59 protein-coding genes (1 of these 59 running past the window's edge) are annotated in these 57,671 nt (G+C 31.9%); 19 read left to right on the forward strand and 40 right to left on the reverse strand.

Annotation, left to right across the window (positions count from 1 at the left end):
• Positions 1-125 precede the first annotated feature (125 nt).
• The 5 genes from LQ693_RS07235 to LQ693_RS07255 form a co-directional block, all read right to left on the reverse strand.
• A complete protein-coding gene (locus LQ693_RS07235) occupies positions 126-872 on the reverse strand; it encodes a GNAT family N-acetyltransferase (protein WP_103361116.1) in 747 nt (248 codons plus the stop codon).
• 14 nt (positions 873-886) lie between these two features.
• Positions 887-1,438, reverse strand: coding sequence for a biotin transporter BioY (locus LQ693_RS07240; protein WP_119475076.1), 552 nt, complete (start codon positions 1,436-1,438; stop codon positions 887-889).
• A 76-nt stretch (positions 1,439-1,514) separates the two neighbouring features.
• A complete protein-coding gene (locus LQ693_RS07245; protein ID WP_103361114.1) occupies positions 1,515-2,369 on the reverse strand; it encodes an ROK family protein in 855 nt (284 codons plus the stop codon).
• Positions 2,370-2,378: 9 nt separating this feature from the next.
• Positions 2,379-3,017 (reverse strand): FadR/GntR family transcriptional regulator, encoded by a 639-nt coding sequence (locus tag LQ693_RS07250; RefSeq protein ID WP_025906835.1) that lies wholly within the window; start codon positions 3,015-3,017, stop codon positions 2,379-2,381.
• Entirely contained in the window at positions 3,017-3,700 is a 684-nt protein-coding gene (locus LQ693_RS07255; RefSeq protein ID WP_103361113.1) for a FadR/GntR family transcriptional regulator, read from the reverse strand. The genes LQ693_RS07250 and LQ693_RS07255 overlap by 1 nt, the downstream gene beginning before the upstream one ends.
• Before the next feature lie 149 nt (positions 3,701-3,849).
• Here LQ693_RS07255 and LQ693_RS07260 point away from each other — a divergent pair, with 149 nt between their 5' ends.
• Together LQ693_RS07260 and LQ693_RS07265 are read left to right on the forward strand one after the other, a co-directional pair.
• Positions 3,850-4,719, forward strand: a complete 870-nt coding sequence (locus LQ693_RS07260) for an N-acetylneuraminate lyase (RefSeq protein ID WP_107596420.1) — start codon at positions 3,850-3,852, stop codon at positions 4,717-4,719.
• Positions 4,720-4,749: 30 nt separating this feature from the next.
• Positions 4,750-6,258, forward strand: a complete 1,509-nt coding sequence (locus tag LQ693_RS07265) for a sodium:solute symporter family protein (protein ID WP_049319997.1) — start codon at positions 4,750-4,752, stop codon at positions 6,256-6,258.
• A 70-nt stretch (positions 6,259-6,328) separates the two neighbouring features.
• Here the strand turns inward: LQ693_RS07265 and LQ693_RS07270 are convergent, their stop codons facing one another.
• The 3 genes from LQ693_RS07270 to LQ693_RS07280 all read right to left on the reverse strand — a co-directional run bounded on the left by LQ693_RS07270 (position 6,329) and on the right by LQ693_RS07280 (position 8,421).
• Positions 6,329-6,745 (reverse strand): type II toxin-antitoxin system HicB family antitoxin, encoded by a 417-nt coding sequence (locus LQ693_RS07270; protein ID WP_107565181.1) that lies wholly within the window; start codon positions 6,743-6,745, stop codon positions 6,329-6,331.
• 177 nt (positions 6,746-6,922) lie between these two features.
• Positions 6,923-7,855: an ABC transporter substrate-binding protein gene (locus LQ693_RS07275; RefSeq protein ID WP_103361111.1), complete on the reverse strand. Its 933-nt coding sequence runs from the start codon at positions 7,853-7,855 to the stop codon at positions 6,923-6,925.
• A gap of 191 nt (positions 7,856-8,046) precedes the next feature.
• Positions 8,047-8,421, reverse strand: coding sequence for a YbaN family protein (locus LQ693_RS07280; RefSeq protein WP_107565180.1), 375 nt, complete (start codon positions 8,419-8,421; stop codon positions 8,047-8,049).
• A gap of 150 nt (positions 8,422-8,571) precedes the next feature.
• Here LQ693_RS07280 and LQ693_RS07285 point away from each other — a divergent pair, with 150 nt between their 5' ends.
• Complete coding sequence (locus LQ693_RS07285) at positions 8,572-9,510, forward strand: EamA family transporter (protein ID WP_103362012.1); 939 nt, start codon at positions 8,572-8,574, stop codon at positions 9,508-9,510.
• Between the two features lie 47 nt (positions 9,511-9,557).
• On the opposite strand, the gene LQ693_RS07290 is transcribed toward LQ693_RS07285, so the two are convergent.
• The 17 genes from LQ693_RS07290 to LQ693_RS07370 all read right to left on the reverse strand — a co-directional run bounded on the left by LQ693_RS07290 (position 9,558) and on the right by LQ693_RS07370 (position 23,628).
• Positions 9,558-10,727, reverse strand: coding sequence for an acyl-CoA dehydrogenase family protein (locus tag LQ693_RS07290; protein WP_103362011.1), 1,170 nt, complete (start codon positions 10,725-10,727; stop codon positions 9,558-9,560).
• Between the two features lie 144 nt (positions 10,728-10,871).
• Complete coding sequence (locus LQ693_RS07295) at positions 10,872-12,263, reverse strand: L-cystine transporter (protein WP_107565179.1); 1,392 nt, start codon at positions 12,261-12,263, stop codon at positions 10,872-10,874.
• 192 nt (positions 12,264-12,455) lie between these two features.
• Complete coding sequence (locus tag LQ693_RS07300; protein ID WP_103362009.1) at positions 12,456-13,124, reverse strand: ABC transporter ATP-binding protein; 669 nt, start codon at positions 13,122-13,124, stop codon at positions 12,456-12,458.
• Between the two features lie 11 nt (positions 13,125-13,135).
• Positions 13,136-14,056 carry an ABC transporter permease gene (locus tag LQ693_RS07305; RefSeq protein WP_103362008.1) on the reverse strand — a complete coding sequence of 307 codons (921 nt, stop codon included), beginning with the start codon at positions 14,054-14,056 and terminating at the stop codon, positions 13,136-13,138.
• On the reverse strand, positions 14,053-15,219 hold the full coding sequence (locus LQ693_RS07310) for an ABC transporter permease (protein WP_103362007.1): 1,167 nt from the start codon (positions 15,217-15,219) through the stop codon (positions 14,053-14,055). The genes LQ693_RS07305 and LQ693_RS07310 overlap by 4 nt, the downstream gene beginning before the upstream one ends.
• A gap of 18 nt (positions 15,220-15,237) precedes the next feature.
• Positions 15,238-16,737, reverse strand: coding sequence for a DUF6583 family protein (locus LQ693_RS07315; RefSeq protein ID WP_119475075.1), 1,500 nt, complete (start codon positions 16,735-16,737; stop codon positions 15,238-15,240).
• 77 nt (positions 16,738-16,814) lie between these two features.
• On the reverse strand, positions 16,815-17,423 hold the full coding sequence (locus LQ693_RS07320) for a C39 family peptidase (RefSeq protein WP_103362005.1): 609 nt from the start codon (positions 17,421-17,423) through the stop codon (positions 16,815-16,817).
• A 147-nt stretch (positions 17,424-17,570) separates the two neighbouring features.
• The gene (locus LQ693_RS07325; RefSeq protein ID WP_311405042.1) at positions 17,571-17,795 is read right to left on the reverse strand and encodes a transcriptional regulator, SarA/Rot family; all 225 of its coding nucleotides are present in this window, start codon (positions 17,793-17,795) and stop codon (positions 17,571-17,573) included.
• Positions 17,788-17,925, reverse strand: a complete 138-nt coding sequence (locus tag LQ693_RS07330; protein ID WP_232151781.1) for a hypothetical protein — start codon at positions 17,923-17,925, stop codon at positions 17,788-17,790. The genes LQ693_RS07325 and LQ693_RS07330 overlap by 8 nt, the downstream gene beginning before the upstream one ends.
• A gap of 419 nt (positions 17,926-18,344) precedes the next feature.
• Positions 18,345-18,698: a DoxX family protein gene (locus LQ693_RS07335; protein WP_025906850.1), complete on the reverse strand. Its 354-nt coding sequence runs from the start codon at positions 18,696-18,698 to the stop codon at positions 18,345-18,347.
• Positions 18,698-19,750, reverse strand: a complete 1,053-nt coding sequence (locus tag LQ693_RS07340) for an LLM class flavin-dependent oxidoreductase (RefSeq protein ID WP_107596667.1) — start codon at positions 19,748-19,750, stop codon at positions 18,698-18,700. The genes LQ693_RS07335 and LQ693_RS07340 overlap by 1 nt, the downstream gene beginning before the upstream one ends.
• A 128-nt stretch (positions 19,751-19,878) precedes the next feature.
• Positions 19,879-20,241, reverse strand: coding sequence for a hypothetical protein (locus tag LQ693_RS07345; RefSeq protein WP_239702941.1), 363 nt, complete (start codon positions 20,239-20,241; stop codon positions 19,879-19,881).
• A gap of 26 nt (positions 20,242-20,267) precedes the next feature.
• Complete coding sequence (locus LQ693_RS07350) at positions 20,268-20,816, reverse strand: tubby C-terminal domain-like protein (RefSeq protein WP_239702940.1); 549 nt, start codon at positions 20,814-20,816, stop codon at positions 20,268-20,270.
• Between the two features lie 30 nt (positions 20,817-20,846).
• Positions 20,847-21,593 (reverse strand): transcriptional regulator, SarA/Rot family, encoded by a 747-nt coding sequence (locus LQ693_RS07355; RefSeq protein ID WP_119494608.1) that lies wholly within the window; start codon positions 21,591-21,593, stop codon positions 20,847-20,849.
• 14 nt (positions 21,594-21,607) lie between these two features.
• Positions 21,608-22,009, reverse strand: coding sequence for a hypothetical protein (locus tag LQ693_RS07360; RefSeq protein ID WP_107590389.1), 402 nt, complete (start codon positions 22,007-22,009; stop codon positions 21,608-21,610).
• A 97-nt stretch (positions 22,010-22,106) separates the two neighbouring features.
• Positions 22,107-23,144, reverse strand: coding sequence for a helix-turn-helix domain-containing protein (locus tag LQ693_RS07365; protein ID WP_119651315.1), 1,038 nt, complete (start codon positions 23,142-23,144; stop codon positions 22,107-22,109).
• A gap of 13 nt (positions 23,145-23,157) precedes the next feature.
• Positions 23,158-23,628 carry a hypothetical protein gene (locus LQ693_RS07370; RefSeq protein ID WP_119494958.1) on the reverse strand — a complete coding sequence of 157 codons (471 nt, stop codon included), beginning with the start codon at positions 23,626-23,628 and terminating at the stop codon, positions 23,158-23,160.
• A gap of 489 nt (positions 23,629-24,117) precedes the next feature.
• On the opposite strand from LQ693_RS07370, the gene LQ693_RS07375 reads away from it, so the two are divergent.
• Positions 24,118-24,897 (forward strand): CHAP domain-containing protein, encoded by a 780-nt coding sequence (locus LQ693_RS07375; protein WP_025906857.1) that lies wholly within the window; start codon positions 24,118-24,120, stop codon positions 24,895-24,897.
• A gap of 45 nt (positions 24,898-24,942) precedes the next feature.
• On the opposite strand, the gene nhaC is transcribed toward LQ693_RS07375, so the two are convergent.
• Positions 24,943-26,343, reverse strand: coding sequence for a Na+/H+ antiporter NhaC (gene nhaC / locus LQ693_RS07380; RefSeq protein ID WP_103361999.1), 1,401 nt, complete (start codon positions 26,341-26,343; stop codon positions 24,943-24,945).
• A 379-nt stretch (positions 26,344-26,722) separates the two neighbouring features.
• Between nhaC and LQ693_RS07385 the strand changes: the two genes are divergently transcribed.
• From LQ693_RS07385 to LQ693_RS07395, 3 genes are all read left to right on the forward strand, one after another.
• Positions 26,723-27,283 carry a CHAP domain-containing protein gene (locus LQ693_RS07385; RefSeq protein ID WP_119475367.1) on the forward strand — a complete coding sequence of 187 codons (561 nt, stop codon included), beginning with the start codon at positions 26,723-26,725 and terminating at the stop codon, positions 27,281-27,283.
• A 145-nt stretch (positions 27,284-27,428) separates the two neighbouring features.
• Positions 27,429-27,827 (forward strand): DUF4870 domain-containing protein, encoded by a 399-nt coding sequence (locus LQ693_RS07390; RefSeq protein WP_103361998.1) that lies wholly within the window; start codon positions 27,429-27,431, stop codon positions 27,825-27,827.
• 219 nt (positions 27,828-28,046) lie between these two features.
• Complete coding sequence (locus LQ693_RS07395; protein ID WP_239733109.1) at positions 28,047-29,348, forward strand: cation:dicarboxylate symporter family transporter; 1,302 nt, start codon at positions 28,047-28,049, stop codon at positions 29,346-29,348.
• Positions 29,349-29,388: 40 nt separating this feature from the next.
• Here the strand turns inward: LQ693_RS07395 and gmpC are convergent, their stop codons facing one another.
• From gmpC to LQ693_RS07410, 3 genes are read right to left on the reverse strand one after another with little or no spacing between them, the layout of a single operon-like run.
• Complete coding sequence (gene gmpC / locus LQ693_RS07400; protein ID WP_025906862.1) at positions 29,389-30,231, reverse strand: dipeptide ABC transporter glycylmethionine-binding lipoprotein; 843 nt, start codon at positions 30,229-30,231, stop codon at positions 29,389-29,391.
• A gap of 27 nt (positions 30,232-30,258) precedes the next feature.
• A complete protein-coding gene (locus tag LQ693_RS07405; protein WP_025906863.1) occupies positions 30,259-30,918 on the reverse strand; it encodes a methionine ABC transporter permease in 660 nt (219 codons plus the stop codon).
• Entirely contained in the window at positions 30,918-31,937 is a 1,020-nt protein-coding gene (locus LQ693_RS07410; RefSeq protein ID WP_119494798.1) for a methionine ABC transporter ATP-binding protein, read from the reverse strand. The genes LQ693_RS07405 and LQ693_RS07410 overlap by 1 nt, the downstream gene beginning before the upstream one ends.
• Before the next feature lie 261 nt (positions 31,938-32,198).
• Here LQ693_RS07410 and LQ693_RS07415 point away from each other — a divergent pair, with 261 nt between their 5' ends.
• Together LQ693_RS07415 and LQ693_RS07420 are read left to right on the forward strand one after the other, a co-directional pair.
• On the forward strand, positions 32,199-32,510 hold the full coding sequence (locus tag LQ693_RS07415; RefSeq protein WP_025906865.1) for a DUF485 domain-containing protein: 312 nt from the start codon (positions 32,199-32,201) through the stop codon (positions 32,508-32,510).
• Positions 32,507-34,054, forward strand: a complete 1,548-nt coding sequence (locus LQ693_RS07420; protein WP_103361997.1) for a solute symporter family protein — start codon at positions 32,507-32,509, stop codon at positions 34,052-34,054. Before LQ693_RS07415 ends, LQ693_RS07420 begins: the two co-directional genes overlap by 4 nt.
• A gap of 206 nt (positions 34,055-34,260) precedes the next feature.
• Here the strand turns inward: LQ693_RS07420 and LQ693_RS07425 are convergent, their stop codons facing one another.
• The 4 genes from LQ693_RS07425 to fdhF all read right to left on the reverse strand — a co-directional run bounded on the left by LQ693_RS07425 (position 34,261) and on the right by fdhF (position 39,794).
• The gene (locus LQ693_RS07425; RefSeq protein WP_119494797.1) at positions 34,261-35,388 is read right to left on the reverse strand and encodes an FAD-dependent monooxygenase; all 1,128 of its coding nucleotides are present in this window, start codon (positions 35,386-35,388) and stop codon (positions 34,261-34,263) included.
• A gap of 105 nt (positions 35,389-35,493) precedes the next feature.
• Positions 35,494-36,261 (reverse strand): N-acetylglucosaminidase, encoded by a 768-nt coding sequence (locus LQ693_RS07430; protein ID WP_103361996.1) that lies wholly within the window; start codon positions 36,259-36,261, stop codon positions 35,494-35,496.
• A gap of 123 nt (positions 36,262-36,384) precedes the next feature.
• Complete coding sequence (locus tag LQ693_RS07435) at positions 36,385-36,855, reverse strand: helical membrane plugin domain-containing protein (RefSeq protein WP_037589089.1); 471 nt, start codon at positions 36,853-36,855, stop codon at positions 36,385-36,387.
• Positions 36,855-39,794 carry a formate dehydrogenase subunit alpha gene (fdhF, locus tag LQ693_RS07440; RefSeq protein ID WP_107634056.1) on the reverse strand — a complete coding sequence of 980 codons (2,940 nt, stop codon included), beginning with the start codon at positions 39,792-39,794 and terminating at the stop codon, positions 36,855-36,857. The genes LQ693_RS07435 and fdhF overlap by 1 nt, the downstream gene beginning before the upstream one ends.
• A gap of 220 nt (positions 39,795-40,014) precedes the next feature.
• Here fdhF and LQ693_RS07445 point away from each other — a divergent pair, with 220 nt between their 5' ends.
• From LQ693_RS07445 to LQ693_RS07465, 5 genes are all read left to right on the forward strand, one after another.
• Complete coding sequence (locus LQ693_RS07445; protein WP_025906871.1) at positions 40,015-41,460, forward strand: carbon starvation CstA family protein; 1,446 nt, start codon at positions 40,015-40,017, stop codon at positions 41,458-41,460.
• 285 nt (positions 41,461-41,745) lie between these two features.
• Positions 41,746-43,044: a D-serine ammonia-lyase gene (locus LQ693_RS07450; protein WP_239702939.1), complete on the forward strand. Its 1,299-nt coding sequence runs from the start codon at positions 41,746-41,748 to the stop codon at positions 43,042-43,044.
• On the forward strand, positions 43,041-43,973 hold the full coding sequence (locus LQ693_RS07455; RefSeq protein WP_025906873.1) for a DMT family transporter: 933 nt from the start codon (positions 43,041-43,043) through the stop codon (positions 43,971-43,973). The genes LQ693_RS07450 and LQ693_RS07455 overlap by 4 nt, the downstream gene beginning before the upstream one ends.
• A 24-nt stretch (positions 43,974-43,997) precedes the next feature.
• On the forward strand, positions 43,998-44,459 hold the full coding sequence (locus LQ693_RS07460) for an NUDIX domain-containing protein (protein WP_103361992.1): 462 nt from the start codon (positions 43,998-44,000) through the stop codon (positions 44,457-44,459).
• Positions 44,460-44,784: 325 nt separating this feature from the next.
• Positions 44,785-46,257, forward strand: coding sequence for a catalase (locus tag LQ693_RS07465; protein WP_025906875.1), 1,473 nt, complete (start codon positions 44,785-44,787; stop codon positions 46,255-46,257).
• A 204-nt stretch (positions 46,258-46,461) separates the two neighbouring features.
• Here LQ693_RS07465 and LQ693_RS07470 read toward each other — a convergent pair whose 3' ends face one another.
• Both LQ693_RS07470 and LQ693_RS07475 read right to left on the reverse strand, forming a co-directional pair.
• Entirely contained in the window at positions 46,462-47,658 is a 1,197-nt protein-coding gene (locus tag LQ693_RS07470) for an MFS transporter (RefSeq protein WP_025906876.1), read from the reverse strand.
• Complete coding sequence (locus LQ693_RS07475) at positions 47,658-48,089, reverse strand: MarR family winged helix-turn-helix transcriptional regulator (RefSeq protein WP_025906877.1); 432 nt, start codon at positions 48,087-48,089, stop codon at positions 47,658-47,660. The genes LQ693_RS07470 and LQ693_RS07475 overlap by 1 nt, the downstream gene beginning before the upstream one ends.
• Before the next feature lie 163 nt (positions 48,090-48,252).
• Here LQ693_RS07475 and LQ693_RS07480 point away from each other — a divergent pair, with 163 nt between their 5' ends.
• Positions 48,253-49,443, forward strand: a complete 1,191-nt coding sequence (locus LQ693_RS07480; RefSeq protein WP_025906878.1) for a M20 family metallopeptidase — start codon at positions 48,253-48,255, stop codon at positions 49,441-49,443.
• A gap of 117 nt (positions 49,444-49,560) precedes the next feature.
• Positions 49,561-50,796 (forward strand): ammonium transporter, encoded by a 1,236-nt coding sequence (locus LQ693_RS07485; RefSeq protein ID WP_025906879.1) that lies wholly within the window; start codon positions 49,561-49,563, stop codon positions 50,794-50,796.
• 94 nt (positions 50,797-50,890) lie between these two features.
• On the opposite strand, the gene LQ693_RS07490 is transcribed toward LQ693_RS07485, so the two are convergent.
• A complete protein-coding gene (locus LQ693_RS07490) occupies positions 50,891-52,192 on the reverse strand; it encodes a Na+/H+ antiporter NhaC family protein (protein ID WP_025906880.1) in 1,302 nt (433 codons plus the stop codon).
• A gap of 159 nt (positions 52,193-52,351) precedes the next feature.
• Here LQ693_RS07490 and LQ693_RS07495 point away from each other — a divergent pair, with 159 nt between their 5' ends.
• Positions 52,352-52,987 carry a hypothetical protein gene (locus tag LQ693_RS07495; RefSeq protein ID WP_025906881.1) on the forward strand — a complete coding sequence of 212 codons (636 nt, stop codon included), beginning with the start codon at positions 52,352-52,354 and terminating at the stop codon, positions 52,985-52,987.
• A 56-nt stretch (positions 52,988-53,043) separates the two neighbouring features.
• On the opposite strand, the gene LQ693_RS07500 is transcribed toward LQ693_RS07495, so the two are convergent.
• The 3 genes from LQ693_RS07500 to LQ693_RS07510 are packed head-to-tail and all read right to left on the reverse strand — an operon-like array spanning position 53,044 to position 55,646.
• Complete coding sequence (locus tag LQ693_RS07500; RefSeq protein WP_239743644.1) at positions 53,044-53,883, reverse strand: helix-turn-helix domain-containing protein; 840 nt, start codon at positions 53,881-53,883, stop codon at positions 53,044-53,046.
• 22 nt (positions 53,884-53,905) lie between these two features.
• Positions 53,906-54,046 carry a hypothetical protein gene (locus tag LQ693_RS07505; RefSeq protein ID WP_158011175.1) on the reverse strand — a complete coding sequence of 47 codons (141 nt, stop codon included), beginning with the start codon at positions 54,044-54,046 and terminating at the stop codon, positions 53,906-53,908.
• A gap of 52 nt (positions 54,047-54,098) precedes the next feature.
• On the reverse strand, positions 54,099-55,646 hold the full coding sequence (locus LQ693_RS07510; protein ID WP_103361990.1) for a M4 family metallopeptidase: 1,548 nt from the start codon (positions 55,644-55,646) through the stop codon (positions 54,099-54,101).
• Between the two features lie 206 nt (positions 55,647-55,852).
• On the opposite strand from LQ693_RS07510, the gene iadA reads away from it, so the two are divergent.
• A complete protein-coding gene (gene iadA / locus LQ693_RS07515) occupies positions 55,853-56,998 on the forward strand; it encodes a beta-aspartyl-peptidase (protein ID WP_025906884.1) in 1,146 nt (381 codons plus the stop codon).
• A gap of 51 nt (positions 56,999-57,049) precedes the next feature.
• Here the strand turns inward: iadA and LQ693_RS07520 are convergent, their stop codons facing one another.
• Positions 57,050-57,421, reverse strand: coding sequence for a winged helix-turn-helix transcriptional regulator (locus tag LQ693_RS07520; RefSeq protein WP_025906885.1), 372 nt, complete (start codon positions 57,419-57,421; stop codon positions 57,050-57,052).
• 119 nt (positions 57,422-57,540) lie between these two features.
• On the opposite strand from LQ693_RS07520, the gene LQ693_RS07525 reads away from it, so the two are divergent.
• A protein-coding gene (locus LQ693_RS07525) for an MFS transporter (RefSeq protein WP_025906886.1) crosses the window boundary here: on the forward strand, positions 57,541-57,671 show its start. It continues 1,060 nt past the right edge of the window; 131 of the gene's 1,191 nt are visible here — the first part of the coding sequence; it begins with the start codon at positions 57,541-57,543; its stop codon lies beyond the right edge, outside the window.

The raw sequence follows: 57,671 nt of genomic DNA on the forward strand, positions 1-57,671 counted from the left end.
GTTTAATCATGATTTTAGTGGAAAATGTTACTCCATATAAAAAAACAAACTGAACTTATAAATTTAAGTTCAGTTTGTCCACAGTCTGAAACAGGTTGAGACAGCATTGCTGTCTCAACCTGTTTTTATTTGTATTCTTTTAACGTTTCAAATTGAAATCCACTGTAAATATAACCTTGTCTTTTATACATATCTTTAGCTGTATCTTCACCGTCTGCTACAAGTATTATCGGTTTATCTTTAGCGATTTCTGCTACAAAGGCTTGCATTTTCGTTCCTATACCTAACCTTCTATATATTTTTCGAACACCAAAGCTATCTAATTCTACATATTTCTCATTCATCCATATAAGCAACATACCTGCAGGCTTACCTTTATAATAAGATAATACTTGAATCGGATTATCACTATGTAATTGTTTTTTATTTAATTCAACTTTAAGGTCTGCATAATCTTTGCCATATGCTTCATCTTGTTCATATGATACGTTCAAGAAATCAACAATATTATCCTCATTCGTTAGAACAACTTCAATGTCTTGATTGGCTTCACTTTCAAAGTTCTTCTCAGCATTGATATATAATTCTAACCAACCTGTTTCATAACCTTGAAATTTTAAATATTCTCTTAATTCAATATCGATTGTTTCATTTTCAGGAAAGACAAATTTAAGAAAAGGCTGATTATTTTTTTCATGGATTTCTTTCAACATTGCTTCATCTGCTTTAAACGTATCTATGTCTGGCATTTCTTTATACACAATTTTGTTAGAATCATACTGAATACGTTTATCCAATGTTTGATAATGTATAAACCTATTTGTTTCAGTCAAAACCTTTCCATCTGTTTCTATATCTTTAAATGAAACCATCGTTATTCACCTCGTTAAGTATTTCTTAATCGTTTTATTTCGGGTACGTTCTTCAAGCTAAATAATAACATAGTTGCTAATATTGCTTTAACAATATCACCTGGTAAAAACGTTGCTGCTAATATGTATCTTTTAGCGATTGAAATATTCATAAACTCACCCATCACAAATCCGCCAATTAAATTAAGGAATAGAACCCCAATGACAATATTAATTGTTAACGCATATGTAAACGAGAGATCTTTCCACTTTCTATCTATAAAGAATCCAATTAAAAATGCAACAACTGGGTAGCCGAATAAATAACCAGCAGATGGACCAAAGAATACACCTAATCCGCCTCTACCACCTGATAATAATGGCAATCCTGTTGCAACAAGTAATAAGAAGATAATTACACTTAATGTACCTCTTTTATATCCTAATAAACATCCCGCTAATATGATACCAATATTTTGTAGAACGATTGGCACCGGCATAAACGGTAATGGAATTGGTGGTATAAATGCTAATACAGAAATAAAAGAAGTAAACATTGCTATAATAACGATATCTTTAGTTTTCAAATTTTTCACTCCTAATATAAGATAACGATATTATACCACATTGTTAACCAATGTAAATTGTAGGTTAACAATTATTTTATAAACATGAAATAGCACCATATAGAGCTGAATCATTTCCCTTTGAAGTGACTTCAATTTTGGCATGACCATAATCAGTTGGTAAATAATCATCGATAAATGGTTCAATCAATGATAGGAGTCTTTCTTCTTGTTTAGAAATACCTCCGCCAATAAGTATTATTTCTGGATCAAACATAATTTGAACCTGCGCAATACCTTCTGCAACATGATTAGCCCATTGATTAAGGATGTCTTGAGCTTTTTCATCATTTTGATACGCCAAATCAAATAATTTCTCAACTTGCATATCTTCTTTATAATTGGCACTAATTAGTCTTTTTAAAGCTGTCGTAGATCCTCTATCTTCATATGTTGTATTCGTTTCTTTGTCATAAAGTAAATAGCCTATTTCACATGCTCTATACTTTTTACCTTCTAATAATTGATTTTCATAATATGCGCCACCAATACCCGTACCAATCGTCATTAAAAATATCGATTGAACTTCTCTATCAAACGTTAACAATTCCCCAAGTAACGCGCATGATACATCATTATTAACCGCTACTTTACCAGCAATATGTGCTAATGATTGCTTAAAATTTGTACCATTATAATATGGTATGGTAGGGCCAGCATATGTAATTTCACCTTTATGTGAATCAACGACACCTGCTGTAGAAATACCAACTTCAGGTTTATTTAAGTTAAATTCTTTTGTATATGATTCAACGATGCCTTTAACCGCTTCAACAATACCACCATCTTTATTATGTGGTGTTTCAATTTTTTGATAACTATGTATTGTGTGGTGGTCATCAATTGCGCCAGCTTTAATAAATGTGCCACCTATATCAATTGCAATTTTCATAATATCCTCCTAAATAGACAAATGTGTGGTCATAAGTTCTTTAGCTAATTGCACATCTTTGTTGGCAATTGCTTCGATAATTTTCTTATGCATTTCATTCGTTTGAATATAATTAATTTCTTTCCCCTCTTCTTCAATATGATAGAAGTAAGACTGAATAACAGAGCTTAATTGTTCAAATAATACATTTCCTGTAGTACTTAATAACGTTTGATGAAATGCTTTATCATTCTCATAATGATTGATAACATCTTCATTTACAATTGCTTTTAAATCACTGATATCCTTATCCAATTTAACGATTTCTTCAATAGCTGCACATTCAAAAATAATTCTCAATGACAGTAAATCATTTTTCGAACCATTTGCGACTTGAAAACTAAATAGAAATCCTTCAACTAAACTAGAGATATCCGGTGCTTTGATTACCGTTCCTCTTCCTTGAACCGTTTCGATCACACCTGTATGTTCGAGATAACTCAAAGCTTCTCTTACAACTGAACGACTCACGCCATACATTTCAGTAAAAGCACGTTCTGTCGGTAAGCGATCCCCTTCTGTCATGCCTTTATCCAAAATATATTGTTTAATTTCTTGTAATACTTGCGACTTCAAACTTTGGACTTCAATCTTATCTAATTTACCCATCATTTTTGCTCCAATTCTTCTATCCACTCAACGACTCTAGACAGATGTTTATTAATAATGTCATGTGCTAAAGTTAAATTTTGTTTCTCAATTGCTTCTATTAAATCAGCATGTTCTTTGTAAGATTTTTCTATATCTTCTTTATCAACAATTTGATTAAACTGGTTCTTATCAAAATACTCTTTAATAACTTTACTCATCGTGATTAATGTTTGATTTTCAGTAAAGATAATAATCGTTTCATGAAAGGCTGAATCATAGTGCGCGAATTTTTGAGATTTGTTGAAAGACTCATAATAAATATCATTCAAATCTCTTAGTTTTTTTGCATCAATCACGATTTTATTTTCTATTAAAAGACGTATCGCACCAAGTTCTAATATTTTACGCACTTCCAGTAATTCTTTAATTTTAAAACCATGCACTTTCATATGTGACTCAAAAAGCATTGATAAATGTTTATTCTTCTCTGTAATAAACATGCCACTTCCTGATTTAACTTGAATGAGACCACTTTGCTGCAAGCGACTAATCGCTTCTCTCACAACAGTGCGACTCACCCCCAATTGTTCCACAAGCATTTTCTCTGAAGGTAGTTTATCTCCATTATCAAATTGATGTTCTGCTATATATTCTTTTAATTTTTCAACAGCCACATCAACGAGTGATGTTCGTTTCATCATTTTACCTACCTCCTCTTAATTATTTATTTTATCATAAGTGATGTATCAAATAATAAAACGATTGACAGAAGAATATGTATTCGCTTACAATGTGATTATAAATTGGTCTGACAATATTATCAATTAATAAATATAAAGGAGTTTTTTAAATGAAAGGATTATATTCTGCATTACTCGTACCATTTGATGAGGAAGGCAATATTTTAGAATCAGGTTTAAGACAAATCATTCGCCAAAATATCGATAAACAACAAGTAGATGGTTTATATGTAAATGGTAGTTCTGGTGAAAATTTCTTAATGAATACTGAACAGAAGAAGAAAGTCTTTGAAATTGTTAAAGACGAAGTAGGATCAGACGCTAAATTAATCGCACAAGTTGGTGCATTAGATTTAAACGAATCAATTGAATTAGGTAAATTTGCTACAGAATTAGGTTATGACGCGTTATCAGCTGTAACACCATTTTATTACCCATTCAAATTCGAAGAGATTAAGTATTACTACAATGCCATCATTGAAGCTACTGGAAATGAAATGATCATTTATTCAATTCCAGCATTAACTGGTGTTAACTTATCTATACAACAATTTGAAGAACTTTTCGAAAATGAAAAAATCATCGGTATTAAATATACTGCTGCTGACTTCTACTTATTAGAAAGAATTAGAAAAGCATTCCCAGACAAATTAATACTTTCTGGCTTTGATGAAATGCTTATTCAAGCTGCTGTGTCAGGTGTAGATGGTGCGATTGGTTCAACTTATAACATCAATGGACAACGCGCTAGACAAATCTTTAATTTAGCTAAAGAAGGCAATATTGAACAAGCATATGAAATTCAACATGAAACAAACGATATTATTGAGCAAGTATTAGCTTTAGGTATTTACCCTACTTTGAAAGCTGTACTAAATGAAAATGGTATTGAGGGTGGTACAACTAAACGACCACTCGCGCCATTAGATGAAGCATCACTTCAAAAAGTTAAAGAACTTGTTTCTAAATACAATTTATAATTATTTGATGTACAAAGGGGATGTCATATTATGAATGAAGTAGGATTTGGTACAGGAAACTGGATTGCATTAATTTTATATTTAATTGCAACGTTATTAGTAGGTGTATATTTTACAAAAAGAGCTGGTCAAGATACAGACGCGTTCTTCAAAGCAAAAGGTAGAGTCCCTGCATGGGCGGTTGGATTCTCAATCTATGCGACAACTTTAAGTGCGATTACTTATATGGGAACACCAGAAAGAGCATTTAATACAGACTGGTCTTATGCAGCAGGAAATATCGCCATTATCGCGATTATTCCATTACTGATTTATTTCTATATTCCATTCTTCAGAAAGCTTGATGTAACAACTGCTTATGAATATTTGGAAGAACGATTTGGTATCACAATGCGTGTTATTGGATCTCTAGCATTTACATTATTCCATATTGGTCGTGTCGCGATTGTTATTTATTTACCAACATTAGCAATCACTTCCGTTTCAGATATTAACCCATATTTAATCGCAGCATTAGTTGGATTATTATGTGTTATCTATACGTTTATGGGCGGTATAGAAGGGGTTATTTGGAGCGACGTTATTCAAGGTATTATCTTATTAGGTGGTGCTGTTGCCGTTATCTTCTTAGGTGCTTTCCAAATTGATGGGAACTTCGGTACAGTGTTAAATGAAGCTGTACAAGATAAAAAGTTTGTCTCAATGGATAACTGGAAATTCGGTACTGCTGCCGCTGCAATTCCAATTATATTTATTGGTTCTATCTTTAATAACTTACATCAATACACTGCCAGCCAAGATATCGTTCAACGTTATCAAACAACTGGTTCAATATCATCAACAAACAAATCATTATGGACTAACGGTTTATTAGCATTTATTACAATCCCTATCTTCTACGGAATGGGAACTGTGTTGTATTCCTTCTATAATAATGTTACATCTTTACCAGAAGGATTTAATACTTCAGCTATCGTACCTTATTTCATACTGACACAAATTCCACCATTTGTTGGCGGATTATTAATCGCTGCTATATTTGCAGCAGCACAATCAACAATTTCTTCAAGCTTGAACTCAATTTCAGCATGTGTGGTTGTCGATTTAAAACAAAGATTTTCTAAAACAAATAACACGAAAAATGATGTATTATTAGCAAGAATCATCATTATTCTTGCAGGTGTCTTCAGTACGTTGGCATCATTATACTTAATTAATCAAAAAACAAACGAAACATGGGATTTATTCTTACTTGTAACAGGACTATTCGGTGTACCAATTGCCGGCGTGTTTGCAGTAGGTATATTTACTAAAAAAGCCAATACTTATGGTGTTATCATCGGACTAATCGTCGCAGCAATCGTTTCTTACTTTGTAGGAAAAACAGATATCACACCATTTACAGTATCCGTTATCGGTTTCTTTATCGCATTTATTGTAGGTTACTTAGCAAGCTTACCATTCGCGAAACACAACAAGAATATCGTAGGCTTAACCATTCATACAATTAACGATCAATACGTGAAAGAAACAAAATAATGAACTATATAAAAAGCAGGGACATCGGCGTCCCTGCTTTTTATTTTTGTTGCATAATGTATAATCTTTGTTAATCTTCTTTATGAACTTCCCCTAATTCTAATTCCTTTCTAAGTGCACGTTGTAAAGTCTGACTAAAGTTAATTTTCTTTTTTTTGCCTAACTCTACCATATATTTTGGGAGAGTTACCATTTTATTGACCGTCTTATTCTCTTCACGTAACCTCACAATATTTGTGTCTACTTTAACTAGCTGAAGTTGTTGCTGACTTTTTAAATTTCTTGCAAGATCATGATAGTTAGTAGGATTAGGAATATAATCATGGTCATCCTCCATTACTAATAAATGACCTCCTAGAGCATCAGAAGCCATATCAATAGCATCCTCTATATTTTCACCAAAAGTATTAGCACCAGGCAAATCAGGAAATGAAACATTGTAAAATTTATCTTCTTTTTCTATTAAGGCATAAAAATGGTATTTCATATCATCCACTCCTATTATATTACTTCTATTGTTATCTCATTTTTACTTATATTACATCACCACTAAAACATATGTTTAAACATATGTAAATTTTTAAGACAATAAAAAAGCAGAGACTTACGTCCCTGCTTTTTATATTCTGATAATGAGAATCGGTGTTATAGCATTTGCTATTGATTATTCAGCTTTTTTAAGAATTTCATCTTTTAAGTATTTACGTTGCATTTCTAATGAATATGGATCGTTATACCAGAATGTTTGTGCATCAATTTCGATGACTTTGTCATTTTTAACTGCTGGAATTGATTTCCATGATTCAGTTTTAGTGAATTCTGGTTTTGCTTGTCCTTTTGTTACTGGTAAGAATAAGTAATCTCCTGAATATTTTTCAATTTCTTCTTGAGAGATTTTTTTCCAACCGTCTTTTTTAACATCTTTTTCAATGCTTTCTGGCATTGCTAAACCGAATGCTTGGTATAATACTTCTGTTCCTCTACCCCAGTTTTCACCGTAAGTATAGATGTCTTTTTGGAATGCTTCAATAACTGATACTGTAGTATCTTCGCCGATTTTATCTCTAATTTCTTTCCCGTCTTTAGAAGTTTCTTTCTTCCATTTTTCTACCCATTTTTTTGCTTTATCTTCTTTACCAACTAATTTACCTAATTCTACTTGCATGTCTAAGTAATTGTGTTTTGCATAGTCGTAAGGAATTGTTGGAGCGATTTTCTCATATTTCTTTAAGTTTTTATCTGCGTTATATGTAATGATTAAGTCTGGTTTTAATTTAGCTACTTGTTCAACATTGTCTTCACTAACTTTTTCAATACCTTTAATTCTATCTTTAAGTATTGGTGTTTGATCTGTAGAAGCTGGTACACCCACAGGTTTAACACCTAAGTGTAATAAGCCACCAACGTAAGATGGTGCTAATACAACAATACGTTTAGGGTTTTTCGGGATATCTATTTTTTTACCGTCGTCTAATTTATAACTTACTGTATCTTTACTTGATTTTGTTTTACTGTTGCTCTCTTTCTCATCAGATTTATTGACACAAGCAGCAACAACTAATGCTAAAGCCATAATAAGCACTAAAAGTTTCTTCATAATTATCCTCCCAATTGATAATGACTCTCATTTTCATCTTTGTCTATTATATAACCCTTCAATGTATATAGCAATAGAATTTTTAAATTTATATAACTTTTTTATTCTATTTTACAATAATAATGATGTATGCAAATACAACAAAAAAATACCGATAAAAGACGTTACGTCATTTTATCGATATTTTAATATTATGATTTATTTTTACTTGGTAAAGTTTTAACAAAAGTGAATAATACAACAGTTTGGAAGAATAACATGATGCAAAGACCAATGCGAATATAGAAATGATCAACCATCCAAATTGAAAAGCCTACTACGATATATACACTTATAAGCATTTCGAATTTTTTCTTTAAAGTGTACCCTCTATATTTTTGAAAATCTTCTACATATTCTTTATAAACTTTTGTGCTTACTAACCAACTATGGAATTTATCTGAACTTTTAGCAAAACAAAATACTGCTAATAAAATAAAGGGTGTTGTAGGTAATAACGGCAATACAGCGCCAGCAAATCCTAATATAGTAGCAAGTATACCAACTGATATTAATACAAATTTCATGCGGAAACCTCACTTTTAACTCATTATGTTCATTATAAGAACGCATATTATAAAATTGCAAGTAAAACATTTCAACTTATTGTTTAATAATTTATCAAATGCTAAAATTAATTAATTAATTAACATCTTTTAGAATCGAGGGGCTTATAAGTGCAAAACAAACAACTAAAAGGTACTTTATTAGTGATGCTTGGCGCTACTTTTTGGGGATTAGGTGGAACGGTTACTGAAAAGTTATTTACAGAATATCATTTACCCGTTTCATTATTTGTAGCAGAAAGATTAATATTAAGTGGATTTTTTCTTTTGCTCATTGCAAAATTAATTCAGAAACATCCTTTAACAAATATATTTAGAGTCAAACATTCATTATTTCAATTGATCATCTATGCTTTATTCGGCATGTTAGGTGTGCAATACACTTTTATGGCGACCATTGATAAAGGTAATGTTGCCATCGCTACTTTGTTACAATTTTTAGCACCAGTCGTCATATTACTTTATTTACTGATCACTAGAAAAAGTAAATTTAGAATAACAGATATCATCATTATTGTGTGTTCACTATTTGGAACGAACTTATTACTAACAAATGGTGATTATGCCACATTATCAGTCCCCCCAAATGCTATCGTATGGGGATTATTAACAGCTTGTGCAGCTGCTTTTTATACTGTATATGCTGTTAAATTATTTTTAAATTGGCCATCTCTTGTTGTTATCGGTTGGTCAATGTTTATCGGCGGTATTGCACTTTCAATTATCAACTTAGACTTCTCATTTCCTTGGCATTTATTAGATGTTCAAGGTGTGATTTATTTCATCTTTGTGATCACTTTCGGAACGATGTTTGCTTTTTGGATGTATTTAGAAAGCGTGAAATATATTAGCCCTCAAACAACTGCATTATTTGGTGTGCTTGAACCCGTAACAGCAGTTATATCTTCAGTTCTATGGTTAAAAGTACCATTTGGATTGTGGCAACTTATCGGCATGATTGTCATCTTGGTTGTCGTATTATATATGTCAGTAGGCATGAAACCAAGACGTAAAAAACGTAAAAAAGTCATACAAACAGATCAATTATAATAAAAAAATTGGGTTGAGACATGATGTTATGTCCCATCCCAATCTTTTTATTGATGTTTACTTCTTTCTTCTCTAGCTTTTTTAGCTAATTTTGTAATGGTTACATCATCCATCGGTGGATTGTGTAAGCCAGCTCTTATATCTCTATAATAGCGTTGTAACGGTCTTTCCATTTGTAGACTTTTCGCACCTACAATTCTCATTGCTATATCAATAATTTTAATAGAGTGATTAACAACAACATGTTTAGCTGCACCTAATTCAACATCTATAACTGCATCTGTTATAGAAGGATTTAAATATTTATTGATTACACTATATATATAATGTCTTGCAGTCGTTAATTCTAATTCCATCTGACCAATGTTTTGTTGAACAGCTGGAATATCAGCAATCACGCCATCGATACTTCCTGGACTATATTCATTCGCAAAATCAACAGCATAATCTCGTGCTGCTTGCCCAATACCTAAGTATACTGCTGGAATATGTAAATTCCATGGATTGATATTATTGCCTCTTGGACCATTCACAACTTCTACTAAGTATTTCTCATGAACTTTAACATCATCTAACACTAAATCATGACTTTCAGTAGCACGCATACCTACCATATTCCAGTTCTCTGCTATTGATAAACCTTCAGATTCTCTTGGTATTAAAAAGAAACCGAGTGCTTCTTTTTCAGGTACATATGCACCAACAAGAAAATGCGTTAACCTTTGACTCATTGTTGTAAATGTCTTAACACCATTTATAATGTAATGGTCTCCATCACGATCAGCATGTGTACTTGGACGTGCGCCTCGAGTTGGGCTGCCAGTTTCCGCTTCACTTACAGCTCTATTAACAATCGCACCATTTAATACTTCTTCAGCAAATTCATCTAATAAATCTTGCGTCCATAATTTTTCTTGATAAATTTGACCAACTACACCCATATGCCAACCAATGGCTAATGCCGTCGCACCATCAATTCTACCTAGTGTTTCTTGGAATAAAATGATATCTTCTGGTGTCGCATCTTCACCACCATATGATTTAGGAAGTACAATTTTCGTATAGCCTTCATCTATTAACCAATTAATATTTTCATATGGAAATTCTGAATTTAAGTCATTTTTTTCAGCGTGTTTTTGTAATGACGCTTTATGATTTTCTATTTTATTAACCCATTTTTGTTGGAATTCATTCTTAATAAATAAATCTCTACTCATCGTGTCGACACTCCTTAATATCACTTTATCATTGTATTTATTTGCTTTCAATATATATCCGAGCATACCAATAAGTTTTTATAAAAAACAGGCAATACTGAAATTCACGATTGGTATCAGTATGTGCCTGTATAAAATTAATAATTAATATGACTCTCCAAGTTCATTGAAGTCTTGGTCATTGTATTTTTCTTCATCCAATTGTCCTGTAATTTTAGCAGTAGCTGTACCTGCTAACATTGAATCATTAACATTCAATGCTGTTCTACCCATATCGATTAATGGTTCAACTGAAATTAATACCCCTGCTAAAGCAATAGGTAAATTCAATGTTGAAAGTACGAGTATAGCGGCAAATGTCGCACCGCCACCTACACCTGCTACACCAAATGAACTGATGACTACAACGCCGATTACAGATAAGATAAACGGTAAATCAATATCAATACCTGCACTTGGTGCAATCATCATAGCTAACATCGCTGGATATATGCCCGCACAGCCATTTTGTCCGATTGATAAACCAAATGAACCTGCAAAGTTAGCAATACCTTCTGGAACACCTAGTCTAGTTGTTTGTGTTTGAACATTTAAAGGTAACGTTCCTGCACTTGATCTAGACGTAAACGCGAATAGTAACGTTTCACTAGCTTTTTTAACATAAGTAGCTGGGTTTAAACCAACAACAGATACTAAGATTAAATGGATGATGAACATTGTAATTAATGCTGCATAAGATGCGACAACAAACTTACCTAATGTCCAAACTGCTTCAAAGTTACTTGTCATCACCGTTTTAGTCATAATCGCTAAAATCCCGTAAGGTGTTAATCTTAATACAAAAGTAACAATTCCCATAACTAAGGCATAAATTGCATCAATACCTCTTTTGATTAAGTTACCTTTTTCTGGTTCTTTTCTCATCACACGTAAGAAACTAAATCCAACAAATCCGGCAAATATAACAATCGCAATTGTTGAAGTACCTCTAGCACCTGTGAAATCTAAGAATGGATTTGCAGGTAACAATTCAAGAATTTGTGATGGTAAATTATTAGCCGCCATATCTTTAGAAGTTTGTTCTATTTCTTGACCACGACTATTTTCCACACTACCTAAATCTATTTGTGATGCATCTAAATTGAATAGCATCGCATAAATAATACCAACTAAAGCTGCAACAGCAACCGTTCCTAATAAGAATGTAAATATCCAAGCACCAGCTTTAGCAAAGTTTTGACCAATTGTTATTTTAGTAAATGCTGAAACAATTGATATAAAGATAAGTGGCATAACGATCATTTGTAATAGTTTTACATAACCAGTACCTACAATATCAAACCATGAAGCTGTCGACTCTGTTACTTTAGAATCTACACCGTAAATAAGATGTAAAGCTAAACCAAACACAATCCCTATTCCTAAACCAATAAGAACACGTTTAGAGAACTTTACATGTTTCTTATTTAAATAACCTAATAAACCAATAAATAATAAGAAAACAATAATATTAATGACTACCCAAAGTGTTTCCATTAAAGGACCTCCCAAAAACATTTAATTCCGATACATTAAATAAGAATACACTTTAAAAATATGTTTTGCAATACGTTTTTCTTATTCTAAAATTTCAGATAAATATAATCGAAAAAACATACTAAGATCATTGTTACAATAATCTTAGTATGTTTTAAATTATGATGATTTTTTGAATTACGGTTGGCTTCTTCACAATACAAGACTGTCTTCAAATGTCCAAGATTTATCGGTTAAGATATTTCTATAGAATGGATCTTTACCGATTAACTTAATTTCATCTGCTAAGCTTTCGACTTCATCTAAATGGTGAGTTGTTAATATAATGAGTCTTGTTGTTTTTAAATGGTTTAACAATTTATGAATATCAAATCTGGATTTCAAATCAATGCCTACTGTTGGTTCATCTAAAATTAATATACTTGGATTTCCGAGCAGTCCGATTAATAAATTAACTTTACGTTTTGTACCACCAGAAAGAGAAGAGATTTTTGCTTTTCTTTCATATAAATTTAACTGATTACAATAATCTTCTATTAGTTCTGAAGATATAGGTTGTTTATTTAATGCTTTAAAAAATTCTATATTTTCATTTACTGTCATATGTTCAAATAATGCAATGTCTTGAGGTATATAACCTATGATTTCTTTGATTTTTTTATTGTTTAACTTTTTTCCAAAATAACGGATATCCCCGCTATCTGGATTTTCTAATGCTGTAATCATTCTTAGTAATGTCGACTTACCTGCACCATTTTCCCCTAATAATACAGTAAGTGTTTTATCTTTAAATGTTGTATTAAAGTCATGGAAAATTTTTTTATCTTTATACTTCTTTGATAAATGCTCTATTGTAATCATGTATACACCTCCTAAACTTGAAAAAACAAATAAAGACAACTTATTGCGATAGACCATATGATAGACATAAATAATTTATGACTAAGCGTATTTATTTTAAATAAGAATATGCTTAAGACACTTTCATATATAATCAATGTCATCAATAAGACTAAATAAAATACGATGCTTAATGACCATGATAATAGTAAGCTCGTGATAACTACAATCGCGAATAATAATATGACATGACTCAATATATAATACGTATATAATTTTAATTTGGTTCCACTAAACATCATGAGTCGCTCTAGTGCAGCATTTTGTTTCAGTCGTTGATGCAATACAATTTGACTACAACTTACAATTAATAGTAATGCAACATATACTGCTGCACCAATCGAAACATCTGAATGTTTTTGAACTGCATGGTGTTCCATTTTAGAGTGAGGTGTATTTTTAATATACGCTTTTTTAATTTTTTGCATCGATACATCTTGTTTAGATTTCTTTAAATGATCTTCAATAATGACGGGTATTTGTTGTTTGTATAAAGCTTTACTCGTCACTTCTAAAGCAATTTCTCCAATGAAATCATCTTTGTAATATAACGGAATGCTATCACGCAAACGATTTTCTTTTAACCGTTCACTAAAATCATCAGGTATTTGTAAGCTTACGATTGCTTGCTTTTTTTGAATGACATCATCAATATATGCCTCATTCTTTGATAAATGTATAACTTCTAAATATTTTGTTTGCTCTAAAGTGTGCACTAGCTCTTTTGAAGATTGAGATTCATCCAAATCTTGAACAGCTATTGGCATTTTAAATAATTGATTGCTAGATGCTTGAACACCTACAATGATCAATATTGTTATTAACAGCAATGCCACTAAAGTTACATATTGTTTCCATTGCTTTTTAACAACTAAATGAAAGATTGATTTCATCGGCGATACCTCCAATACAAAGCAGAGATCACTAATACAAACATTATACCTAAATGCCAATAATACATTGGATGCGTGTCAATGATGTAATTATTTAAAAGTAATTCTACTAGTTGATTAAAAACAATTGAAAACGGTAATGCCTCAATCATTCCTGCACTCAAACTTTTCAAATAAATGATTGGAATCACAGTACCAGATAACAATAATATTACTAACGTTAATAAAACTTTGAACAAATAATTTAATATATTTCTAAACGCAATATCAATAAAGAGAAAAACTAAAAATATCATGACTAAATAATAAGCAATATCTAAGCTAATTTGCCAAATATTATACATTTCGAATTCTGGTTTAAGAAAATGTATGATGACCCATAAACCAAGTATGCTCCAAAGCGTTGTATAGAAAAGACTAAACACACCTCTTACAATTGTTAACTTTTCATAAGAGAAATGATACATACTTAATCGTTCTTTTAATGCATCTTTTTGATTCATTTTTAAAATGCTAAAAATTGAAAAGAAAAAGAAAAAGATAGATACAAAATAAGTTGAAATTGTGTAATAGCCGAACGTATCAAATACTTTGATAGGCTCATCATTAAAGGATCCGCTTCTATTTAACCCAGTAAATAACATATCCGTCATCATCGTTAACAATTCATTTTCGGATGCACTAGGATAAAGAGATGTATATGACATAGCCCCCCCCATCGACAACATTAAACGGCTATAGACCGAATCTGTTAGCTGTAAAATAATAATACTTTCAACTGATTGTTTATCATATGTATTCACAACTATTGGTAACTCACCATTTTTATAAAATGCTTTTGTCATGCCATCTTTAAAGACAAAGTAGCCATCTATTTTCTTTTTTGATAATAGTTGTCGTGCTTTCTCTTCATTATAATGTTTAATAGACAAATCATTTCCGAGTGATTGCCCATCGCCTATCGCATTTAAAATTAACTTTGTTTCTTTAGATTGGTCTTTATCTACGATTCCAATCGTAAACGCCTGATCTTTTTCGTTTACTTGGTTAACCCCAATCATAACGGCCAACACAGCTAAAAATAATAATAAAATATATGCAATCAAATACCACTTTTTAATTAAAAAAGAGTGGTATATGTTGAACAATTTTATTGTCGACATATAACCACTCCTCTCTAATTATTGAATATCTTTTGCAAGATCTTCTCCTAAATCTTGTAGCTTATCTTCTATTTCTTTTGTTAAATCATCAACTTCTGAATCTGATAATGTATTAAAGTCAATCGCGCCATCTTTCTTGAATTTAATGTCTTTTTTCAGTTCAGTTTTACCATCCATAATTAATTTAATATTTTCACCATTCACATCGAAATCAACATTTAATTTTTGTTTTTGTTGATTGTTTTTAGTGTCTGTTGTTAAATTATGGTCGTAATTTAAATCGAAGCTTTGACCGCTAGATGGTGCAATCGTCACTTTACCTTTATCTGTACGTTTGTCTCCATCAACTTTAGATTTATTATCTAATTTTAATGTTGTTGTAGAGTATGAATTTTCATTGATTTCTAAATCATACTTATCGCTAATTTCATCTTTACCAGTTGATTTACCTTTAAGTGTAAGTCCACCGTCTTCACCTGGTGCTGATACTTTATAATCTACTTGAACGCCATCATCGATCACATTTGTACCTTGTATTCTAACTTTTTCATTATCTTTATTTGTAATTGTTAAGTCACGTTTCAAGATTTCTTTACCGTCTACGTAAATGATAGATTTCACTTTAGGATAATTCTTTACATCTTCATCTTTAGCTTTTTTCAATAAATCTTTAATTTCTTTATCGTACTCTTTTACATTACCTTGTTTTTCTACAATGTTTTTAATATCTTCATCTTTTTTAGCTTCTTCAAGAATTGCTACAACGATTTTCTTAGTATCTTTTTCACTTAAGTTCATTGTTACTTTTTTCAATTCTTTTTCATCATCAAAAATCTTAACTTTTTCTTTGTCTTTTTCAAAGTTATCATCATCTAATTGATCAACAAATAAGTCACTATATCTTTTTGAGATTTTGTCGATTTGATCTTGAGAGATTTGAGAGCTTGATAAGATCGTATTTAAATTTAAAGAATCATTTGTGATTTCTTGTCCATCTGTTGAATCTAATGATTCACCAGTAGCTTTTTCGATTCCTTTTTTAATTTCATTATTTTTTACTTTATATATGTCTTTAAATAATGGTGTTTCTAAATATTGATTATTTTTGTCTGCACTCCATTGGAAGTTACCAATCTTGTTGTCTGCAATTGTAGGTTCAATACCTAATTTAGAGTTTTTCGCTTTAGGATCATGCCCAACATTAAAGACAATATTCGTTGAGTCGATAACTGACTTTGGTATGCCTAATTGAGAAACTAATGAATCTGATACTTCTGCTCCAAATTTGAATGATGTTTTATAAGATTCATCTTTCATTTTATCTTGGAATTCAGTTTCGTTTTCAAATCTGTCGTTAAAGTATTCTTTCCAAGATTTTGCTGATTCTTGTTCACTTAATAAATATGTATTCTTTGGCGTATTTGTTAGAAAATAATATGTTGCTGCGCCACCAATTCCTACTATTGCAAGAAAGGCTACTACAATTCCTATAATTAGTAACTTTAATTTAGTAGACATTTAAACACCTCTTTTTAAAATTTATAACCATATCATAACAAATGTTACAACATTATGACATAATATTTTAAAAATAATTATATTTTTTTGTAAATACACATTTTTCCTGGCGTATTATAACTCATATTCATTTTATTTTTTTTCATTTTGATAATTTGATATTTGGATGGCCATAATGCTGGTATATATGCATACCCCAATATTTGCTTCCATAAAGGATCTATATAATAGTAATACTCATCATCATATCCAATTAATAAAGTTACATGGATATTAGTAACATAGGATTTACCTTTATCACCGATTTTAAAAATTTTGCGAATCGGTTTAGCTCCTAATGTCGTATGATATATTACAACCGGATGACTTTTATCAATTATCTTCTCTAGATCTTCAAGTTCAGTACCCGTACCATCAATAATTTCTGAATCATATCTATTTAGAAATTCTGCAAGTACATTCGGAAAAATAGTTTGATGATGGCCAAATTTGATTAGAAAATGATTGCCTACATATCCCTTTTCTGGGTTATCTGAATGTGTTGGCCACTTTCTCATAATAGTCGTTGCATTAATATCTTTATTATAGTAATTAAGCAGCATCGAACTTGCCGTACCTTCACACCCCATAACCATTGGTATAGGAAATAATTGACTTTTCGGTTTAACATTTAAAATTATGCCCATAAAGGTTCTCCTTTTACGATATCTTCTTAAATAAATACATTTGTTTATACATATAATATATCATTTAACATTTAACTACATAGTATAAGAAAGCGGGACAGAGCATCTTTTACTAAAAAGATTTCTTTATCCCGCTTCTCGATATTATTATAGTATTTCAGCTTCAATTTCCATTAATAATTTTTTTATCTTTTTATGTTGAATTTTAGATACTTGAATAGCGACAGTTCTCTCATCCTGATCATTTCTTTTCTTAGAAATAAGCCCTTTTTCTTTTAAGTTTTGTACGGCTTTTGAAATATAGTACGGCTTAAATTTAGATTGTTTAATGATATCTTTAACGTTGTAACAATCTTTCTCGCCTCTATATATAAACTAAAATATATATTTCTTCGAACGAGAGTGCAAATTGACTTTTGATATTTGCGACATAATCTTTAGACTTCTTAGTTGTAACAACTAATTCAACGATATTTCTGATTGGTACCGATACTGATTCCATTGCAAATCAACTCCTCAAAATAATTTAATAAATTGTTGAATTGGTATATTGTGCAATCTTTAGTATCTATAGCATTTTCCCTTTCAACACAATGATTTAATAATATTTATTATTTTATAATGACTTTTAAAAACATTTAATAAATTTTCAAATATTGACTTTTCAACATTTTTGTTTTTCATATAAACCCTTTTATATCAATCTCTACAGCGTTCAATTTACAAAAAAAATCACCCATGTACATAGTTTGTATTTAAGAATTTTTAAAAGTTTATTACTTTTTAAATATAAAGAATTCCTGTCATAAATTGAATAATATATAATATTAAAGATTATGATTTTTCTTTTGTATTTGCATCATTTTGAAATAAACAAAAAAATCTGGCACATCAAAATGTACCAGATTTAAAGATTGTATATTATTTTTTCTTACCTAATGTATCAACGAAACTTAATGCAGATAAACCTAAAAGTGTTAAAGCATGTTTAGCACCTTTAAAGCCATGTCCAGCTTCATAGTGTTTATATGCTGCAACTGTCATAACAGAACCTACAAGTACTGAACCTAATCTTGATAAAGATTTGTTGCAAGCACTTAAGAATAAGAAGATTGAACCTACTAGTTCAAGTCCACCAGCTAATTTCATAGCATTTCTTGAAAGGCCGAATCCTTCTTCGAATTGTTGAGCCATACCGTCGTCATCTTTCACTTTTGGTTGACTTGAATCAAAAATTTGTTTACCTACATATACATTTAATAAATATCTTAACATTACTTAATTTCCTCCTTATTTTTCATATATTCATCTACAATCGGTTTAACTTGTTCACCTAATAGTTGAATAGATTTTAATACTTTTTCATGCGGCATAGAGCCTACTGGTAAATGTAACATAAATCGATTAATACCTAAATCTTCATGCAGTTTAATAATTTTAGCTGCAACTGTTTCAGGACTTCCAACAAACAATGCACCATGAACAATTTCTTGTTCGAATTTTCCCATTGAATATGGTGGCCATCCACGTTCTCGGCCTAATTGATTTATAACATATGCACTTGATGGATAATATTCTTCCATAGCTTTTTCATCAGTTTCAGCAATGTAACCCCATGAGTGTGTCGCTACAGGTAATTTAGATGTATCAAAACCATTTGATTCAGCAACAGCTTTGTACATTGCCACATTACGTTTAAAACGACTTGGCGCCCCTCCTATAATAGCATAAGTGATAGGTAATCCCAATTTTCCTGCTCTCATAGAAGATTCTGGATTTCCTCCAGTTGCTAACCAAATAGGCAATTTATCTTGAACTGCTCTTGGAAATACTTTTAAATGATCAATTGCCGCTCTTGTTTGTCCTTGCCAAGTTACGGTTTCATTTTCATTAATTTGCATTAATAAATCTAATTTTTCTTTATATAGTAAATCGTAATCTTTTAAGTCGTATCCGAAGAGTGGAAATGACTCAATAAATGAACCTCTACCTGCCATAATTTCTGCTCTACCATTACTAATCGCATCTAATGTAGCGAATCTTTGATAGACCCTAACAGGATCGTCAGATGATAATACTGTTACAGCTGATGACAATCTAATATTTTTAGTTTGACTAGCCGCAGCTGCTAACACTGTAACTGGATCTGATACTGCATAATCTTCTCTATGATGCTCCCCTAATCCATAAACATCTAATCCTACTTGATCAGCTAGCTTAATTTCTTCAACAATTTGATTAATTCTTTCGTGTGCAGGGAAAGGTTTGTCCACACCATTAATTGGAGAGATTTCAGCAAATGATGATAATCCTAATTCAAATTTCATGCTCTCACCTCGATATAATTATTATACTAGATATAATTATAGTACTAATTCTCCATTTGTCAATAATATTAATCAAAATAAAAAATAGCACATAAACTTCTGCAGAAGTTTATGTGCTATTTTTCTTTTTAATGATTATGTTCTAAATTGCATAACTTGATAATAGACTGTTTTAAAGGCATCTCTTGTTCATAAATCCTTAACTGATCGATTGTTTCTGGATTTAAATAAATACACTTTTTAGGTTCTCCATTTTGAAATGCAACAATTGCTTCACCATCATCACTACCTTCAAACATTCTATCGACGTCTGAAAAATATTGACTTAAAATATAAATTAATGCATCACTATATCTTTCACGGTCTTGTTTATATAATTCAACTTGATTATCTTGTATATAATACGCATCAACAATGGTCATGCCTTTCACTTCAGATATTTCATGCGTGATATTTTGACTCAGTTGTTCTTTCTTAAAAAATTTAAACAACGTAAACGATCCCCTTCATTTATCAATTAATTAGATTTACTTCTTTGATATTCCTGATACTCAAAAAATACTTGGAATAGCATGATTAACATTGCAGGATGATATTTTGAATTAACAATATCAATATTATGATTGGATGCAATTTTAAATCTTTCAGACTTAGTCTCCATGACTAAATTATTTGCTTCATCTGTGACTTTTACAGATCTAGATATAAACCCTGATTCAAACAATAAAGTATCGTTTTTCTCACCATTAAATATTATTCTCGGTTTAAATCCAATTTTTGTTTCGAATGTACCTATTTTAGTATCGTTCTTAAATACTTCCCAAACAGTTTTAAAAGGTGTCTTTAACTTTCCTTCTATCGATCTTTCTTGTAACACTTTAAAAGTGCCACCTTCAAATTCAATCATAAAATTATGTTTCTTTCTCCCTAATAACGCAAATGTTTCTTGTCTAGTGGATGTATAATATAAGCTTAGAATAAATGTAGGATTATTGTGTTCATCATAGACTTCTATTGGTTTTGTTGATGCACCGAAAAAGTTTTCTTTGAAATGATAATGTGACATATTAACCTCCTGAATGAGCTGTTATTATGCTCATTCTACCATAGCTAAATTTTGTTCACCATCTTTAACATTTTGTAATTTCAGTACATTTTCTATCATTAATTTAATTAACTTTTCTTTATCCTTCTTAATGGAAACTAATGCAATTCTTTCATCAGTTTTAGACCTTTCTTTATCAAGATAGTTTAATTTTACAAGTACTTTTATGGATTTATTGATTTTTACTAAATCCCATCCAAACTGACCTTTAATATCTTCTAGTGTTCGACACCCGTTATGAGACATCTCTATAAATAATAAAATCATAAATTGATCGATATTCATTTTATATTGATGATTGATATTAAAATGTATATCACTCATCACACGATTAATTTCTATCGCATAATCAACGAAATAGTCCGTATTTAAATCTGTAGAAATCTCATTTAAATTATGCTGAAAATCTATTTCTATTTGATTAATTAATTGAGATATTTTCGTTTTGTGACGAGTTTCTACTATTATAATAATTTTTCTCTCATCTTGCTTTAATCGTTCTTTTTTATAATAATTCAAATCATGTAAATAGGATATGACATGTGTTAACATCGTTTGATTAATACGAAGTACTTCTTTAAAATCTAAAGCTGTATATTTTCTTCTCTTTTGATTATCATTAATAAATTTCAAAATCTTTAAATGATAAATATTTAATGCGCAATTTTTCTTTAGTATTTTCTTCACTTGAAAATTTAAATAATTTAATTTCAATAATTCGTTCTTATATTCAGTCATAGCTCAATACCACCTTATTTTATTTTTTGTTTTATATAGATATGCTTAATGACATCAGCTGAAGAATCATAATCTATTACTAATTTTCTTGATTCTTTATCAAAATTTATTGTATTTATCTTATTACCAGTTTCCTCATTAAATTGCTGATTAATTGGCTTATTACGTTTAATACGAATATCGTGAATTCTATACTCAATATCCTCAATGTTCAATCCAGTAATATTTAGTTTTTGATGCAGCTTATTAAATAGTTTATTATTTGGAAAGATTAATAGCTGATATTCATTTAAATAATGCGTAACTAGAATATTGTCATTAAAAAACACGATATTTCCTCTTAATCTTTTTAAAGTTAATATTAATTCAAATAACTGATACTGACTTTCTTTATTTAATTGTAATTCTTTGATCATAAGGTGACTGCTCTGTGAAGGTATCATACTATCAATCCAAGTATCATCTATAATAATTGAAATTCTTTGCTTATACTCTAAACACCATTTAAATGTTTCAATAAGTGATTCGATTAGGGATTGTCGGTTGATATAAGATATTTAACGAAGAATTATTCTTTAATATAGTAGTTATTTCTCTGTCGGAGACTAATTCATGGTAAACTTTGCATGCAATTTGGTTATTTCCATCTATTATATGTGTCATTTGATTAGCTAAGTATTTATCGTAATCATTCAAAATTAATGTTACTTTTGAATCTTTCAATGTTTCATTTATCATTTTATAAACGTGATTATATTGGTAATATGTCATATTTAAATAGAAATGAAACTGCCTCTGTCCATAATAGTACGTGCAATCAATTAAATAATTTAATAGTCGCTTAAATCTATCTGCAAACACTTCTAAATTTTCATTTCTAGATAAATTTATTTCAAATGAAATCTCAAATTGGTGTTCTAATGAGAAAGAAAACATTTGATGCATCAATCTATTACTTTCAAAATTTGATTCGTTTAAAAGTTCATTAATTAAGTGATGCGAAAACATTAAACCGTATTGCCCAATTTCTTTTCTCATCGTTAATAACTTTGATTGCTGAAAATTATTAGTTAATGTTTCGATATTTCTGATATATATTAGTAAATTAGATGTTGGGAGCTTTGATGTTAATTGATCATCTAAATGAATATCTAAACTAATATAATCTGCAACATTATTTGTTAAATCTTTCAGTCGATGAGATATCTTATTTAAATTTTCAATAAGGTTTGTCCGTTTATTATTAAATGGGTAATACTGATCATTCGTGAGTTGCTTTCGATATTTTGCTGGTGTTATATGATACTTATCTCTAAAACTCGTTATAAAATTTGATTCATACGCAAATCCATTATCCCCTGCAATTTGTGTAATAGATTTTTTTGAATAGATTAAGTCAAATATCGCATATGATAAACGAATACTTTTTCTAAGTTCTCTAAATTTCATATCTGTTATTTCTTCTAGATTTTCTGAAAACCATCTCACTGATAAAATACAATTCGTCGCAACTTCAGCAATATATAATTTCTCTTTATAATGGTCATGCATATAATTGATAGCTTTATGTATATCGTTGTTTTATATCGTTGTTTAAATAATAATCATGATCTTCATCTACAATTCTATATAATCGTAATGTCATCATAAATTGCTTGATTGTATTAAACACATTTGTATCCATGTCATTTTTATATTTAATGTAATTGGCGAGCACCTTATTCATAAAATACTTAAGAACACTGTTATCAAGTTTATCTACATCAATATAGTACTTTTTCTCAAATTGAAAGAAATAATCAAGTTCACATCTGGATAAATACAAAGTGGCTATAACGGTATCTTCATTAGAATAAATACGATAATGTTCCAAATCATTAATGATTACAATATCATTTGCTTGATATATTTTTCTTTTTCCATTGATATAAATCTTACTACTTCCTTCTATTATAAATAGTAGTAATAAACCCATATTAAAATCAGATTGAATATTTAAAGGTTGGTAAATTTTTAAATTACTATCATATAACATGTCAAACACCTCAATTCCTTATGAAACATCTTTATTTACTATTCATGATAATTATAATTCAACAAATATTACTAAAAATACTTTATTCTTGACTTTTTATTATGAAGTTTTGTACTTATTTTAATCCTTTAGATGCAATATTCTTTTGTTTATTTGATATAATTTTTCGTATTATTATCCAAAGTCAATTATTTTATTATGTCTTAAATATTACAAACGTGTAACAAAGAATCGAGTTCAATACTTAAAAGTGCTTAAAAACGTTGATATTATAACGTTCTTTATTCAGTGTAAAATGTTCGGAATTATTACATGAAATCTTTAGATATTTAAATTAAATTACAAAGTTTTAACATTCAACACAAACTAAATAATTTCTGATAAAGTAGGTTTTGTTGATTAACAGCGAAGAAAAAAACTTATTAGAAAAAAAACATAAAACATATACGAAAAAATTATTTTTAAATTATCTAGGAGGATTTATTTATTATGAAGAAAATCGCAACAGCAGCAATCGCAACAGCAGGAATCGCAACATTTATGGCACATGACGCAGATGCAGCAGAAAATACACAAGGATATAATCCAAACGATCCATATTCTTATTCTTACAATTACACAATTGACCAACAAGGTAACTACCACTACACTTGGGAAGGTAACTGGAATCCATCTTCTCATTACGGTTACGAAGCTCAACAACAAGTAGCAACTAACACTGCTTCTTCAAATAACGAAGCAGCTTCAAATACAAATTATTCACAACCAGCATTCAATGCTGCGCCAAATGGTGGTGGTTTAGGAGATTCTCATAACACATCTTCAAACCAAAACAATGTTCGTGTAACAACTACACAAGCACCATCAACTAGCAACCATACAGCAACTACATCAAACTCAAGTTCAAATGTAAGCACTACAACTACATCAACTTCTCGCCCATCAACTGGTGGAGGAGCTAACTTATACACTGCAGGACAATGTACTTACTATGCATTCAGCAAACGTCCTGACTTAGGTAGCACTTGGGGAAATGCTAATAACTGGGCTAACGCAGCAGCACAATCTGGTTACACAGTAAATAACAACCCATCTGCAGGTTCAGTATTACAAACTACAGCTGGTGGATACGGTCACGTAGCTTACGTTGATAAAGTAAACTCTGACGGTTCTATCCAAGTTTCTGAAATGAACTACCAAGGTGTAGGTGTTGTTTCAACTCGTACTATCTCAGCTTCAGCAGCTGGTTCTTACAACTACATTCACTAAGATGAATATAAATAAAAAAGAGCAATCATTGCGATTGTTCTTTTTTTATGCATTTGTTTTTACTTTTTTAATACCGATACCTGTTATACCATAAAATGCTGCAAAGAACACACATAAATAACATGGTACAGTCCACCAGAAGAATTCTCCTAACGAAACACCCAATAAATCACGATAGTATATACCTGAAGTACCCCAAGGGATAAATGGCAACACCATTGTTCCACAATCTTCTAGCGTTCTTGATAAGTTCACACGATCTAAATTACGTTCATTATACATGTCCATTAACAATACACCTATCATAATAATCACGACAGATGCAACACCAGCTGCAAATACAAGAATTAAACTTCCAGCTATCGTAACTAATATCAAATGTGAATCTTTAGAAACTTTACTAGATATTGTCGTTAAAATAACTTTTAAACTACCGGATGCTTCTACAATACCCGCAAATGCATAACCACAGAAAATCGTTACAACAATTTCAGTCATACTCATAATGCCACCACGTTTTAACAGTTCTATCATTGAACTTGATGCATCATTTTCAGATAAGCCTGTCATATTGATATTAAAACCTTGCATCGTTACATTAAATGCATCTACAATTTCAAATCCATTATTAAACACACCTACAAACATTGCGACTAAACTAGATAATAACATCATCGGTACAGTAGGTTTTCCTATACTAATACCTAAGACGATAACAATGACTGGTACCCATACCCAAAAGTTTAAATTAAAAGCTGTATCAATATTACTCAGCAATTCATTTATTCTTTTGCTTTCTACATTTTTAGCATCAAATTGTAAGCCTGCTATAAACCATACAATAAGCCCAATAATTGATGCAGGTATTGTCGTCCACATCATATGTTGGATATGCTTAAAGATATTTACTTTTGTTACTAATGCAGCTAAATTTGTCGTATCAGAAAGTGGTGACATTTTATCTCCAAACACACCACCTGCTATTACAACACCTGCAACCATACCTATCGGAATATTCATTTCATTGGCAATCGCCATTAACGCTATGCCAGCAGTCCCAACTGATCCCCATGCAGTACCTGTAGCGACAGATGTAACGGCTGTTATGACAAATGCAGTTACTAAAAAGTATGTCGGATTGATCGTTTCTAAACCATAATAAATTAAAGCAGGTACAGTGCCTGAATACATCCACGTACCTATTAAAATACCGACTGCAAATATTATGTATATGGCTGGCATTGCAGTTGCTAACCTCTTTGTAATACCATCTTGTAAGTCTTCCCAAGTTAAGCCTACTCTAATGGCTATAAAGCTCGCATAAACCGCTGCAATAATTAATAAAGGTTGAATTGGATAATGTAGAATCCCAAAACCAATCAATACGACTAGCCCCATAAATAAAATCGTAGAAATTGCTTCAAATAAAGTTGGTAATCTCTTCATATAATGCCCCCTTCAATATACTTAGAAAACTAACCATATTATTTTATATATGAAAAAAGTAGTCGCAAATAATTTGCTAACTACTCTTTTTCAATGTTTTAATCCTTAACATAAATATTACAAGAAAATGACATTAATTTTCTAAAAATTCACCGTAAAACCTTATATTATCGGTATATTTTCTATATTACTGTTTGTCATAATTGGTCATAAATATTACTAAAATATTGTATCTGATTATGATTAAGTAACAACTGTATGAAAACACACACAAACATAAAAACTTCTGTTAAAGTATTATTTGTCGTCGGAAAACGACACAAACAAAACTAAAATTTAAATTTAAAACATATACGAAATTTACGGAGGATTATTTATAATGAAAAAATTAACAGCATTCGCAGTATTATCTACGGGATTAGCAACAACAATAATTGGAAATGGTGAAGCTTCAGCAGATACTTTGGATAACGCTCAAGCTCCAGTTCAAAACCAAACTCAAACTCAAAACTTTAACTATACTAATAACTATAGCCAAAATTACAACACTTCAAACATGAGTCAATCATTTACTTCTTCAGTAACACAAACAGCAACTCAAACTACAAGTTCATCAGCTAACTTATACACTGCTGGACAATGTACTTATTATGTATTTGATAAAAGACAAGCAGCTGGAGAACCAATTAGCTCAACTTGGGGAAATGCTAACCAATGGGCAGCTAATGCAGCAGCAGATGGTTACACTGTAAATAACACACCTAAAAAAGGTTCAATCTTACAATCAACAGCTGGTGCTTACGGTCACGTAGCATACGTTGAAAATGTAAACTCTGACGGTAGCGTTGAAGTTTCAGAAATGAACTACCAAGGTGAAGGTGTTGTATCAACTCGTACAATCTCAGCTTCAGAAGCTGGTTCTTACAACTACATTCACTAAGATTAATTGAATATCATTTAAAAAGGAGACTGGACATATCATTGTCTAGATCTCCTTTTTTGTTTATAAAATAATTAATTTATATTATTGATTGGCGGCATCGGTAAAAAAATGTATACTTGAATTAAGTTAGGAGGGATTATACATGAGTGAAAACGAACAAAATCCATTTCAACAAACTACAACACATTCGACATATGAAGATGTATCACAACACTTAGATACAACTGATGATGATAGATTATTCGGTATGCTTATATACTTAACAAGTTTCTTTGCTTCATTCTTTGCGCCACTTATCATTTGGTTAATTAAAAGAGAGAACTCTCCATTCGTTGATAGAATTGGTAAAGATTATTTGAATTTCTTTATTTCATATACGATTTGGGGAATCGTTGGTACCCTATTATGTTTAGTATTAGTAGGCTTTATTATATTACCAATATTAGCTATTTTAGCTTTTATCTTTACGGTTATCGGTGCTATCAAAGCATACAATGGAGAAACTTATTTACCACCATTATCAATTCGTATGATCAAATAACACTTTCAATTTTTGAAAGTGTTATTTTCCTTTTTTATAGTAAAACTGATTAAATACTAAAATTAAATTTCGTGATAGAATGACGTATACTCTTATAATCTTAAGAGTGACGTATTTTATGAATCCCTTTTTAAACGTTATTTGTGCAGTTCCATTTTTATGGAAAGGCATAATTTTTTTTGTACTTTATCACTACAGTGCTTTAAAGGAGGAGTTTTTTTGGATCAAAAAATTAAAAAACCGAGAAGAAGATATATAAGCTTACCGACACAAATATTAATCGCTTTAGTATTAGGTATTGTAGTAGGATACTTTTTACACGGACAAGACCATTTAATTAAATTCATTCGACCTATTGGAGATATCTTTTTAAACCTTATTAAAATGATTGTTATTCCAATTGTATTCTGTTCATTAGCATTATCAATTTCAAACGTTGGTGATATGCATACAGTTGGTAGATATGGTTGGAAAACGATTTTATACTTTGAAATCATCACGACAATTGCAATTGGGTTGGGCATTATATTCGGAAACTTATTCAAACCTGGATTAGGTATAGACGCAAACAAATTACCTAAAGGTGATATTTCTAAATATGAACAAACTGCTGATGCTGCAGAAAAATCTACTTATGGTAATCACATGATAGATACAATAGTTGGCATCATACCTACAAATATATTTGAAGCTTTAACAGCTGGAGAATTACTACCTATTATATTCTTTGCAGTATTCTTCGGATTAGCAATCGCTGCTGTTGGTGAAAAAGGTCAACCAGTTAAAGATGTATTAAGCGGAACATTAGAAGCTGTATTCTGGATGATACATAGAATATTAAGATTAGCGCCATACGGTGTATTTGCTTTTATCTGTGTAACGATTATGACATTTGGATTATCTGCTTTAATTCCATTAGTTAAGTTATTAGCTGTTGTTGTAGGTGCAATGGTATTCTTTATTATTGTTGTATTAGGGATTGTCGCAAAAATTTGTGGTATCAGCGTATTCTCTATTATTCGCATATTAAAAGACGACTTATTGTTAGCGTTCTCAACTTCAAGTTCAGAAACGGTTCTACCATCAGTAATGGAAAAAATGGAAAAGTTCGGTGCACCAAAAGATGTTGTTTCATTTGTTGTACCAACAGGATATACATTTAACCTTGATGGATCAGCTTTATATCAATCAATCGCAGCATTATTTGTTGCTCAGATGTATGGTGTTCATTTAACGCTTGTTGAACAGTTAATATTAATGTTTACATTAATGATTACATCTAAAGGTATGGCAGCTGTACCTGGTACTTCTATAGTTGTTCTTATTACAACATTAGGGTCTATGGGATTAAATCCAGAAGGACTTGCATTAATTATCGGTATAGACAGACTATTAGATATGACTAGAACATGTGTCAATGTTGTAGGTAACGCGTTATCAACAATTGTTATCTCTAAATGGGAAAACAAATATGACCATGAAAAAGGTCAAGAATATTTAAAAACATTAAAAAAAGCATAAAAAAAAGATTCGGCTAAGAGGAGCCGAATCTTTTTTTAATTTATTTAAGTGAATCCACAATTTCTTTAATTTCATCTTGTTTTAAATCAACAACAATTTCTCCATCTTTCGTATCTTCTTTTAAAGCATCTTTAGCTTCTTCTGAATGATATAATTTCGCAATTTTCTTGTATGTTTTATTATCTTTGTCTTTCGTATTTGCTGCGATAAAGTTGATATAAGGTTTAGCTGCATTAGCATCTGGATCTTCTAAGAAAATAGGATCTTTTTTAGGATCTAATCCAGCTTTTGAAGCTACACCATTATTGATAACAGCAATATCCACTTCATCTAATGCTCTCGCTGTTTGTTGTGCATCTACTGCTTTAATGTTTAAATTCTTTTTATTTTCAACTATGTCTTTAGGTCCACCACTTAAACCGAAGTTCTTATCTAATTTAATGTAACCTGCTTTTTCTAATAATTTTAACGCTCTTGCTTGGTTTGAAACATCATTTGGAATTACAACTTTAGCACCATTTTTTAAATCTTTAACATCTTTCAATTCTTTAGAGTATATGCCTAATGGCGCAAGCACTGTCGTTCTAATAGGAGTAATATCTGTACCTTTATTTGCTTTCTTAAATTGATCTAAAAATGCGAAATGTTGGAAGGCATTTAAATCAATATCTCCGTCTGATAAAGCTTTATTTGGAACATTGTAGTCTGAAAACTGTTTGATTTCAACTTCAATACCATCTTTTTTAGCTAATTCTTTAACTTTGTCCCAAACTGCTGTGTCATTTGATGCGATACCAATTGTGACTTTCTTATCGTCTTTCTTATCTCCACATGCTGCGAGTAATAATACTAATGCTACTAATAATGTTAAGACTTTCTTCATTTAAATTGCTCCTTTATATTAAAATATTTAACTTCTGCGTACTAATCTAGATAAGACATTACCTAGAGATTGAATAACTTGTACCATAATAACAAGTATAATAACGGTGATAACGATGACGATTGTATCAAATCTTTGATAGCCGTATGCAAGTGCTAAGTCACCTATTCCGCCTCCACCAACTGCCCCGGCCATTGCAGTAGCACCAATTAAACCAATAATTGAAGTCGTTAATGCTAAGATTAATGATCCTAGTGCTTCTGGTAATAAGAAATATCTAATAATTTGAATGGGTGAAGCACCCATTGAATGTGCAGCTTCAATAACACCAGAATTAACTTCTAATAATGAGTTTTCAACTAATCTTGCTATGTAAGGTGCAACATAAACAGTCAGTGGTACAATTGCTGCAGATGTACCTATAGAAGTACCTACAATTAATTTCGTAAAAGGTACGATCGCAATTAATAATATAATGAAAGGTAAAGATCTGAATATATTAATAATTGGATTGAGTAAATAATAAATGATGACATTTTCCCATATACCGTTTTTTCTAGTAATCACTAACAAAATGCCTAATGGAATACCAATTAATGCACCTAATACAAGTGACACAGTTACCATGTATAAAGTTTGATATATAGAATCTAACAATAGTGAAGAATCTAATGATGATCCGAACATTATGCACCAACCTCCTCAAATTCTATATTTAATGAATCTAAATGGGCAAAGCTTCTTCTAATTGCCCTGTCGTCACCTTTCAAACGTAACGTTAAGTACCCTACTGGTGTGCCTTGAATATCTGACATTGAAGCAAACAAGATATTAATTTGAACTTGATATTTTGTAATTAAGTCATTGATGATGGATTGTGTCACTTTCTCTCCATCTATATATAATTTAATGTCTGTTGCATGATGATCAGTTGGTATTAATTTTCTTAAATTATCTGATATATCTGTTGTAATAACTGTAGATACAAAATTCTTGGCTGTTGCTGTTTTAGGATGGCTGAAGACATCTAATACCGGTCCAATTTCGATTACTCTACCATTTTCCATCACTGCGACTTTGTTACAAATCTTCTGTATCACACTCATTTCATGTGTAATCAGTAGAATTGTGACTCCAAATTCTTCATTGACATTTTTTAATAATTTCAATATAGAATCTGTCGTTGCCGGGTCAAGTGCACTTGTTGCTTCGTCACATAATAATATTTTAGGATCTGTCACGAGTGCTCGTGCAATAGCCACTCTTTGCTTTTGTCCTCCAGATAGTTCATTAGGATATTGCTTTCCTTTATCCTCTAGACCAACAAACTTTAATAGTTCATCAACTTTGGCTTTAATTTTTTCTTTACTTGTACCTTGCAAAATAAGCGGCATCGCAACATTATTAAATACTGTCTTAGAATTTAATAGATTGAAATGTTGAAATATCATACCGATATTCTTCTTAACACTTTGTAATTCTTTCTTTGAATATTGATTGATGTCATGGCCATTAACAATGACCTCTCCCGTTGTTTTCTCTTCCAAAGCATTAACAAGTCTTATTAACGTACTTTTTCCTGCACCACTATATCCAATTACGCCAAAAATATCTTGTTCTTCGACTTTAAAACTGACATCTTTTAAAGCTTGGATTTTAGAATTCTTTTGCTGGAAAATTTTATTTACATTTTTAAATTCAATCATCTTATTTATCCCTTCCGAATTCTTATTAATATGATAAGAATTATATGGGTGTTTCCATTTATCGTCAATACTTATAATCAAATTTTTCTAAATATTCATTTATCTGGATTGTATTTTTTCTCTTTAATGATTGATTAACATTTTCTTAATGAATTTTTATTAATGTAAGCGCTATCAATAAATTATTGACAATTTTGTGAACAACAAATAAAATGAGAATTAAGATGTATTTTTACATCTATAAATAAGGGGGTTATGAGTATGGCAGAGCATGATTTCAAGCGTTTAGCAGCAGATCCAAAGTTTAAAGAACTTCTGAAAAAAAGAAATAATTTTATATTTCCTATCTCTATATTCTTTATTTTGGCAACACTCCTATTCCCAGTGTTGACTGGTTATACAAACATCTTGAATAATATTGCATTTTGGAATATCTCATGGGCATGGATTTACGCTTTATTATTATTCATTATGGTTTGGACACTTGTCACTTTGTACATGCGAAAAGCAAAATCTTTTGATAAAGATGCTGAGGAACTATTAAAAGCATATAGAGAGGAGCAAAACTTATGAATGTCATCGTCGTCGTTATGTTTTTAATATTTGTCGGGATCACATTGTTTATTACATATTTTGCATCTAAAAGAACACAATCAGCAAATGACTTCTACACTGCTGGTGGTGGCTTAACAGGTTGGCAAAATGGTTTGGCAATTGCAGGTGATTATTTATCAGCCGCTTCATTTTTAGGTATAGCAGGTGCCATCGCATTATGGGGGTTTGATGGTTTCTTCTATAGTATTGGTTATTTAACAGCTTATCTTATTGTGTTATACATCGTAGCTGAGCCGTTAAGAAACCTTGGTAAATATACTTTAGCAGATATGATTGCAGCACGATTTGAATTAAAAAAAGTAAGAGCTATGGCTGCAGTTTCTTCTATTACAATAGTTATATTCTATATGCTTGCACAACTCGTTGGTGCAGGTGCACTTATTCAATTACTATTTGGTATACCTTATACGCTCGCTGTTATTCTAGTTGGTATAATGATGACTATTTACGTATTATTTGGTGGTATGACAGCAACAAGCTGGGTACAAATGGTTAAAGCTGTATTACTTATGATTGGTACTGTAATTATTTCATTTTTAGTGTTATTACATTTTGACTTCAATCTTTCTACGATGTTTGGTGAAATGCATAACATTAAGTCATCTGATTTCAAAGGTGAATTTATTAATCCAGGTTCACAAGGTAAACCACCGTTAGATAACATCTCATTAATTATTGCGTTACTGTTTGGTACAGCTGGGTTACCACACATATTGATGCGATTCTTTACAGTTAAAGATGCTAAAACAGCAAGATCTTCTGTAATGTGGGCAACATGGATTATCGGTATCTTCTACATTTTAACAATCTTCCTTGGATTTGGTGCAGCAGCATTATTAACACGTGAAGAAATTATTGCAGCTAACCCTGCAGGTAATATGGCAGCTCCATTATTAGCAGCAAAATTAGGTGGAGATTTCTTAATGTCATTCGTTTCTGCCGTAGCATTTGCGACGATTTTAGCAGTAGTAGCAGGTTTAGTATTAACAGGCGCGTCTGCATTCGCACATGATATTTACGGGCAAGTTATTAAAAAAGGTAAAATAAGCGAACGTGAACAGATGAAAGCAGCAAAATTAGCTTCATTAACCGTTTCAGTTGTATCCATTATATTAGCCTTATTTGCTCAAAATTTAAACGTAGCATTCTTAGTATCATTAGCATTTTGTGTCGCAGCAAGTGCTAACTTACCTGTCATTGTATTTACGATATTTTGGAAGAGATTTAACACACACGGTGCCATCACAGGAATCGCTGTCGGCTTAATGGTGTCACTTATACTCGTTATTTTAAGTCCAAATGTCATGAATCCAGCAGGAACAGCATTTATAACAATGTCGCCAATATTCCCATTATCAAACCCTGCAATCATATCAGTACCAGCAGGCTTTATTGGTGCATTTTTAGGAACATTCCTAGGTAAATCAGAATCACATGATAAATTCCAAGAAGTCCAAGTTAAATCTGCAACTGGTATATCAACTTCAGATATAACACATTAAAAATTCGATAGTATTGTGGAAGTATTTAGGGACACAATTCTGAGTAATGTCCGTAACGGGCCGTGTTAGGGACACAATTCCAAATAATGTCCTTAATTAGACGATCCTAACTTCCATTTCTCAGAATTCTGGTAATTAGAACAACTTACTAACGCATTAAATGTCAAAAACCGCTTAGACTTCCATCGTGTCTAAGCGGTTTTTCCCTATTTTAATTTTGCTTTTTGTAAGAACTTCACTTTTTTGCTAAGTGATTTTGAAGATTTTTGTTTGAGCATTTTATTTCTTATTTTAATTTTTAAAGTACTTGATGATTGTGCTGCTTTACCGATTTTTCTTGATTTTAAGATGACTTTTTTAGTATGTTTCGTTCTTAATTTATCATATCGTTTTAAGGCTGATTCTATATCTCGATCGTTAATTAAATTCACTAATGTTACGGCATCTTCTATTGCTTGTCCTGCACCTTGTCCCATGTTCGGTGTTGTTGCATGTGCTGCGTCTCCCAACAGAACTACTCTATTTGAAACGAAAGATTTCAATGGTACGAGGTCGTACATATCATGATGTAATATGCCTGTTTCTTCTTGTGCATCTAATACAGTTCTTACTTCATTAGGGAATTGATTGAAGTATGCTTGAAGATGTGGTTTCTCAAATGACTTAAATTGCAAATCATTTTCTTTAGCATTCATTGTACAGAACCAGTATAATTCGTTGTCTTTTAAAGGTACAATGCCAAATCTTCCTTTATGTCCCCAATATTCTAAAGTAACATCTTGTTCGATATTTAACTTCTCGTTTACTACACCTCTGAAACAAGTGTATCCAGCATACTTAGGTGCTGATTTCGGATAAAGTTGTGTTCTTACTTTTGAATGTATACCATCTGCTGCAATTACTAAATCAAATTGTTCTTCTAAACCATTTGTAAAATAAAGCCGTACATCGTCAGCTGTTTGCTTAAATGTTTTGACTTCATGATTTAAATAAATATTATCTGTTGGTACATGTGTTTTTAAGATTTCATGTAACACTTTTCTATGAATCGTAATATTTTTATGTTCATCTTGATTCATCATTAATGAATTTAAAAATTCATCTAAATCAGTTCTAATTTCTATTTTTCTTAATGGCTGGCCTTCTTGCTCAATTGCATATGCCATTTTATATTGTTTCAATGCTTTAAGGACATTACTTCCAATACCTAAACCGGCACCATCTTGGTCTAAATTTCCACGTTGTTCATATACATAAACTTCATGTCCCGTTTGAGTTAGTAATCCAGCAGTCGTTAACCCACCGATGCCTGCCCCAATTACAGCAATTTTCATTTTGTTCACTACTTTCTTTGAAATAAAAATTTGATTATAAGCTTTATTTTAACATGAATCCTTACATATCTTTACCCCCAGTTCATATTGAACTAGGGGTAACCTTTATTTGTAATAGTCTTTATGGACTTTTGATTTTTTCAAATTATGGTCATCATAATAACCTTCCATAATTTTACCGATACTTGTTGCCCAATTCACATCTGTTGCATATAGGTGTTGACCTGGATTATAAGGGTTCCATCTCATTTTATATAATGTGTCTTGCCCATTGTTAAGATAATCCTTTTTAATAAATTCAGCGCCTCCATTTATAGCTTTTTCTGGAGAAGTCCAACCTTTTTTACGCGCATAACTACTACCTGTTTCTACAGCATCTTGATCAAATGCCCCGATTCCATAAAAATTATAGAATGTTTTACCGTTGGACATTTTGACACCACTAGCCAATTCAGAATTACCGTTGCCAGTTTCGATAAAAGCATGGCTCATCAAGTATATGACATTGACATCATATTTTTCTTGAGCATCTATAAAAGCTTTTTCTTTACCTTTTAATATGCCTTTATCTTTTAAAATTTCTTTAACTTGTTTTTCTGATACATCTACTTTTTTAGATATATCTATGAATTGAAAGTCTGTCTGACTTTTGTCGATATCCATAAATTTATCGATATCTTTTTTATCAGCATACACGAATTTATTGTCCTTTTGTGTAACAGCTGGTGCATCACTTTGCGTTTGAATTTCAAGCGCTTCTTCATAAGTATGCGTTTGATGATTTTTAAAAAAAGGAGACTCAAAAATAAATAATAAAACAATAAAAATAATAATAATTGTGAGCCCTAAAATTAAAGAAAACCTTTCTCTCAAAAAGTTAATAATATTCACACCTCTTCTATTTGTATAAGCATTGTTACTGTTTTAACTTATCTTATATTTTCTTAAATTTCAACGAAATGTTTTCAAAAAATAAGAGCGAGACAGAAATCTGTCTCACTCTTCTCTACTCATACCTTTTAAAAAGTTCAATAATAGCGTTACACTTTGATTAATTTCTGGATCTTTAAGTGCACCTAATAAATCTGTTACAGAAGTCTTCTTATAAGGATTAGCCCTATTTGCTACTTTCATACCGTTATTAATTCTTCTCACGAAAGTCGATGTTTCTTCTATATCTAGCTCTCCTAATAAAAATAGAACTTGTCCAAGATTTCCTAAAATACCTTCATATTGTTCTTTATTTAGTTCATTGACGATATTTTTCGTAATGATTTTACGTTGCACAATGGCTGCGTGAAAAGCATCCAACGCTTCCGCTTCTTCCAGTGCATCGAGTATATCAATCCCTTTTTCAATGGCAATTTTTCGATCTGATAATCGTGATTTAATGTCATTCATATTTTCTTCAATTATATATTCTCTACTTTTATGAATTTTCTTAATCACTTTAACTCTTTCACCCATTATAAATCGCCACCTTTACTAGGGAATGTATAACTTGATTTCGCCCACTTATCTTGTACTCTCACACTAATCTGAGGCTGTCTATTACCAAAACGTGAATTATGTTTAGGTATAGGTGATTGCCCTTTTTTAGTGACAACTTCTAACTTCGCATAATTATCTTTATATGCTGGTGTATTTGTATCTTTATCAACATCACTATCTGTTACAAAGTTAGGTGCACCTTCATTCTGATCATTTAATGGAATATAAATATTATTACCTGCTACTCTGTCTGTTACTTGCACATTCACTTCTACTGTACCTACTTTAGAAGTTATTTTAACTCTCGCACCATTTTCGATACCGTGTTCTTCAGCGAGTTCTTTAGAAATTTCACAGAAGTTTCTAGGTAATTTATATTTTAAACCAGGTACTTGATAAGTCATATTACCTTCATGGAAATGTTCTAACACTCGACCATTGTTAACGTGTAATGACATTTCTTTTGTCTTTTTAGATTCAACATTAAATGACAATGGATAAAGTCTAGCTTTGCCATCAGGGAAATTAAATCTTTCTGTATATAATAATGGTGTATCAGTGCCATCATCATTCATTGGCCATTGTAAACTATCAAATCCTTCTAGACGATCATACGTAATTCCTTTAACTAAAGGCATGAGTGATTGTGCTTCATACCATATTTCACTAGGATGTTGATAATCCCAATCTGCGCCTAGTGACTGTGCAATTAATTGAATGATTTCCCAGTCTGGTTTAGAATCTCCAAGCGTGTCTAATGCTTTATTGATTCTTTGAACACGTCTTTCAGTGTTTGTAAATGTACCATCTTTTTCTAATGAAGGAGATGCTGGTAAGACAACATCTGCAAATTCGGCTGTTTTTGATAAAAATAAATCTTGAACGACTAAGAAATCAATTTTCTCAAATGCTGATCTGACATAATTGATATTAGCGTCTACAACACCTGTATCTTCACCTTTAATATAAAGTGAGTGTAATGTCCCTTCATGTATACTATCTATCATTTGATGGTTGTCCAAACCTCTTTCTGAATCGAGCGAAACTTGCCAAGCTTGTTCAAATTTATGTCTCACTTCATCATCAGAGACATCTTGATATCCTGGGAATGTGTTAGGCATACTGCCCATATCACTACATCCTTGAACATTGTTGTGGCCTCTTAAAGGATAAGCACCTGTGCCAGGTCTCATATAATTCCCTGTTACTAATAATAAGTTAGAAATAGCTGTACTTGTATCACTACCGATACGATGTTGCGTTACACCCATTGCCCAACAGATGGATAGAGATTCAGTTTCTGCAACTTGTTTGGCAATATGTTTAAGTTCTGTTTGACTAATGCCCGTGAGACTTTCTGCATACTCTAACGTAAATGTATTAAGACTTTCATAATAACTATCAAAATCATTAACCCATTTATTGATAAAAGCCTCATCGTGCCAATTTTGGTCGATAATATATTTTGTAACAGCTGATAGCCAAACTAAATCTGTACCAGGATTTGGTTGATAAAATTTATCTGCACGTTCAGCCATCTCATGTTTTCTAATATCAAATACATATAATTTTTGTCCTAATAATTTATGTGCACGTTTAATTCTACTCGCAATAACTGGATGTGCTTCAGCTGTGTTTGTACCGATAGTAATGACCATTTTAGCTTTTTCTAAATCTTCAATTGAACCGGAATCGCCACCGTAACCTACTGTTCTAAACAATCCTTGAGTAGCGGGTGATTGACAATATCTAGAACAATTATCGACATTATGCGTTCCGATAACTTGTCTCGCTAATTTCTGCATTAAATATGATTCTTCATTTGTACATTTAGAAGATGAAATAAACGCTAATGCGTCTTTACCATATTGATTTTTAATTTGAGAAAATCGAGTACTGATCACTCTTAAAGCTTCATCCCATTCAACTTCTTGGAAATAGCCTTCTTTTCTAACTAAAGGTTTCGTTAATCTATCTTCAGAATTCACATAGTCCCATGCAAATTTCCCTTTAACACACGTAGAAATATGATTTGCTGGAGAATCTTCATGCGGTAACACTCTTAATATTTCTCTATCTTTTGTCCAAACATCAAATGAACAACCTACTCCACAGTATGTACATACTGTCTTCGTCTTCTTAATAACATCTTCTCGCATCGCCGCTTCTGAATCAGAAATCGCAAACAGTGGTCCATATCCAGTTTCAGCTTTTTTAGTGAGTTCAATCATCGAACGTAATAAGCCAGGTTCTTGATCAGTCATATACCCTGCGTTACCTAGCATGTTATTTTCCATCAAAGCATTACAAGGACATACTGTTACACATTGTCCACAGTTCACACAGCTTGATTCATCAATCGCACGATCATTGTCCCAAATAACTCTAGGTTGTTTTCTTTCCCAATCAATTGTCAATGTTTCGTTCACTTGTACATCTTGACATACTTCTACACATCTACCACATAGAATACATTGATCCGGATCATATCTGTAAAATGCCCCAAAATCTTTTTCATAACCTTTAGATTGAAATGGATTAGATTGATGTTCTAAACCAAATTCACCCATTGCATTATGAATTTCGCAATTGCCATTATTATAATCACAAACTGTACAATATAATTCATGATGTTCAAGCACTCTGTCCAATGCTTGTTTCTGAGCTGATTTCACGGATTCAAGTTGTGTATTCACAACCATGCCATTCTCAATCATCGTACTACATGCACGTTGAAGTTGCCCATTAACTTCGACGACACATGAGTCACACGTTTCAATTGGTCCTAAAGATTCGTTGTAGCATATAGACGGAACGAAGGTTAACTTTTCAGCTTTAATAAAGTCCAATAGCCTCATGCCCTCTTCTACAAGAAAATCTTTACCATCAATTGTTATAACCTGATGTTCTTGCATATTGATTACCCCCTCTATGAAATTATGCCCAAAAAAGCCAAATATAATCATTTTTAAATGAAAAGGCTTACTTTTGATTATAATTTTGTAATTTTACAATTGCAAATAATTGTTATGTTTACTATATCGACAAATTTTCAGAAATTTCAAAAATATTATTGATACAATGTAAAATTTTTGCTAATCTATGAATATTCTTAGTTTGAAAGAAGGTTTTACAATGGTTACATTTATTTCTAGTATTATTATTTTAATTTTGGGGTATATCTTTTACGGTAAATACGTTGAACGCGTATTCGAGATACATCCGGATAAACAAACACCAGCGTATAGTAAACAAGATAATATGGATTTTGTACCTATGCCTGCTTGGAAAGGATGGATGATTCAGCTGCTTAACATAGCTGGATTGGGTCCGATATTTGGTGCAGTAGCTGGTGCTTTATATGGACCTGTAGCATTTATCTGGATTGTTGTAGGGTGTATCGTTGCTGGAGGTGTACATGATTACTTCTCAGGCATGCTAAGTTTGAGACATGGTGGTGCACAGTTCCCTATGCTTGTACAACATTATTTAGGTAAGATTATTAGAGTGTTCACAGATGTTGTGTCTGTCGTCTTGATGGTGCTTGTTGCAGCTGCATTTGTTGCTGGGCCAGCTCAATTATTATCAAGCAAGACACCTATTTCATTCTTCGTAGCATTAGTTATCATTTTTACATACTTTATACTAGCAGCTATTCTTCCTATCAATAAAATCATTGGACGTATTTATCCAATATTCGGTGTTATCTTAATCGTTATGGCCGTTAGTGTAGCCGTTGCTTTAATATTCAGTGGTAAACATATTCCTGAAATTACAATTCATAATATGCATCCTAAAGAACTACCTGTTTGGCCATTACTTATGGTGACAATATCTTGCGGTGCAATTTCAGGTTTCCATTGTACGCAAAGTCCAATCATTTCAAGAACAGTTAAAAATGAATCAGAAGGTAGAAAAGTTTTTTATGGCGCAATGATCTCAGAAGGTATTATTGCATTAATTTGGGCAGCAGCTGGTATGACATTCTTCGGTGGTACTGAAGGATTAGCAGCAAAATTACAATCAATCGGTCCAGCAGGTGTCGTTGACCAAATCTCAATGGAATTATTAGGACCATTCGGTAGCATCCTTGCACTACTTGGTGTCATCATCCTACCTATTACAACTGGTGATACTGCACTTAGAAGTTCAAGAATGATTATAGAAGATTTCATGAGAGATAAAGTAAAAATTAAACCAAAAGTATTAATGATTGCAGCAAGCTTTGCTGTAGGATTACCTGCTTTCTTACTATCAACAATTGATTATTCATTCTTATGGAGATATGTTGGATTCTCAAATCAAATCGTCGCAACCGTTATGTTGTGGGTTAGTGTAAGTTACTTATTAAGATATGGCAAGAAACATTTAGTAGCAGGAATACCAGCATTATTCATGACAGCTGCAATTAGTGTATATGTATTATATGCACCTGAAGGATTATCATTACCATATCAAACATCTGTAATTGGTGGTTCAATCGTATTTCTAATTGTCGCTTCACTATATGTACGTGCAATTATTAAACATGCAGACCCAAGCAGAATCCCAACACCTACAAGAGATTTATATACATCATAAAAATGGAGACTTCCGATATTACATCGGAAGTCTTTTTTATGAGTATGTTGTGTGTTATGTGAAGATAGCGGGGTTCTTAGTTACAATTCTGTAGGATTTTGTAATTAACAGACCCACTACATACATATCAATCTCGAAATACTCATTACTTCTATACTTTCTAAACCTTCTATTATTGTTAAAGATTACAAATAATCATATATTTTTTATTCTCACAATCTATCTATAATATCCAAACAGTTGTACTATTGTATTACATTATATTTTAAAAAGGAGAGATTATTCATGTCTATAGACATAAAATCATTAGAAGATAAGTATCCTATTATTTCTAATATTAAAAATGGAGAAGAAGTATTTTGGAAAAATCCTGACTATTTAGTGACTACTGATTTACCATTTTCAATGGATGATGTATTAGATGCTGAACAACGATTAGCTCGTTTTGCACCGTATATTGAAGAAGTCTTTCCTGAAACGAAACTAAACAATGGAAAAATTGAATCTCAAATTTTCACATTAGATCATTTTAAAAATGCACGATTCAGTCATTTAAAGGGACGTTTATTACTTAAAGGTGACCATGCTTTACCTATTTCTGGTTCTATTAAAGCACGTGGTGGCATTTATGAAGTGCTAAAGTTTGCTGAAGAAACGGCAATGAAAGAAACTGATTTTACGATTAATAGTGATTATCGCCTACTTGCTACTGAACAATATCAATCTATTTTCTCTAAATACAGAATTGCTGTTGGTTCTACTGGTAATTTAGGATTAAGCATCGGTATTATGAGTGCCAAATTAGGTTTCAAAGTAACGGTTCATATATCTCAAGATGCTAAAGCATGGAAAAAGGACCTTCTCCGTTCTAAAGGAGTCGAAGTCGTAGAGCATGTTCAAGATTACGGTTATGCTGTAAAAGAAGGTCGTAAAGCTGCAGCAGATGATCCTTATTGCCACTTTATTGATGATGAAGCATCTAAAGATTTATTTTTAGGATATGCTGTTAGCGCGTTAAGACTTAAACAACAATTGAAAGACTTAAATATTCATGTAGATAAAGCGCATCCGTTATACGTCTATTTACCATGTGGCGTAGGCGGTGGTCCTGGTGGTGTCGCATTTGGATTAAAACTCATTTATGGTGATCATGTACATCCTATCTTTATCGAACCTACTGAAGCTCCTTGTATGACTTTAGGCATGATTACACAGCTACATGATCAAATTTCCGTTCAAGATATAGGTTTATCAGGAAAAACAATTGCAGATGGTTTAGCAGTCAGTCGTCCTTCGAAATTAGTCGGCAACATTATGACTTCATTATTGTTTGGTTCATGTACAGTAAATGACCATCAACTTTATCTTTATTTAAAAACATTAAAAGATCATGAAAATATCTTTATAGAACCTTCTGCTACTTCAGGTTTCCAAGGTTTAAAATATATTCATGACTTAAATTATGATTCCGAAAATGCCACGCACCTCGTTTGGTCAACAGGCGGTAACATGGTACCAGAAAATGAACAAAAGATTTATTACCAAGAATCTGTAGATATAGAAAAAAGGGGTTATGAAGATTGATTTTATTAATTATTCTAGGCATTTTAGCAGGGTTATGTGTACCACTACAAACATCTATTAATACGAAACTTGGTAGTTACACAAAATCACCTATACTTGCATCATTTTATTCATTCTTGATAGGAACAATTGTGTTAATCATTGTGAATACTATTATGAATCCACAAAAATTAACACCATCATTTATAATGAATCAAGACTTTTCTTACGTTTGGTTTACAGGTGGTTTATTAGGCGTCGTCTTTTTAACAGGAAATTTATTATTACTTCCAAGAATTGGCGCAGCATTAACAGTCGTGATGACAGTTTCTGGTCAAATTATAATGGGACTGATCATCGACCAATTTGGATTATTTGATGCTGACATTCATACAATTAATATCGGAAGAATTTCTGGCGTAATTCTGATGTTACTGGGTATATTATTAATGAATTATAAAAAGAAATCATCACGTGTCATTACAACACAATCTAATCATACAAATTATTGGATGATTCTCGGTATTATGACAGGTTGTCTTCCCCCAATACAAACAGCTATTAATAGTGCACTTAGATATGAAGTAGATTCATTTTATTTTTCAGCACTTATATCATTCGCTGTTGGGACAATCGCATTATTTATGCTTTCACTTATTCTTGTTCGTAGAATTCGTTTTAGCTTCCATCAACCTGAACAAGGTACGATTAAACCGATTTACTTTATTGGTGGTGCATTAGGTGTTGTATTTGTTACGACGAACATATTACTTATGCCTGAACTCGGTGCAGCACTTACATTAATGGTCGTTATATTTGGACAAATGTTAATGGGACTTTTAATTGATCATTTTGGTTTATTTAATACACCAAAATTTAAAATTACAACGAGACGATTAATTGGTGCGATATTAGTCTTTGTCGGCATTGTCATTCTTAAATTATTCTAATTTAATACTAAGGAGGTCGTTGTGATGGATCTTTCACTTAAATCAGGCGATGGTATGTTAAATATTAGAGTTGGCGCAATCATCAAAGATAAGCATGGTTATTGTTTTCACTATGATAAAAAACATGATTATTATGCATTAATTGGTGGGAGAGTTAAATATTTCGAAAGCTCAGATTCTGCTATTAAACGTGAAATCAAAGAAGAACTCAATATAGAATGTGATGATATTTACTTTTTAACAACTGTTCAAAACTTCTTTGAATATGAAAGTACGTCTTATCACGAAATATTATTTATTTACCATGTTACAATTAATGAATCTTTAGAAGACTTGACCATTCCATTCGATCAAAAAATTAAATATGTATCATTAAAAGTCTCAGAAATTCCTGAAATTAAACTTCTACCTCAAAAAGCAAAAGAAATCATATTGAGAAGAGTAGATGTTCAGCCACTATTTATAGACAGGGATTTACCTAAATAATATTTATTTCTATTAAGAACGCGAAAAAGCGCGTTCTTTTTTTATTATTTATAGTTCTTATAATCAATTAATCTGTCCAATTCTCATTTTAAATAAAATTTATTCTATTAACAATTTGTGTACAAACCGTAAAATTTAGTCAAAAAGCCCTATATAATGTTTAGTTTTTACACTTTTAGGTTATTATATCTAAATATATAACAAAGTAGTACCGTAATTCTTTCTGTATTATTTATTCTTTTACTTGTCACTTTGCTTACTTTAAATTATAATTAGTATGAAATTAGAATTATTATAATTAAGAAATCTTGAGGAGGATTATGATATGAGTAATAAATCAAAACTTACAGGACTTTTTGGTGCACCAGTATCAGATCGTGAAAATTCATTAACTGCTGGTAAACGCGGACCACTTGCTATGCAAGATATTTATTTCTTAGAACAAATGGCACATTTCGACAGAGAAGTGATTCCAGAGCGTCGTATGCATGCTAAAGGTTCTGGTGCGTTCGGTACTTTTACTGTTACACATGATATAACACAATATACAAATGCTAAAATATTCTCTGAAATTGGTAAACAAACTGAAATGTTTGCACGTTTCTCTACAGTTGCTGGTGAACGTGGTGCTGCAGAAGCTGAACGTGACATTCGTGGTTTCGCACTTAAATTCTATACTGAAGAAGGTAACTGGGACTTAGTTGGTAACAACACACCTGTATTCTTCTTCCGTGATCCTAAATTATTTGCAAGTTTAAACCATGTTGTTAAACGTGACCCTAAAACAAACATGCATAACCCACAATCAAACTGGGATTTCTGGACATTATTACCTGAAGCTTTACACCAAGTTACAATTTTAATGACAGACAGAGGTATTCCAAAAGGATTCCGTAACATGCACGGTTTCGGTTCACACACTTACTCAATGTACAACGATGCAGGTGAACGTGTATGGGTTAAATTCCACTTCAGAACTCAACAAGGTATCGAAAATTACACAGCAGAAGAAGCTGAACAAGTAATTGCTAAAGACCGCGAATCAAGTCAAAGAGACTTATTCAACGCGATTGAAGAAGGCAATTTCCCTAAATGGAAAATGTACATTCAAGTTATGACTGAAGAACAAGCAAGAAATCATAAAGATAACCCATTCGACTTAACTAAAGTTTGGTTTAAAGACGAATACCCATTAATTCCAGTTGGTGAATTCGAATTAAATCGTAACCCAGAGAACTATTTCCAAGATGTTGAACAAGCTGCATTTGCACCAACAAACATCATCCCTGGTATAGACTTCTCTCCAGATAAAATGTTACAAGGTCGTTTATTCTCTTACGGAGATGCACAACGTTACCGCTTAGGTGTTAACCACTGGCAAATCCCAGTAAACTCACCAAAAGCTGCAACAAATGTTTGCCCATTCTCAAGAGATGGACAAATGAGAGTAGATGGTAACCTTGGTGGCGGCATTAACTACTATCCAAATAGTTATGAAGCTCATCAATCACAACCAGAATACAAAAAACCAGGTTTAGAACTTGAAGGTGAATTATACGAACACGACTTCCGTGAAGATGACGATAATTACTATGAACAACCAGGTAAATTATTCCGTCTACAATCACCAGAACAACAACAACGTATTTTCCAAAATACAGCTAACGAAATGCAAGGCACTACTGACGAAGTAAAACACCGTCACATCCGTAACTGTTACAAAGCAGATCCAGACTATGGTAAAGGTGTAGCAGACGCATTAGGCATTGATATCAACTCAGTTGATTTAGAAGGATAATATATAAATAGCGTATAGGACAACAAATGTCCTATACGCTATTTTTTTTATATAGTGTCTGAGACATCTCAGTGTCTCAGACAACATTATTATGAAGTTTAGTAATTGAGTATCGCTAACTTCCATTATTTCGAATTCTGTTAATTAGAGGGTACTCAGTAAGGGACATTTCTCGGAATTCTGTCCCTTCATATCCTCCACTTATTATAATTGACTTACTTTTTTAGCTTTAATCATGTGTAAGAAATAGAATGCGACTAATCCTAATAAAGCTACGATAGACATTGCTAGATATAATCCTGAATATCCAATCGAATGTGTGAAGTTACCTAATACATATGGTCCGAATCCTAATCCGAAGTCTAAACCGATGAAATATGTTGATGTTGCTAATCCCATCGCTTCTACTGGCGATACTTTAACGACTAATGCTTGGAATATAGATTGTAAGTTACCAAATCCTAATCCTATAAATGCACCTGCGATTAATAAGATCGCACCATTGCTTGCAATACTAATTAGGAATAAACCAAGAATTAAACATATAAATGCTGGTATTGTAACGATATTCTCACCGCGTTGGTCCATAATTCTACCTGTAAATGGTCTTGTAATTAAGACTGCTACTGCATATACAACAAAGAAGAAACTTGCTGCATCTACTAAATGATTTTCTTGTGCGAAGAATTGAATAAATGACAATACTGATGAGTATGCAATACTAACAATCACAACTACGATTGCAATTGGTAAGGCATGTACTGAGAAGAAATCAGTAATTTTAAATCCTTTTTTCTCTTCTGTTTTGACACTCGCCATAACAGGTGTTTCAACTTTCATGAATAGTGACATAACAAATGCTACAACAATAAGTATCGTACAAATTGTAAATAGTCCAGACATTGGAATGTGTTGATATAGTAATAAGCCTATAAATGGTCCGATTGCTGTACCGAGTACCATACTTAAACTATACATACTAATACCTTCACTACGACGTTGTGCTGGTGTGATAAATGCTGCGATTGTTCCTGTAGATGTACTTGCTACCCCACTTGCAACACCATTTAGAATACGTACGATTAATAACAATGCGAATGATGATGCCGTCACGAGATATAAACCGTTTGTGATAACTAGTAAAATCCCACCGATGACTAATACTTTCTTACTACCTACTATGTTGATATATTTACCTGTTAAAAATCTACCTACTAATGATCCAACTATGAATAAACCTGATGCTAGACCAGCCATACTGTCTGAAACGCCAAATGTTTCCTTACTATAACCACCTACTGTTACTAATAGTAAGTACATTGATAAAAATATAAAAAAGCTAATAACAAAATTAAATATAAAATCTTTTGTCCAAATCGGTTTCTTAATTTGGTCGTCCATTACTCTGTTTCCTCCTCTATTAAATAAGTTCTCAAATTCTCTAAAATCTCTTGTGCCTTATTAAGTTCTGCTTCATCGACACCAACTGCTTGCAGACATTTTTCTTGAAATACACCAATTCTATGATGAATTTCATCGAATTGATTTTGACCTTGCTCAGTTAATGTAAGGAATTTTTCTCTTTTATCTTCTTTACTATTAACTGCTTGAATCAATTCCCGTTCGATTAATTTTTTTATAATTTTACGAGCTGTAGGTTTTTCAATAAAAGAACGCTTAGAAACTTGAACAAGTGTGGTTGGTTGATTATATGCGATATCATGTAACACTTTGTACTGCGCAGCATATAAATCAAAAGGTTCCAATATTTCATTAATATGATGAATATATGGTCGATACAAATTTGTGTAGGAATATAAAAAGTTCTTCATTGTTTTCACCTTTTCTCATAAAAATATAGTTAGCTTTGCTAACTAATACTCAATCATTCTACGCCCATTGTCATGTTATGTCAACACCCATTTACGCTTCTAACAACAATTTTTCAAAATTTCTATTATAATTAAATTAAACAAATATAAGGAGGAACATGATATGTTAAATGATTTCTATGAAAGATTATCTAAGAAAGAAAATAAAATGATTGAAATCAGAAGATACTTACATGAGCATCCTGAGTTATCTTTTGAAGAAAAAGAGACAGCCCAGTATATTGCTGACTTTTATAAAGATAAGGATGTCACATTACAAACACATATCGGAGGAGAAGGCATTTATGGTATTAAAGTAACCATTGATTCTGGTAAACCAGGTAAGACGTTAGCGTTACGCGCTGATTTCGATGCTTTACCTATAAAAGAAGATACCGGCCTACCTTTCAGTTCTAAGAATGAAGGTGTCATGCATGCTTGTGGTCATGACGCGCATACTGCATATATGATGGTGCTTGCTGAAACTTTAATTGAAGTGAAAGATCAACTTAAAGGTAAGATTGTCATCATTCACCAACCTGCAGAAGAAAAGCCACCTGGTGGTTCACAATACTTAATTAAAGATGGCATTCTTGATGGCGTTGATAATGTCATCGGCGTCCATGTTATGAGCGCACTTGAAAGTGATCACGTTTATTATAGAGAAGGCAATGTTCAATCAGGTCGAAATATCTTTAAATTAAAAATAACAGGACGTGGTGGTCATGGTTCTTCACCACATTTAGCAAATGACCCAATTGTTGCAGCAAGTAGCTTTGTTATGTCTGTACAAACAATCGTTTCAAGAAGATTGAATCCATTTGATATGGGCGTTATTTCTATCGGTTCATTTGATGGTAAAGGACAGTTTAATATCATTAAAAATGAAGTCACACTTGAAGGTGACGTAAGAGGTATGAACGAAGAAACACTACAACTGATTGAATCAGAAGTTAAGCGACTTTCTAAAGGTTTAGAATCTATGTATGGTGTTCAATGTGAACTCGAATATACGAGAGATTATCCGGTTCTATATAATGATCCTGAATTAACGAAACAAGTTGCTAAAGCAATTGAAGCGGCTAATATTCCTGAAGTTAAAAGTGTTGAACGTTGCGAACCACAACCACCATCAGAAGATTTTGCTTACTATGCAAAAGAATTACCTTGTACCTTCTTCTATGTAGGCGCAAGTCCTAAAGATAAAGAAACATTCCCTCATCATCATCCTAAATTTGATATTGATGAAGGTTCTCTACTTATTGCAGCTAAATCAGTCGCTGCTGTTACGTTCGATTATTTAGGTGTTCAATAATCCAATTACTTAACAGATGTTAAGTATTATCACACCAAGTGTAAATTTACCTGACTCATATTTCTTTTTTCTTATTTTATATTTTATACTTTTAAAAAAATAAGGAGTTGAGGGAAGATGAGTCAGACAGATACACTTTTATTATTCGGATGTACGTTGTTAGTTTGGTTAATGACACCTGGTTTAGCATTATTTTACGGAGGATTAGTTCAATCTAAAAATGTTTTAAATACTTCGATGCACAGTATTTCAGCAATTGTTGTTGTAACATTCACATGGGTATTAATAGGATTTTCTATTAGTTTTGGTGGTAACAATTTATGGATAGGTGATTTCTCACACGCATTATTAAACGGTGTTGGATTCACACCTAATGGTAATTTTAGTGAAACCATTCCATTCGCATTATTTATGCTTTTCCAATTAACATTTTGTACCATTGCCGTTTCAATTTTAACTGGTTCAGTAGCTGAAAGAATGAAATTCGGACCATTTTTAATCTTTATGAGTTTATGGGTCGTTTTAGTTTATAGCCCAGTAGCACACTGGGTATGGGGTGGCGGCTGGATTCACAAACTTGGTGCAATTGATTTTGCTGGTGGTACAGTAGTCCATATTTCATCTGGTGTTTCTGGACTCGTACTTGCCCTACTACTCGGTTCTAGAAAACCTAGCAATAAAAAACCACCACATAATTTAGTCATTACTTTAATCGGTGGTATTCTCGTATGGTTCGGTTGGTTTGGCTTTAATACAGGATCAGCACTCACTTTCGATTCAGTTGCCATGCTCGCATTTGTTAATACAATACTAGCATCATGTGCAGGAATTGCCGGTTGGTCTATCTTTGAATATATTCAAAAGAAAAAAGTTACGTTAATCGGAACATTATCAGGAATGTTAGCAGGACTCGTAACGATTACACCAGCAGCAGGTTTTGTCGGTTACGGAAGTGCAATGATTCTAGGAATATTAGGTGGATTCGTTTGTTACTATGTTATCACGCACCTTAAAGTATTACTTAACTATGACGATGCATTAGATGCATTCGGTTTACACGGATTTGGAGGCGTCGTTGGTGCAATAGGAACAGGTCTATTCCAAAATTCTAGCGTCAACTCAACAATAGCAGACGGTGTATTCTTTGGTGGTGGCATCATGCCAGTAGTCGTACAAATCGTTGCCGTCGTCGTAACAATCGCATTTAGTGGCATCATGACATACATCATCGCTAAAATCATTAGCATCTTTACAACATTAAGAACAGACGAAAAAGCAGAACTAGAAGGCTTAGATGCCGTATTCCATGGCGAAACTGCATATGGATACGAACTCAAACAAGAAAAAGCATAAAAATATAAATATAAAAAACAAGCATATCACTTAACTGAACCATTCAGTCGTAACGTGATATGCTTGTTTTTGTTTAAAATATTAATATTTTAGCTTACTCCGCTTCTTTCTTCTTACGTGGATAACCTATTACAATAGACACGATACCGCATATGCCTAATAAATATGGATAAAATGAATAAGGTAATAGTGATACTGTTGATATTCCTGCGACGCTTGTTGCTGCTAATACTTGTGCGCCATATGGAATAATTCCTTGTACTGTACTTGCAAATATATCTAATATACTTGCTGATTTTCTGCGATCAATTTGATAATCATCTGCTATTTCTTTTGCGAGTGGTCCTGCTGTAATGATTGAAATTGTGTTGTTAGCTGTTGCTAAATTTGTCACGCTTACTAAACTGGCAATTCCAAATTCTGCGCCGCGTTTAGATTTCAAGCGTTTCGTTACGGTATTGAGCAACCATTTGATTCCGCCATGATATTCTATGAGACCAATCATTCCGCCGATTAATAATGCGATCATAGAAATATCTTGCATGCCGATAAGTCCATCTGAGATTGCTTTTAAATTTTCTGCTAGCGTAAATGAGCCGTCTAATAATCCTATTAAGCTTGCTACGATGACACCAAGCACTAATACCATCAATACGTTCATTCCACATAACGCACTAATTAATACAAATAAGTATGGAATGACTTTAATGACACTATAGCCACCTTGACTGGCATCTGTCATACCTGCATCTTTTGTAACAAACCATAGAATAAGCACAGTTAAGATAGCACCTGGTAATACAATTAAGAAATTCATCTTAAATTTATCGCTCATTTTCGTTTGTTGTGTTCTAACTGCTGCGATGGTTGTATCTGAAATCATTGATAAATTATCACCGAACATTGCACCACCTACGACAGTTGCTGTTGTTAAAGCAAGTGAGATATCTGTCGCTTCTGAAATACCTACGCCTACTGGTGCTAATGCTGCAACTGTTCCCATTGATGTACCCATAGCTACTGAAATAAATGCACCAACTATGAATAAACCTGCTAATAAAAACTGTCCGGGAATTAAAGATAATCCTAAATTTACAGTTGAACTTACAGCCCCCATACTTTTAGCTGTTTGACTAAATGCACCTGCCATTAAAAAGACAAATACCATTAATAAAATGTTAGGATGAGCTGCGCCTTTTGTAAATATATCTAATTTCTTAGCTAAAGGCGTCTTTGGATACATGGCACATGCAAAGACTGCTGCGATCAGAATCGCTACATTTAAAGGTAAGTAATTAAAATCTTTCATGATTAATCCAGTACCTATAAACAGCGTTACAAATACGATTAACGGTAATAAAGCTATAAATGATCCTTTATGATTAATTTGATTCATTATTTTCTCCTCTTATATATCTTGAATACTTTAAAAGGGTACAGTACATATTGTTTCTCGTCAAATATTAATTTTTAATTTTACCATTTGATGATTAAATCATCAAAATCAGGTAATATAACTATCATAAGATTAAAGCAAATGTTAAGGGGTTCAATTATGATTATTAGTAATACAATTAATGATTTTTTTAATAACTTTCATTTAAATGAACAGTCGAGGCTTTCATATTTTACAAAGTATCATACAGAGTTTCAGCATGCAGGATATGATGAACATTTACTATGTCAAAATATCCATCCAACGCTTCTAAAATTAGAACAAGACCTTCCCTTAATTTTAAAAATAAACACGAAATTGGTTCATATTATCTTTGATGTAAGGCTGAAATTTCTAAAGCAATATCAAACATATTTAAGGCCAGATATTTATTTTCTTGTTGGGACATATAAAGAAGATGCTTCAATTCAATTAGAAGATAACACACATTTATATTTATTTATAGAATCTCTATGTCATAAATATGATTTATTATACGATGTGATAGCCTACTATTTTGCGAAGTTATACATATATGAAATCATTAAAGATTACTACCCAGAAAAGGTTACGACGACTATTTTGAACAATAAACATGTCATATTAGAAGAAGCGATTGTCTTACATATCTTAACGACACTCAATTATACATATCCTTATAAAGAAAGACATGACTTTAAAACCATTCAACAATTAGCTTCTAAACTTGAATCTGAATTAACGACAGAGACCATCCTTCAAGTCATTCAAAAATAAAAAAATACTTTCATATCCTATTCATTTAAAAGAATTGGTTATGAAAGTATTTTTGTTTATAAAGTTTTCATTAAATCTCTAATTAATATTGTGATGTTGTGTTTTTTAGACTGTTCACTTAAGAAAAGTGCAATTTCTAATTGTTTCTTATCTGTATCATTTAGAATGCCCATCTCTAATCGTGATTGCACAATATTATAAACTAATTCGCTATATAACATATATCTATTCGATTTAATCGTAATATCTAATGCAGATTGAGCATAAGCTAAACATCTGTCATAAGCTTTTTCATTCGAGTAAATATTAGATAATGTATATAACAATTTGATTTGATAATTATCGTCTACATTATAACGTTTAGCAATTTCTAAACCTTGTTCTAGTGATGACTTTGCTTTTTCATTTTCATTCTGTCTATAGTAGTAAATTGCGCGCGTATTACAGATAGAAACTTGTAGTTTCTCATACATATTATGACCCATTAAACGATAAGCTTCTTCTATTAGTTGTAGAGATTGTTCAACATCATCATGCTTATAAAAAGTAATAATCGATCTTACCCACTTCGAAGCAGCAATTTCATCTGTTGAACTATTTGATAAATAATTGCCATCTATAATAGGTATTAGCGCATCATAATCACGCTCTTCTAACAATCTTTCTATTACTTTTAACTTCTGTTCTAATTGTGTATCTAACTCATCGCCAATGTATAAATAGTCCATACTACAATTTAATCTTCTTGAAATATTAAATAGTAGTTGAGATCCCGGTTGTAATTCATTCTTTTCTATTTTTGAAATTTGACTTTGAGTCGCAATACCTTGCGCTAAATTCTGTTGAGATAGCTTTAAATCTATTCTCCTTTGTTTGACACGTTCTCCTAATTTCATATATAACGCTCCCCGTATTCAGTTATCGAATTAACATGTTTGAATAACCCACGCTATGCATATCATCTGGTATCGGTGTTGCTGTGCATATTTGTCCCGTCAAATATACACGACCTCGATTCATAAGCATTTTACGATGTATCATATGTTTCGGATTCTGCATGTTAATGTCCTCCTCTTTATTTTAAGTCTCAATGTGTGAAAATACAATTATTTTATCCAGTTACGCCTACAGAATTCCAAGCATTGACCACTTGTTGTACTTCTGTTGAATTTGCACCATATAAATCAGATGCTGCTTGTTTTAATGCAAATTTAGCATCTAAGAATGAAGAGTTTGAACTTAAGTATTGTGTTAAGGCTCTATAATAGATGTCTTCTGATTTTTCTTTTCCAATTTTAGTAATTGTTAAATAAGCTGCTTTATTCGGTATACCACTATTAATATGCACGCCACCATAGTCACCTTGTTCAGTATTTGGCAAGTTCTGATAATTATTCATATGTGCAGGTTGATTATATTGTTCTGGATTAGAAAGACTTCTTAATCCATCACCTGGTTTACCTGGTGTGTATGCATCTTCTCCCATTAACCAATCTTCTGGGTCAACGAAGTAACCAAACACATCTGACATTGATTCATTTAAAGCACCTGGTTGATTCTCATATACGAGGTTTGCACTATGTTCTGTCACAGCATGTGTTAATTCATGTGCAACAACATCATCTGCAGCTGATAATGATGTAAATGTTTTGCCATCACCATCTCCATACACCATATATTGGCCATTCCAAAAGGCATTATTATAATTTCTATCAAAATGAACAATAGAATTAATTTCTGCACCGTTTCCATCATAACTATCTCTATTGTGTGTGTTTAAATAGTAGTCATATGTTTTAGCAGCATTAAAATGCGCATCCACTCCTGCAGCTTGATTTTTACTATTAAAGTTTGTATCCGTATCTGTCATGAGTGAAAAGCTAGACGTACCATTCTTTGCATCATAAGTATGGATTGTTCCAGAATGTGTTTCATCTTGTAAACCATAACCATTGCTTATTTTTGTTAAATTGAGTGGCTTCTTAGTATCCCCATTAACACCTACACCACTTCCAGCAATATGTTCAATTTTATTTTTCTTACTTACAACTTCACCAGTCTCAGCATCAATTTTAATTTCCCAACGTGCTGGTTTAGGATCTAAATAAATAATTTCAACATTATAGACTAATTTTTTCTTTTCTGCATTGATCACTAATTCATCTTTATTAACGACTTTTTGTCCTTTAATATTTTTCACTTCATTTTGACTTACGCCGATACTTTCAAAAGCTTTATTAACCGCTTCATCTTTAGATAAGCTTTGTTTATTTGTATATGTAACTTTTTCTGTATTGACATCCCCATTGACGAGTTCTAATTCTTGATTATCATTGGTATGTATCTTGACTTCTTTATCTTCGACAACGTAGTTATCTACTTTAGGTTTTAAAGTATAATGCGTATATCCTAAGTTATCTTTAAATTCATTTGCTACTTCAAATTGTTTGTAACTTTTCTTAATATTTGGATTGCCTGGTAACTGACTCAAAATCTCTTGCGCTTCAGCTTTTGTGTTTATTTCTTGTTTAGGAATTGATTTTAATTCCTTTTGATCTAAAGGACTACTTTCTTTCGCACTAGCCACATTTGATAATCCTAAAGTCAAAGCCATAACTGAAGTAAAACCTACTGATAAAATTTTTTTCGATCGATACATTTAATCCACCCCTATATATTTTTAGAATAAGTACAATTTAATTATATATAACTTGAAGTATAAAGTCATTATAAAAAGTGTAATTTTATATTACATTTATATTACATATAGAATATCGACATATATTAATTTGATTTGCTACATTTTGATTTCACGACATACTTACACTAAAATATATATAAAGAAAGCTTTAAAGGAGGATGCTGATGTTTACAATTATTAAAAATGGTGATGTATATTCACCGAACTATAAGGGTCAGCAATCGATACTTATTCAAGGGCGATCTATTATTAAAATCGGAGATATAGATATTGAATTAATAAAGCAACTGGATCCAAACTTAAAGATCATCGATGCCACAGGCTATACAGTTATGCCGGGGATTATAGACCCACATATTCATTTGCTAGGAGGTGGCGGTGAAGCGAGTTATGTGACACGAACGCCAGAAGTTCAATTAACAAATTTAATATCAAATGGTATTACAAGCGTAGTTGGCTTAATAGGTACAGATGGTATTTCTAGAACGCTAACGAGTTTATATGCAAAGGCTCAAGCATTAGAAGCTGAAGGTGTCTCTACATATATGTACACAGGTAATTATCACTTACCCGTTACTACAATTACAAACTCCATCAAAGAAGATTTGTTTTTAATAGATAAAGTGATTGGCACTGGTGAAATAGCCATAAATGATTTCAGATCATCTATTCCAACAACTGAAGAACTCGCAAGAATTGTAGCTGATACAACAGTAGGCGGAATGCTAAGTGGAAAAGCTGGTGTCACACATTTTCATATAGGTACAGGTAAACATAAACTGAAACAAATTCATGACCTAATCGATCATTATGATGTTAAACCGAACAAACTTTATTTGACACATTTTGATAAAGGGATAGATTTGTTAGAAGAAGGTATTTCATTAAGTCATAAAGGTGTGTATGTTGACTTAACAGCAAGTACAAATACAGTAGAATACATCAATTATTACCGAGAACATGGAGGAGACATCTCAAAATTAACCGTTTCTTCAGATGGACATGGCAGTTTACCTAAATTCGATAAACACAATCAACTTGTGGGTTATGACGTTGCAAAATGCAGCACGCTAACAGACCAATTATTTAATTTATTGGTACAAGACTCGAACTGGGAAGAAGTAATTGCTTTATTTACTTCTAATGTCGCAAACGTATTAACACTACATCATAAAGGTCATATCGAAGAACACTATGATGCAGATATATTAATAGTTGATCCGAAAAAGAAACAAATAAAAGACGTATTTGCAAAAGGACAACATATGCTTTCAGATTATCAAATGATTAGAAAAGGTATGTTTGAATAAGATACAAAACAAGCAGGGACAATATTGTCCCTGCTTGTTTACACTTCATACTTAAATTCCATCTATAAATTCTACGGAATCAAGCTCTATTTGCTCACCGTCTTCTTTACGTTTTTTAATATGGAATTCTCCCCATTTACATAAGTGCTCTAGTAATTCATTTAATGTACTACCATATTCTGATATCTCGTATTCAACTTTTGGTGGTACTTGTTGATATACAATTCGATTAATAATGCCATCTTTTTCTAATTCTCTTAATTGTTGCGTTAACATTTTTTGTGTAATATGCGGAATAGCTTTTTTAAGTTCAGATGTTCGCATTGTCCCATGCTTTAAATGACACAGTATCACTGGCTTCCATTTACCGCCAATGACATCTATTGTTGCTTCTACACCAATATTATATTCCGTAACTTCCATCATGATTCCTCCCTAAGGCACTTTTTAGTACCTATATGACTTTAAAGTGCGTACTTTCTATTTGTCTTATTACGTTTTAAAATATCACATATCTTATAACAAAGGAAGGAATTTAAAAATTGAAAAACAAATTTTCGAATCAACTCGCACTTATATCACTTGCTATCTCAGCTTTTGCTATTGGTTCTACGGAATTTATTAGCGTAGGATTACTCCCATTAATTAAAGATGCCTTTGATGTGACAATCCC

Source organism: Mammaliicoccus sp. B-M6 (genome assembly GCF_022386965.1).
In the GTDB taxonomy this organism is placed as follows: Bacteria; Bacillota; Bacilli; order Staphylococcales; family Staphylococcaceae; genus Mammaliicoccus; species Mammaliicoccus sciuri_A.

What these genes read in the sequence shown, in the direction of transcription:
- LQ693_RS07295 (WP_107565179.1), bottom strand. Translation starts at nt 12,263, where the DNA reads ATGGAAACACTTTGGGTAGTCATTAATATTATTGTTTTCTTATTATTT.
- LQ693_RS07245 (WP_103361114.1), bottom strand. Translation starts at nt 2,369, where the DNA reads ATGAAAATTGCAATTGATATAGGTGGCACATTTATTAAAGCTGGCGCA.
- LQ693_RS07520 (WP_025906885.1), bottom strand. Translation starts at nt 57,421, where the DNA reads ATGGAAGTTACGGAATATAATATTGGTGTAGAAGCAACAATAGATGTC.
- LQ693_RS07480 (WP_025906878.1), top strand. Translation starts at nt 48,253, where the DNA reads ATGTTAAATGATTTCTATGAAAGATTATCTAAGAAAGAAAATAAAATG.
- LQ693_RS07435 (WP_037589089.1), bottom strand. Translation starts at nt 36,855, where the DNA reads ATGGGTGAAAGAGTTAAAGTGATTAAGAAAATTCATAAAAGTAGAGAA.
- LQ693_RS07390 (WP_103361998.1), top strand. Translation starts at nt 27,429, where the DNA reads ATGAGTGAAAACGAACAAAATCCATTTCAACAAACTACAACACATTCG.
- LQ693_RS07370 (WP_119494958.1), bottom strand. Translation starts at nt 23,628, where the DNA reads ATGTTATATGATAGTAATTTAAAAATTTACCAACCTTTAAATATTCAA.
- LQ693_RS07470 (WP_025906876.1), bottom strand. Translation starts at nt 47,658, where the DNA reads ATGGACGACCAAATTAAGAAACCGATTTGGACAAAAGATTTTATATTT.
- LQ693_RS07365 (WP_119651315.1), bottom strand. Translation starts at nt 23,144, where the DNA reads ATGCATGACCATTATAAAGAGAAATTATATATTGCTGAAGTTGCGACG.
- LQ693_RS07280 (WP_107565180.1), bottom strand. Translation starts at nt 8,421, where the DNA reads ATGAAATTTGTATTAATATCAGTTGGTATACTTGCTACTATATTAGGA.
- fdhF (WP_107634056.1), bottom strand. Translation starts at nt 39,794, where the DNA reads ATGCAAGAACATCAGGTTATAACAATTGATGGTAAAGATTTTCTTGTA.
- LQ693_RS07505 (WP_158011175.1), bottom strand. Translation starts at nt 54,046, where the DNA reads ATGCAGAATCCGAAACATATGATACATCGTAAAATGCTTATGAATCGA.
- LQ693_RS07415 (WP_025906865.1), top strand. Translation starts at nt 32,199, where the DNA reads ATGGCAGAGCATGATTTCAAGCGTTTAGCAGCAGATCCAAAGTTTAAA.
- LQ693_RS07260 (WP_107596420.1), top strand. Translation starts at nt 3,850, where the DNA reads ATGAAAGGATTATATTCTGCATTACTCGTACCATTTGATGAGGAAGGC.
- LQ693_RS07385 (WP_119475367.1), top strand. Translation starts at nt 26,723, where the DNA reads ATGAAAAAATTAACAGCATTCGCAGTATTATCTACGGGATTAGCAACA.
- LQ693_RS07355 (WP_119494608.1), bottom strand. Translation starts at nt 21,593, where the DNA reads ATGACTGAATATAAGAACGAATTATTGAAATTAAATTATTTAAATTTT.
- LQ693_RS07290 (WP_103362011.1), bottom strand. Translation starts at nt 10,727, where the DNA reads ATGAGTAGAGATTTATTTATTAAGAATGAATTCCAACAAAAATGGGTT.
- LQ693_RS07250 (WP_025906835.1), bottom strand. Translation starts at nt 3,017, where the DNA reads ATGGGTAAATTAGATAAGATTGAAGTCCAAAGTTTGAAGTCGCAAGTA.
- LQ693_RS07265 (WP_049319997.1), top strand. Translation starts at nt 4,750, where the DNA reads ATGAATGAAGTAGGATTTGGTACAGGAAACTGGATTGCATTAATTTTA.
- LQ693_RS07450 (WP_239702939.1), top strand. Translation starts at nt 41,746, where the DNA reads ATGTCTATAGACATAAAATCATTAGAAGATAAGTATCCTATTATTTCT.
- LQ693_RS07495 (WP_025906881.1), top strand. Translation starts at nt 52,352, where the DNA reads ATGATTATTAGTAATACAATTAATGATTTTTTTAATAACTTTCATTTA.
- LQ693_RS07425 (WP_119494797.1), bottom strand. Translation starts at nt 35,388, where the DNA reads ATGAAAATTGCTGTAATTGGGGCAGGCATCGGTGGGTTAACGACTGCT.
- LQ693_RS07375 (WP_025906857.1), top strand. Translation starts at nt 24,118, where the DNA reads ATGAAGAAAATCGCAACAGCAGCAATCGCAACAGCAGGAATCGCAACA.
- LQ693_RS07300 (WP_103362009.1), bottom strand. Translation starts at nt 13,124, where the DNA reads ATGATTACAATAGAGCATTTATCAAAGAAGTATAAAGATAAAAAAATT.
- LQ693_RS07510 (WP_103361990.1), bottom strand. Translation starts at nt 55,646, where the DNA reads ATGTATCGATCGAAAAAAATTTTATCAGTAGGTTTTACTTCAGTTATG.
- LQ693_RS07405 (WP_025906863.1), bottom strand. Translation starts at nt 30,918, where the DNA reads ATGTTCGGATCATCATTAGATTCTTCACTATTGTTAGATTCTATATAT.
- LQ693_RS07315 (WP_119475075.1), bottom strand. Translation starts at nt 16,737, where the DNA reads ATGTCTACTAAATTAAAGTTACTAATTATAGGAATTGTAGTAGCCTTT.
- LQ693_RS07490 (WP_025906880.1), bottom strand. Translation starts at nt 52,192, where the DNA reads ATGAATCAAATTAATCATAAAGGATCATTTATAGCTTTATTACCGTTA.
- iadA (WP_025906884.1), top strand. Translation starts at nt 55,853, where the DNA reads ATGTTTACAATTATTAAAAATGGTGATGTATATTCACCGAACTATAAG.
- LQ693_RS07275 (WP_103361111.1), bottom strand. Translation starts at nt 7,855, where the DNA reads ATGAAGAAACTTTTAGTGCTTATTATGGCTTTAGCATTAGTTGTTGCT.
- LQ693_RS07445 (WP_025906871.1), top strand. Translation starts at nt 40,015, where the DNA reads ATGGTTACATTTATTTCTAGTATTATTATTTTAATTTTGGGGTATATC.
- gmpC (WP_025906862.1), bottom strand. Translation starts at nt 30,231, where the DNA reads ATGAAGAAAGTCTTAACATTATTAGTAGCATTAGTATTATTACTCGCA.
- LQ693_RS07410 (WP_119494798.1), bottom strand. Translation starts at nt 31,937, where the DNA reads ATGATTGAATTTAAAAATGTAAATAAAATTTTCCAGCAAAAGAATTCT.
- LQ693_RS07340 (WP_107596667.1), bottom strand. Translation starts at nt 19,750, where the DNA reads ATGAAATTTGAATTAGGATTATCATCATTTGCTGAAATCTCTCCAATT.
- nhaC (WP_103361999.1), bottom strand. Translation starts at nt 26,343, where the DNA reads ATGAAGAGATTACCAACTTTATTTGAAGCAATTTCTACGATTTTATTT.
- LQ693_RS07500 (WP_239743644.1), bottom strand. Translation starts at nt 53,883, where the DNA reads ATGAAATTAGGAGAACGTGTCAAACAAAGGAGAATAGATTTAAAGCTA.
- LQ693_RS07360 (WP_107590389.1), bottom strand. Translation starts at nt 22,009, where the DNA reads ATGATCAAAGAATTACAATTAAATAAAGAAAGTCAGTATCAGTTATTT.
- LQ693_RS07320 (WP_103362005.1), bottom strand. Translation starts at nt 17,423, where the DNA reads ATGGGCATAATTTTAAATGTTAAACCGAAAAGTCAATTATTTCCTATA.
- LQ693_RS07420 (WP_103361997.1), top strand. Translation starts at nt 32,507, where the DNA reads ATGAATGTCATCGTCGTCGTTATGTTTTTAATATTTGTCGGGATCACA.
- LQ693_RS07255 (WP_103361113.1), bottom strand. Translation starts at nt 3,700, where the DNA reads ATGATGAAACGAACATCACTCGTTGATGTGGCTGTTGAAAAATTAAAA.
- LQ693_RS07335 (WP_025906850.1), bottom strand. Translation starts at nt 18,698, where the DNA reads ATGTTAAGATATTTATTAAATGTATATGTAGGTAAACAAATTTTTGAT.
- LQ693_RS07465 (WP_025906875.1), top strand. Translation starts at nt 44,785, where the DNA reads ATGAGTAATAAATCAAAACTTACAGGACTTTTTGGTGCACCAGTATCA.
- LQ693_RS07235 (WP_103361116.1), bottom strand. Translation starts at nt 872, where the DNA reads ATGGTTTCATTTAAAGATATAGAAACAGATGGAAAGGTTTTGACTGAA.
- LQ693_RS07350 (WP_239702940.1), bottom strand. Translation starts at nt 20,816, where the DNA reads ATGTCACATTATCATTTCAAAGAAAACTTTTTCGGTGCATCAACAAAA.
- LQ693_RS07305 (WP_103362008.1), bottom strand. Translation starts at nt 14,056, where the DNA reads ATGAAATCAATCTTTCATTTAGTTGTTAAAAAGCAATGGAAACAATAT.
- LQ693_RS07270 (WP_107565181.1), bottom strand. Translation starts at nt 6,745, where the DNA reads ATGAAATACCATTTTTATGCCTTAATAGAAAAAGAAGATAAATTTTAC.
- LQ693_RS07310 (WP_103362007.1), bottom strand. Translation starts at nt 15,219, where the DNA reads ATGTCGACAATAAAATTGTTCAACATATACCACTCTTTTTTAATTAAA.
- LQ693_RS07330 (WP_232151781.1), bottom strand. Translation starts at nt 17,925, where the DNA reads ATGGAATCAGTATCGGTACCAATCAGAAATATCGTTGAATTAGTTGTT.
- LQ693_RS07485 (WP_025906879.1), top strand. Translation starts at nt 49,561, where the DNA reads ATGAGTCAGACAGATACACTTTTATTATTCGGATGTACGTTGTTAGTT.
- LQ693_RS07460 (WP_103361992.1), top strand. Translation starts at nt 43,998, where the DNA reads ATGGATCTTTCACTTAAATCAGGCGATGGTATGTTAAATATTAGAGTT.
- LQ693_RS07475 (WP_025906877.1), bottom strand. Translation starts at nt 48,089, where the DNA reads ATGAAGAACTTTTTATATTCCTACACAAATTTGTATCGACCATATATT.